Source organism: Streptomyces cupreus (assembly GCF_014257025.1).
GTDB classification, from domain to species: domain Bacteria; phylum Actinomycetota; class Actinomycetes; order Streptomycetales; family Streptomycetaceae; genus Streptomyces; species Streptomyces cupreus.
Genome location: NZ_JACMSF010000056.1, coordinates 1 through 56363, shown reverse-complemented (window position 1 = coordinate 56363; position 56363 = coordinate 1). Strand labels below are relative to the sequence as shown.

At 70.6% G+C, this 56363-nt stretch carries 43 protein-coding genes, 1 other RNA gene and 1 pseudogene; 23 read left to right on the top strand and 22 right to left on the bottom strand.

Features of this window, described 5'->3' with window-relative positions; all coding sequences use genetic code 11:
• Positions 1–60 precede the first annotated feature (60 nt).
• Genes H4N64_RS35250 through H4N64_RS35230 form a run of 5 tightly spaced genes read right to left on the bottom strand, consistent with a single transcriptional unit; the run spans position 61 to position 5662 of the window.
• The gene (locus H4N64_RS35250; RefSeq protein ID WP_186286608.1) at positions 61–1371 is read right to left on the bottom strand and encodes a DUF58 domain-containing protein; all 1311 of its coding nucleotides are present in this window, start codon (positions 1369–1371) and stop codon (positions 61–63) included.
• Positions 1371–2360: an AAA family ATPase gene (locus H4N64_RS35245; RefSeq protein WP_186286607.1), complete on the bottom strand. Its 990-nt coding sequence runs from the start codon at positions 2358–2360 to the stop codon at positions 1371–1373. The genes H4N64_RS35250 and H4N64_RS35245 overlap by 1 nt, the downstream gene beginning before the upstream one ends.
• A complete protein-coding gene (locus H4N64_RS35240; protein WP_186286606.1) occupies positions 2360–3553 on the bottom strand; it encodes a DUF4350 domain-containing protein in 1194 nt (397 codons plus the stop codon). Before H4N64_RS35240 ends, H4N64_RS35245 begins: the two co-directional genes overlap by 1 nt.
• Positions 3550–4320 carry a DUF4129 domain-containing protein gene (locus tag H4N64_RS35235; protein ID WP_186286605.1) on the bottom strand — a complete coding sequence of 257 codons (771 nt, stop codon included), beginning with the start codon at positions 4318–4320 and terminating at the stop codon, positions 3550–3552. Before H4N64_RS35235 ends, H4N64_RS35240 begins: the two co-directional genes overlap by 4 nt.
• A 4-nt stretch (positions 4321–4324) precedes the next feature.
• Entirely contained in the window at positions 4325–5662 is a 1338-nt protein-coding gene (locus H4N64_RS35230; RefSeq protein ID WP_186286604.1) for a DUF7847 domain-containing protein, read from the bottom strand.
• Between the two features lie 141 nt (positions 5663–5803).
• Here H4N64_RS35230 and mtnA point away from each other — a divergent pair, with 141 nt between their 5' ends.
• The 7 genes from mtnA to H4N64_RS35195 all read left to right on the top strand — a co-directional run bounded on the left by mtnA (position 5804) and on the right by H4N64_RS35195 (position 14728).
• Positions 5804–6946, top strand: coding sequence for an S-methyl-5-thioribose-1-phosphate isomerase (mtnA, locus tag H4N64_RS35225; RefSeq protein ID WP_186286603.1), 1143 nt, complete (start codon positions 5804–5806; stop codon positions 6944–6946).
• A gap of 165 nt (positions 6947–7111) precedes the next feature.
• Complete coding sequence (gene mtrA / locus H4N64_RS35220) at positions 7112–7801, top strand: two-component system response regulator MtrA (protein WP_015659998.1); 690 nt, start codon at positions 7112–7114, stop codon at positions 7799–7801.
• A gap of 1 nt (position 7802) precedes the next feature.
• Entirely contained in the window at positions 7803–9866 is a 2064-nt protein-coding gene (mtrB, locus tag H4N64_RS35215) for an MtrAB system histidine kinase MtrB (protein WP_186286602.1), read from the top strand.
• Positions 9856–11694: an LpqB family beta-propeller domain-containing protein gene (locus tag H4N64_RS35210; RefSeq protein WP_186286601.1), complete on the top strand. Its 1839-nt coding sequence runs from the start codon at positions 9856–9858 to the stop codon at positions 11692–11694. The genes mtrB and H4N64_RS35210 overlap by 11 nt, the downstream gene beginning before the upstream one ends.
• Before the next feature lie 185 nt (positions 11695–11879).
• Positions 11880–12770 carry a ComF family protein gene (locus H4N64_RS35205; protein ID WP_186286600.1) on the top strand — a complete coding sequence of 297 codons (891 nt, stop codon included), beginning with the start codon at positions 11880–11882 and terminating at the stop codon, positions 12768–12770.
• Positions 12771–13085: 315 nt separating this feature from the next.
• Positions 13086–13778, top strand: coding sequence for a ribosome hibernation-promoting factor, HPF/YfiA family (hpf, locus tag H4N64_RS35200; protein WP_418896318.1), 693 nt, complete (start codon positions 13086–13088; stop codon positions 13776–13778).
• A 203-nt stretch (positions 13779–13981) separates the two neighbouring features.
• Positions 13982–14728, top strand: coding sequence for a response regulator (locus H4N64_RS35195; RefSeq protein ID WP_186286599.1), 747 nt, complete (start codon positions 13982–13984; stop codon positions 14726–14728).
• A gap of 6 nt (positions 14729–14734) precedes the next feature.
• On the opposite strand, the gene H4N64_RS35190 is transcribed toward H4N64_RS35195, so the two are convergent.
• Positions 14735–15907: a winged helix-turn-helix domain-containing protein gene (locus tag H4N64_RS35190; protein ID WP_186286598.1), complete on the bottom strand. Its 1173-nt coding sequence runs from the start codon at positions 15905–15907 to the stop codon at positions 14735–14737.
• A gap of 85 nt (positions 15908–15992) precedes the next feature.
• Entirely contained in the window at positions 15993–16565 is a 573-nt protein-coding gene (locus H4N64_RS35185) for a GNAT family N-acetyltransferase (protein ID WP_186286597.1), read from the bottom strand.
• Positions 16566–16833: 268 nt separating this feature from the next.
• On the opposite strand from H4N64_RS35185, the gene secA reads away from it, so the two are divergent.
• Complete coding sequence (secA, locus tag H4N64_RS35180) at positions 16834–19677, top strand: preprotein translocase subunit SecA (RefSeq protein WP_186286596.1); 2844 nt, start codon at positions 16834–16836, stop codon at positions 19675–19677.
• 108 nt (positions 19678–19785) lie between these two features.
• Here secA and H4N64_RS35175 read toward each other — a convergent pair whose 3' ends face one another.
• Entirely contained in the window at positions 19786–20358 is a 573-nt protein-coding gene (locus H4N64_RS35175) for an Rv3235 family protein (protein ID WP_186286595.1), read from the bottom strand.
• 328 nt (positions 20359–20686) lie between these two features.
• On the opposite strand from H4N64_RS35175, the gene H4N64_RS35170 reads away from it, so the two are divergent.
• On the top strand, positions 20687–21202 hold the full coding sequence (locus H4N64_RS35170; RefSeq protein ID WP_186286594.1) for a DUF6912 family protein: 516 nt from the start codon (positions 20687–20689) through the stop codon (positions 21200–21202).
• 71 nt (positions 21203–21273) lie between these two features.
• Entirely contained in the window at positions 21274–21939 is a 666-nt protein-coding gene (locus tag H4N64_RS35165; RefSeq protein ID WP_186286593.1) for an HAD family hydrolase, read from the top strand.
• 36 nt (positions 21940–21975) lie between these two features.
• On the opposite strand, the gene H4N64_RS35160 is transcribed toward H4N64_RS35165, so the two are convergent.
• Positions 21976–22542 carry a DJ-1/PfpI family protein gene (locus tag H4N64_RS35160; RefSeq protein ID WP_186286592.1) on the bottom strand — a complete coding sequence of 189 codons (567 nt, stop codon included), beginning with the start codon at positions 22540–22542 and terminating at the stop codon, positions 21976–21978.
• A gap of 648 nt (positions 22543–23190) precedes the next feature.
• Between H4N64_RS35160 and H4N64_RS35155 the strand changes: the two genes are divergently transcribed.
• The gene (locus H4N64_RS35155; protein ID WP_186286591.1) at positions 23191–28125 is read left to right on the top strand and encodes an NAD-glutamate dehydrogenase; all 4935 of its coding nucleotides are present in this window, start codon (positions 23191–23193) and stop codon (positions 28123–28125) included.
• 65 nt (positions 28126–28190) lie between these two features.
• Here the strand turns inward: H4N64_RS35155 and H4N64_RS35150 are convergent, their stop codons facing one another.
• Positions 28191–29021 carry an ATP-binding cassette domain-containing protein gene (locus H4N64_RS35150; RefSeq protein ID WP_186286590.1) on the bottom strand — a complete coding sequence of 277 codons (831 nt, stop codon included), beginning with the start codon at positions 29019–29021 and terminating at the stop codon, positions 28191–28193.
• The gene (locus tag H4N64_RS35145) at positions 29014–29937 is read right to left on the bottom strand and encodes an ABC transporter permease (RefSeq protein ID WP_186286589.1); all 924 of its coding nucleotides are present in this window, start codon (positions 29935–29937) and stop codon (positions 29014–29016) included. Before H4N64_RS35145 ends, H4N64_RS35150 begins: the two co-directional genes overlap by 8 nt.
• A gap of 162 nt (positions 29938–30099) precedes the next feature.
• Here H4N64_RS35145 and H4N64_RS35140 point away from each other — a divergent pair, with 162 nt between their 5' ends.
• Entirely contained in the window at positions 30100–30738 is a 639-nt protein-coding gene (locus H4N64_RS35140; protein WP_186286588.1) for a TetR/AcrR family transcriptional regulator, read from the top strand.
• A 71-nt stretch (positions 30739–30809) separates the two neighbouring features.
• Here the strand turns inward: H4N64_RS35140 and galE are convergent, their stop codons facing one another.
• Together galE and H4N64_RS35130 are read right to left on the bottom strand one after the other, a co-directional pair.
• On the bottom strand, positions 30810–31790 hold the full coding sequence (galE, locus tag H4N64_RS35135) for a UDP-glucose 4-epimerase GalE (protein ID WP_186286587.1): 981 nt from the start codon (positions 31788–31790) through the stop codon (positions 30810–30812).
• A gap of 116 nt (positions 31791–31906) precedes the next feature.
• Entirely contained in the window at positions 31907–32416 is a 510-nt protein-coding gene (locus H4N64_RS35130) for a MarR family winged helix-turn-helix transcriptional regulator (protein WP_186286586.1), read from the bottom strand.
• A gap of 80 nt (positions 32417–32496) precedes the next feature.
• Between H4N64_RS35130 and H4N64_RS35125 the strand changes: the two genes are divergently transcribed.
• Positions 32497–32910 (top strand): organic hydroperoxide resistance protein, encoded by a 414-nt coding sequence (locus H4N64_RS35125; protein ID WP_186286585.1) that lies wholly within the window; start codon positions 32497–32499, stop codon positions 32908–32910.
• Here H4N64_RS35125 and H4N64_RS35120 read toward each other — a convergent pair.
• The 7 genes and pseudogenes from H4N64_RS35120 to H4N64_RS35090 all read right to left on the bottom strand — a co-directional run bounded on the left by H4N64_RS35120 (position 32900) and on the right by H4N64_RS35090 (position 43988).
• Positions 32900–34102, bottom strand: coding sequence for a hypothetical protein (locus tag H4N64_RS35120; protein WP_186286584.1), 1203 nt, complete (start codon positions 34100–34102; stop codon positions 32900–32902). The two genes, H4N64_RS35125 and H4N64_RS35120, sit on opposite strands and share 11 nt — an antisense overlap.
• A 41-nt stretch (positions 34103–34143) precedes the next feature.
• On the bottom strand, positions 34144–35412 hold the full coding sequence (locus tag H4N64_RS35115; protein WP_186286583.1) for a hypothetical protein: 1269 nt from the start codon (positions 35410–35412) through the stop codon (positions 34144–34146).
• A 323-nt stretch (positions 35413–35735) separates the two neighbouring features.
• A pseudogene (locus H4N64_RS35110) lies at positions 35736–36781 on the bottom strand (glycosyltransferase); the annotation flags it as partial.
• A gap of 173 nt (positions 36782–36954) precedes the next feature.
• Entirely contained in the window at positions 36955–37836 is an 882-nt protein-coding gene (locus H4N64_RS35105; protein ID WP_186286582.1) for an ABC transporter permease subunit, read from the bottom strand.
• The gene (locus H4N64_RS35100) at positions 37833–39167 is read right to left on the bottom strand and encodes a carbohydrate ABC transporter permease (RefSeq protein WP_186286581.1); all 1335 of its coding nucleotides are present in this window, start codon (positions 39165–39167) and stop codon (positions 37833–37835) included. The genes H4N64_RS35105 and H4N64_RS35100 overlap by 4 nt, the downstream gene beginning before the upstream one ends.
• Positions 39168–39170: 3 nt before the next feature.
• The gene (locus H4N64_RS35095; protein WP_186286580.1) at positions 39171–40526 is read right to left on the bottom strand and encodes an ABC transporter substrate-binding protein; all 1356 of its coding nucleotides are present in this window, start codon (positions 40524–40526) and stop codon (positions 39171–39173) included.
• A 177-nt stretch (positions 40527–40703) separates the two neighbouring features.
• Entirely contained in the window at positions 40704–43988 is a 3285-nt protein-coding gene (locus H4N64_RS35090) for an FtsK/SpoIIIE domain-containing protein (RefSeq protein WP_186286610.1), read from the bottom strand.
• A 384-nt stretch (positions 43989–44372) separates the two neighbouring features.
• On the opposite strand from H4N64_RS35090, the gene H4N64_RS35085 reads away from it, so the two are divergent.
• The 4 genes from H4N64_RS35085 to H4N64_RS35070 all read left to right on the top strand — a co-directional run bounded on the left by H4N64_RS35085 (position 44373) and on the right by H4N64_RS35070 (position 49504).
• The gene (locus tag H4N64_RS35085) at positions 44373–45995 is read left to right on the top strand and encodes a protein kinase domain-containing protein (protein ID WP_186286579.1); all 1623 of its coding nucleotides are present in this window, start codon (positions 44373–44375) and stop codon (positions 45993–45995) included.
• Positions 45996–46158: 163 nt separating this feature from the next.
• A complete protein-coding gene (locus tag H4N64_RS35080) occupies positions 46159–47391 on the top strand; it encodes a serine/threonine-protein kinase (RefSeq protein WP_186286578.1) in 1233 nt (410 codons plus the stop codon).
• A 110-nt stretch (positions 47392–47501) separates the two neighbouring features.
• Entirely contained in the window at positions 47502–48608 is a 1107-nt protein-coding gene (gene prfB, locus H4N64_RS35075) for a peptide chain release factor 2 (RefSeq protein WP_186286577.1), read from the top strand.
• 299 nt (positions 48609–48907) lie between these two features.
• On the top strand, positions 48908–49504 hold the full coding sequence (locus tag H4N64_RS35070) for a hypothetical protein (protein ID WP_186286576.1): 597 nt from the start codon (positions 48908–48910) through the stop codon (positions 49502–49504).
• A gap of 100 nt (positions 49505–49604) precedes the next feature.
• On the opposite strand, the gene H4N64_RS35065 is transcribed toward H4N64_RS35070, so the two are convergent.
• A complete protein-coding gene (locus tag H4N64_RS35065) occupies positions 49605–49802 on the bottom strand; it encodes a hypothetical protein (protein ID WP_186286575.1) in 198 nt (65 codons plus the stop codon).
• A gap of 234 nt (positions 49803–50036) precedes the next feature.
• Here H4N64_RS35065 and ftsE point away from each other — a divergent pair, with 234 nt between their 5' ends.
• The 6 genes from ftsE (at position 50037) to H4N64_RS35035 (ending at position 55096) form a co-directional block, all read left to right on the top strand.
• Complete coding sequence (gene ftsE, locus H4N64_RS35060; protein ID WP_186286574.1) at positions 50037–50726, top strand: cell division ATP-binding protein FtsE; 690 nt, start codon at positions 50037–50039, stop codon at positions 50724–50726.
• Between the two features lie 39 nt (positions 50727–50765).
• Positions 50766–51683, top strand: a complete 918-nt coding sequence (ftsX, locus tag H4N64_RS35055; protein ID WP_186286573.1) for a permease-like cell division protein FtsX — start codon at positions 50766–50768, stop codon at positions 51681–51683.
• 68 nt (positions 51684–51751) lie between these two features.
• Positions 51752–52915, top strand: coding sequence for a S41 family peptidase (locus H4N64_RS35050; protein WP_186286572.1), 1164 nt, complete (start codon positions 51752–51754; stop codon positions 52913–52915).
• Between the two features lie 58 nt (positions 52916–52973).
• On the top strand, positions 52974–53516 hold the full coding sequence (smpB, locus tag H4N64_RS35045; protein WP_222109771.1) for an SsrA-binding protein SmpB: 543 nt from the start codon (positions 52974–52976) through the stop codon (positions 53514–53516).
• Positions 53517–53603: 87 nt separating this feature from the next.
• Positions 53604–53972: a transfer-messenger RNA gene (gene ssrA / locus H4N64_RS35040) on the top strand.
• 155 nt (positions 53973–54127) lie between these two features.
• Positions 54128–55096: an extracellular catalytic domain type 1 short-chain-length polyhydroxyalkanoate depolymerase gene (locus H4N64_RS35035; RefSeq protein ID WP_186286571.1), complete on the top strand. Its 969-nt coding sequence runs from the start codon at positions 54128–54130 to the stop codon at positions 55094–55096.
• On the opposite strand, the gene H4N64_RS35030 is transcribed toward H4N64_RS35035, so the two are convergent.
• On the bottom strand, positions 55083–56363 hold a 1281-nt coding region (locus H4N64_RS35030), incomplete at its 5' end, for a glycoside hydrolase family 3 protein (RefSeq protein WP_186286570.1). The genes H4N64_RS35035 and H4N64_RS35030 overlap by 14 nt on opposite strands.

The window sequence follows — 56363 nt, the reverse complement described above, 5'->3', positions numbered from 1 at the left end:
GAAACCCCGCACCTTTCCGGTGCGGGGTTTTCTGCGTTTCCGGCCTTTTCTCCAACCTCCTCAGAGACGACCCGCAGTCTTCAGTGCCAGATATGCGTCCGCCAGCGCAGGTGCCAGTTCCTCTGGCGTCGCGTCGACCACGGTGACACCGTGGCGGCGGAGTTGGTCCGCCGTGCGATGGCGTTCGCTCTGGGCCTGGGCCGCGGCTGCGGCCTCGTAGACGGAATCGGTGTTGCCGCGGGCTTTGGCCATGCGGGCGACATACGGGTCCGCCACCGATGCCACGAGGACTGTGTGGCGCTGGGTCAGTTGAGCGAGCACCGGGAGCAGGCCCTCTTCGATCGGGGCCGCGTCGAGGCTCGTGAACAGGACGATGAGGGCGTGGCGGGGAGCCGTACGGCGTGCTGTGGCGGTCAGGCCACGGGCGTCCGTTTCGACGAGCTCGGGTTCCAGTGTGGCCATGGCGTTGACCAGGGACGGCAGTACGTCGCCGGCGGTTCGGCCCTGGACGAGGGCGCGTACTCGGCGGTCGTAGGCGAGGAGATCCACGCGGTCGCCGGCGCGGGAGGCCAGGGCTGCGAGGAGGAGTGCCGCGTCCATGCTGGCGTCGAGGCGTGGGGCGTCGCCCACGCGGCCTGCCGAGGTGCGGCCGGTGTCGAGGGCCAGGAGGATATGGCGGTCGCGTTCCGGGCGCCAGGTGCGTACGGCGACCGCCGACTGTCTGGCCGTAGCGCGCCAGTCGATGGAGCGGGTGTCGTCGCCGGGGACGTAATCGCGAAGGCTGTCGAATTCCGTGCCTTCGCCCCGGGTGAGGACGCTGGTGCGGCCGTCGAGTTCCCGGAGGCGGGCGAGCTTGGACGGGAGGTGTTTACGGCTGGTGAATGGTGGCAGCACACGTACTGTCCACGGGACCTTATGTGTGCCCTGACGGGTGAAGAGACCGAGCGGGCCGTAGGAGCGAATCGTCACGCGGTCGGCCTGGCGGTCGCCGCGGCGGGTGGGGCGCAGGCGAGTGGTGACGCGGCGGCGTTCGCCTGGCGGGACCGTCAGGCGTTGGCGAGAGGCCTCGATTTCCGTGCCGGGCTGCCAGCTGCTCGGTGGCCAGGCGTCGCGGAGGTGGGCGCGCAGGGGGCGGCCGGAGGGGTTGGTGACGGTGAGCGTGACGTCGGCGGTTTCGCCGAGGCGTGCGGAGGTGTCGCCGGAGCGGGTCAGGCCGAGGCGGCGTACGGGGGCGGCCAGGGCGAAGTCGCAGGCGCAGGCCACCGCCAGGGGGGCGTTGACGGCGAGGATGCCGGTCCAGCTGGGTTCCCAGATGCCGACGGGGAGGGAGCCCAGGGCTGCGAGGAGCGCGGCGCGTCCGGTGAGTGACATCAGCGGGGGACGGGGACGTGGGCGAGGATCGCGTTGATGACGGAGTCTGCCGTCACGCCTTCCATTTCCGCTTCCGGGCGGAGTTGCACGCGGTGGCGGAGGGTGGGCAGGGCCAGTGCTTTCACGTCGTCTGGGATGACGTAGTCGCGGCCGGTCAGCCATGCCCACGCGCGGGCGGTGGCGAGCAGGGCGGTTGCGCCGCGCGGGGAGACGCCGAGGGTGAGGGACGGCGATTCGCGGGTGGCGCGGCAGATGTCGACGACGTAGGCCGTGATCTCGGGGGAGACCGTGGTCTTGGTGACTGCCCTGCGGGCGGCTTCGAGGTCGGCCGGGCCGGCTACGGGGCGTACGCCGGCGGCGCGCAGGTCGCGCGGGTTGAAGCCCTGGGCGTGGCGGGTGAGGACGGCGATCTCGTCCTGGCGGGAGGGCAGGGGGATGGTGAGTTTGAGGAGGAAGCGGTCCAGTTGGGCTTCGGGGAGGGGGTAGGTGCCCTCGTACTCGACGGGGTTCTGGGTGGCCGCGACCAGGAAGGGCTCGGGGAGCGGGCGGGGGATGCCGTCGACGGTGACCTGGCGTTCCTCCATGGCTTCGAGGAGGGACGACTGGGTCTTGGGAGGCGTGCGGTTGATCTCGTCGGCGAGGAGGAGGTTGGTGAAGACCGGGCCGGGCTGGAAGGAGAACTCCGCGGTGCGGGTGTCGTAGACCAGGGAGCCGGTCACGTCGCTCGGCATGAGGTCGGGGGTGAACTGGACGCGCTTGGTGTCGAGTTCGAGTGCGGATGCGAGGGTGCGGACGAGCAACGTTTTGGCGACCCCAGGGACTCCTTCTAGTAGTACGTGTCCGCGGCAGAGGAGGGCGACGACGAGGCCGGTCACGGCGGGGTCCTGGCCGACCACGGCTTTGGCGATCTCGGCGCGCAGGGCTTCCAGGGAGGCCCGGGAATCGGCCCGGTCTCCGCTCTGCCCGGCGTTGTCAGTGGTCGGGTCCATCATGGACGGCGTACCTCACTTTCGAGGGCGTCGAGTTGGTCGGCGAGGGAGATGAGGGCGGCGTCGTCGCCGGGCGGGGGGCCGAAGAGGAGGGCGTGCAGGGACTGTCCGTCGCCACGGAGGTGTGCGGACAGAGCGGGGAGCAGGGCTTCGGGTGCGTGTGCCTGGGTGACGGGGACGCCTACGAGGGGGGCGAGGCGGGTGCGGGTGGTGGAGCGAAGAGCGGCGGCCGCGCGGTCGCGGGCGTCGGCCTTGCGGTAGAGGCGGGCGCGGCCTTCGACGGTTTCGGAGGCGCGGATCGCCACGGGGAGTTTTTCGGGCACGAGGGGGCCCAGTCGGCGTGCCCGCCAGAGGGCGGCCAGGGCTGCCGCGATGAAGAGCTGGAGTGTGCCCCAGAGCCAGCCCGAGGGGAGCAGGTCGAAGAAGCCGCGCTCGCCCTCGGGGTCGGCGGTGGAGTCGGAGAGCGAGGGGAGGTACCAGACCAGATGGGGACGGGAGCCGAGGAGTTGGAGGGCGAGCGAGGCGTTGCCCTGCTCGTCGAGGCGGTCGTTGTAGAGGATGTCGGGCGCGCCGATGACGACGGTGTCGCCGTCACCGGAGGTGCTGGGGATGTGCAGGAGGGTGGCCAGGCGCTCGCTCGGGTAGCAGGAGTCGGCCTGGAGGTGGGTGGTGGTGTAGCGGATGCCGCCCGTGTCGGCGGCGCCGGCGCGCCGGGCCTCGGGCAGGTCGCAGTCGGGCTGGAGTGTGGAGTCCAGGCTCTTGGCGGGGTCGGCGACGACGCCGGGGGCGAGTCGTTCGACGGACCAGCTCCCGGGAGCGACGAGGAGGGTGCGTCCATCGCTGTCGGCGATCGCCGAGTGCAGCGAGGTTTGTTGACGCTCCGTCAGCAGGTCGGGGACGGTGACCAGGAGGGTGGTGTCCGGGCCGGTCGCGGCGCGTGCCTCGTCGAGGGTGGTGACCACGCGCGTGGACACGCCTCGTTCGGCGAGGAGTTCGGCGACGGCGCGGCTGCCCTGGGCGTCGGCGGAGCGTGGGTCGAGGGTGCCGTGCCGGGCGTCGGAGCGGATCACCGCGATGGCGACGGCGCCCGCGAGGAGGATGACGAGGGCGAGTGCGATGCCTCGCGCGCGGGTCCACACCTGGCGGGCCGTAGGGGAGACCGAGGTGGACGGGAGCGTGGCCTCGGTGGTCATTCGGCGGCTCCCTGGCGGGTGTTGGGAGCCGCGCTGTGGGCGCTGCTGGTCGTGAGCTGGGGCTTGGTGCGCTCCAGGTCGTGGTCGAGTTCGGAGATGCGCCGGTACGACGGCTCGGCTGCGGCTCGGCCGCCGTATGTCACGTCGTCGAAGTCCCGTGCGGCGGTGCGTAGTCGGTCGGTGTGGGAGGGCAGGGCCCGGCCCGCTTCGGCGGCTGCCTCGTCGGCGGTGCGGCCGGGGCGGACGTCGAGGAGGGCGCGTTCCTCCAGGGAGCGGACGATGGCGCGCATGCGTTCTTGGACGGCCTGGTTCCAGTGGCCCTGGGCGGCGTGGGCCTCGGCGGCGGCGCGGTGTTCGGCGGCGCTGCGGGGGCGGTCGTCGAACAGGGCGGCGGAGGAGGCGGGTTCGCGGCGCGGGGTGCCGAGGCGCCACCACAGGGCGCCCAGGACTGCGAGTACGGCCAGGATGACGACGACCAGGCCGAGCGGTCCTCCGGGGGTCACGGCCGAGGCGCTGCTGAACAGGTCGTCGACCCAGCCCCAGAAGGCGTCGAGGGCGCGTTGGAACAGGCCGGGTTCGTCCTCGTGGTACATCCGCTTGGACAGCTCGCGGCGGGCGGCCTCCCGCGCGGGGTCGCGCGGGATCGTCACCGGTGGTTCGTCGCCGGAGCGCGCGAGCGACAGCGCGTCTGCGACATGCGGTGACATCCGTACGGCGGCGCGCGGCAGGGCCGGCGCCGCGGTGAGAACTCCCCCCGCCAGGCTCACCGATTCAGCTCCCCGGGGTGTCGGATCCGTAGCCCTGGACGCCGGCGGCGCGGGCCAGTTCGAGGTCGAGGGCCTCGCGGCGGATGCGCTGGTCGATGTAGAGGAGCACGGTGACGCCCGCCGAGATCGGGAAGGTGATCATGGAGCCGATCACCGAGCCGACGCCGCTGACGATGAGGTAGGTCCAGTCGAGGTCGCCGCCGCCGCCACCGCTGTCGAGGAGGCTGTTGACGCTGTCGCCGCTGAAGGCGTCGGCCAGGAAGCCGAACGGGATGGCGATGATCGACGCGAGGATGCTCGCGATGAGCATGGCCAGCAGCTGGATGCCGAAGACTCGCCACCAGGAGCCGCGGACCAGCTTGGCGGAGCGGCTCATCGACTTCACGATGCCCTGCTTCTCCAGCATCAGCGCCGGCGAGGCGAGGGAAAGGCGGACCATCAGCCAGATCGCGACGACGATGGTGCACAGGCTGCCCAGCGCGGTGAGCGCGGCGCCCGCTTCGCCGGCGCCCGTGGCGGCCACCAGGATGCCCGGCAGGACGCCCACGGCGACGATGCCGAAGGCGATGAGCAGCAGCAGGAAGATCAGGCCGAAGAGCCTGGCGACCTGGGGGCGGGCGTCGTTCCAGGCCTCGCCGGTGGTCACCGACTTGCCGAGGACGGCGCGGCTGGTGACGGTGGTGAGGAGGGCGGTCGCCACGATCGTGCCGATCAGGGAGATCAGGGAGATGGCGCCGTAGCTGAGCATGGCGTCGCCCATGGCGCGGCTGAGTTCGCTGAGCGTGGCGCTGGGGTCGTCGAGGGCGTCGGTGTCGATGCGGTCGTTCAGGAAGAAGCCCTGGAGCAGGACGACGACGATCTCGGTGAGGACGGCGACGGTGAGGGCGATGCCGAGGACCGTGCGCCAGTAGGCGCGCATGGTGGAGACGGCGCCGTCGAGGATCTCACCGACGCCGAGCGGGCGCAGCGGGATGACGCCGGGCTTGGCCGCGGGCGGGGGGCCGCCCCAACCGCCACCCCAGGAGCCGGATCCGCCGGGGCCGCCGTAGCCTCCCGGGCCGCCGCCGGGGCCGGCCGGGGGGCGGCTGCCCCAGCCCGGGCCGGGCGGTGGAGGCGGTGGGGTCTGTTCCGGGGCCGCGGGGCCGGTGGGCGCGGACCATTGGGCCGGTGGCGGTTGCTCCTTGGACCATTTCGGTCCGGGGCCCTGCGGCTGCGGTCCTGGCTGGTCCGCGGGCTGCTCGGGCTCCGGTCGGTCGGCGGGCCGGTCAGGGCCGGAGGCGCCGTGCTCCTGACCGTCGGACGGGGCGGATCCGGGCGAGGCCCAGCCCGGAGTGTCGTTCATCGTCGCTCCTTCACGGTGCCCGTCCGCGGGTCGCGGCGGCAGGTTGGCAGCCATCGTGCCATGGGGTGGTCATCCGGGGACCGGTCAAGGTATGGCCTGCACACCTTCAATTGTCCGCCGGATAACGGGCAGACTGACCGCATGGCTGATCAGCACGCGCAATCCGGCGAGGACAAGCGGCCCACCGAGATACCGGTGATCCGTTGGGAAGAGCCACCAGAAGGCCCCGTACTGGTCCTTCTCGACCAGACGAGGCTGCCCGCAGAGGAGGTGGAACTGGTCTGTACGGATGCGCCGGTGCTGGTGGAGGCGATCCGTTCGCTCGCCGTGCGCGGGGCTCCGCTGCTCGGGATCGCGGGGGCGTACGGCGTCGCGCTGGCCGCCGCGCGCGGTTTCGACGTGGACGATGCCGCGGACGCGCTCGCGGGTGCCCGTCCCACGGCGGTGAATCTCGCCGTCGGTGTGCGCAGGGCGCAGGCCGCGTACCGGGCCGAGTTGGCGCGGAGCGGCGATATGGGGAAGGCGGCCGAGGCGGCGCTGGCCGCGGCGAGAAAGCTGCACCGGGACGACGCCGAGGCCAGTGCGCGGATGGCCGAGCGGGGGCTGGCGCTGCTGGACGAGCTGCTGCCCGGCGGCGGGCACCGGATTCTCACCCACTGCAACACCGGGTCGCTGGTGTCCGGCGGGGAGGGCACCGCGTTCGCGGTGGCGCTGGCGGCGCATCGGGTGGGGCGGTTGCGGCGGCTGTGGGTGGACGAGACGCGTCCGCTGCTCCAGGGGGCCCGGCTGACGGCGTACGAGGCGGCGCGCAGCGGGATGGCGTACACCTTGCTGACGGACAGCGCGGCCGGGTCGCTGTTCGCGGCCGGTGAGGTGGATGCCGTGCTGATCGGGGCGGACCGGATCGCCGCGGACGGGTCGGTGGCGAACAAGGTGGGGAGTTATCCGCTCGCGGTGCTCGCGCGATACCACCATGTGCCGTTCATCGTGGTGGCGCCGGTCACGACGGTGGATCCGGACACGCCCGACGGGGCGTCCATCGAGGTGGAGCAGCGCGCCGGGTTCGAGGTGACCGAGGTGACCGCGCCGCAGGTGCCGGTGACGGGGCCGGGCGGCGGGATACCCGTGGCGCCGCTGGGGACGCAGGCCTACAACCCGGCCTTCGATGTGACGCCGCCCGAGCTGGTGACGGCGATCGTGACGGAGGAGGGCGTTGTGTCGCCCGTGACGGCTGAGGCGCTGGCCGAGATGTGTGCCAGGTCGCGGGAGGTGACGATCGGCTGAGGCGGGCGGTCTCGTACGTCGGTGGCCGGCCCCGGTGGGCCGGTTGGCGTACACCACCGACATCAAGATCGAAGGGCGAGGGCAGACAGTAGCGACCCCATACGACTATCGTCACAGGCCAGTGACCTCCCTCACCAGCGCCCCGGTCACTGTTACGAGAATGGGATGATGTCGTTTATGAAGGGACGAGTCCTTGTCGTCGACGACGACACCGCACTGGCCGAGATGCTCGGCATCGTGCTGCGTGGTGAAGGTTTCGAGCCGTCTTTCGTAGCCGACGGCGACAAGGCGCTGGCCGCTTTCCGTGAGACCAAGCCCGATCTGGTGCTGCTCGACCTGATGCTGCCCGGGCGGGACGGCATCGAGGTGTGCCGTCTGATCCGGGCGGAGTCGGGTGTACCGATCGTCATGCTCACGGCCAAGAGCGACACCGTCGACGTCGTCGTGGGCCTGGAGTCGGGCGCGGACGACTACATCGTGAAGCCGTTCAAGCCGAAGGAGCTGGTCGCCCGGATCCGGGCGCGGCTGCGGAGGTCGGAGGAGCCGGCGCCCGAGCAGCTCGCCATCGGCGATCTGGTCATCGACGTGGCCGGTCACTCCGTGAAGCGGGACGGGCAGTCGATCGCGCTGACGCCGCTGGAGTTCGACCTGCTGGTCGCGCTCGCGCGCAAACCGTGGCAGGTGTTCACCCGCGAGGTCCTGCTGGAGCAGGTGTGGGGTTATCGGCACGCCGCCGACACCCGTCTGGTCAATGTCCACGTGCAGCGGCTGCGCTCCAAGGTCGAGAAGGACCCGGAGCGGCCGGAGATCGTGGTGACCGTCCGTGGCGTCGGTTACAAGGCGGGGCCGAGCTGACATGTCCGGTGACAGTGCCGCTTCGGCGCCCGGCCGGTCCGGGTCCCGCGGGGGGCGGCCTGTCGGCCGGGGGACGGCAGGCTCTCGCTGGGGACGGTTCCTGGAGGGCGGGCTGCTCCAGGGCGGGGTTCAGGGCAGCCCGGTCCTGCGGTTGTTCATGCGCTGGGTGCGCCGGCCGCTGCTGCCCGTCATGCGGCTGTGGCGGCGCAACATCCAGCTCAAGGTCGTCGTCACGACCCTGCTGATGTCGCTGGGCGTGGTCCTGCTGCTGGGCTTCGTCGTCATCGGGCAGGTGCGCAACGGCCTGCTGGACGCCAAGGTGAAGGCCTCGCAGAGCCAGGCCACCGGTGGTTTCTCCGCGGCCAAGCAGACGGCCGATGAAGCGTCGGCGGCCGGGACCGGCGACGACGGCACCGCGACGGACGGCCGCTCCGAGCAGAACGTCATCCAGTGGATGAGTGACCTGGTGGAGCAGCTCTCCAGCGGCGGCCAGGGCGCCTTCGAAGTCGTGACCCTCCCCGCGGGCGGGGACAGCGGCGGCGGGCGCGGCCCGCGCGCCTCCAACTACGTCGACCCGACCGCGAGCGTGCCCGAGAACCTGCGCGAGCGCATCGACAGCAGCACCGCGGCGGCCCAGAGCTACACGCGCATCATCTACAACGCCGACAAGGAGTCCCAGCCGGCCCTCGTCATCGGCAAGCAGGTCAACGACCCGAACGGCGACCCCTACCAGCTCTACTACCTCTTCCCGCTCACGCAGGAGGAGAAGTCGCTGAGCCTGGTCAAGGGCACGCTGGCGACCGCCGGGCTCTTCGTCGTCGTACTCCTCGGAGCCATCGCCTGGCTCGTCGTGCGCCAGGTGGTCACGCCGGTACGGATGGCGGCCGGGATCGCCGAGCGGCTGTCCGCCGGACGGCTCCAGGAGCGGATGAAGGTCACCGGCGAGGACGACATCGCGCGGCTCGGTGAGGCCTTCAACAAGATGGCGCAGAACCTTCAGCTGAAGATCCAGCAGCTGGAGGACCTGTCGCGGATGCAGCGGCGGTTCGTGTCCGACGTGTCGCACGAGCTGCGGACGCCGCTGACGACCGTACGAATGGCCGCTGATGTCATCCATGAGGCGCGGGAGGACTTCGACCCGGTGACCGCGCGGTCGGCGGAGCTGCTCGCCGATCAGCTGGACCGGTTCGAGTCGCTGCTCGCGGATCTGCTGGAGATCAGCCGGTTCGACGCCGGTGCGGCGGCGCTGGAGGCCGAGCCGATCGATCTGCGTGAGGTCGTGCGGCGGGTCGTCAGCGGGGCCGAGCCGCTCGCCGAGCGCAAGGGCACGACGATCCGGCTGGTGGGCGACCAGCAGCCCGTCGTCGCCGAGGCGGACGCCCGGCGGGTGGAGCGGGTACTGCGCAATCTCGTCGTCAACGCCGTGGAGCACGGCGAGGGCAGGGACGTGGTGGTCAAGCTCGCCGCGGCGGGCGGGGCGGTCGCGGTCGCCGTGCGCGACTACGGCGTCGGACTCAAGCCCGGCGAGGCCACGCGCGTGTTCAGCCGTTTCTGGCGGGCCGACCCGGCACGCGCGCGTACCACCGGCGGTACGGGTCTGGGGCTGTCCATCGCCCTGGAGGACGCCCGGCTGCACGGCGGCTGGCTCCAGGCCTGGGGCGAGCCGGGCGGCGGCTCGCAGTTCCGGCTGACGCTGCCGCGGACCGCGGACGAACCGCTGCGGGGCTCCCCGATACCGCTGGAGCCGAAGGACTCGCGCCGCAACCGCGGTCTCGACGACGCCGGTCTCCCGCGCGGGGAGAAGAGCGCCACCGTGCCGGCGCAGCAGACGGCCGACCAGGCGTCCGCGATGGCCTCGCGCGACCCGATAGCCGGGCGGCTGAACGGCGCGGCCCCCACGGCCGATCCGACGGCGCTGCCGGGCAACGGCGCGCGCGTGGTGCCCCGGCCCGCCTCGGGGCCGCGACGACAGGACGACGCGCCCGCCGGTGAGAGGGCGCGCGGTGAGGACGCCGGGCCGCCGGAGGGCCCGAGCAGGCAAGGGGAGGCATTTCGTGGGCGCTGACCGCGAGGGGGGCGCCCGGCGCAGGCAGGGGCGCGCGGTGGCGTACGTCGCCTGTGGCGCCGTACTGCTGGCCGGGTGCGCCTCCATGCCCGACAGCGGGGATCTGAGCGGGGTGGACTCCACGCCGCGGCAGGACACCCAGGTGCGGGTCTTCGCGATGCCGCCCTCGGAGGACGCTACGCCCACGCAGCTCGTCCAGGGTTTTCTGGAGGCGCTGACCAGCGACGATCCGAACTATGAGATCGCCAGCCAGTACCTGACCGAGGACGCGGCGACGGCATGGCGGCCCAAGACGGGCACGACGGTCCTCGCGGACGGTCCGGACGCCTTCGAGCTGCCCAGGGCGCGAGGGCGGGAGGACACCGGGGAGACCTCGTTCGCGCTGAGCGGCACCAAGATCGCCACGGTGGACGAGCAGCAGTCGTACGCGCCGGCGGACGGGGTGTACGAGTCGCTGCTGCACCTCACCCAGGATCCGAAGACCAAGCAGTGGCGCATCGACGAACTGCCCCAGGGCGTCGTCATGGGGCAGGGCGACTTCGAGCGCAACTACACCTCGGTCAACAAGTACTACTTCGCCTCGAACACCGCGGCCGGCGGGAGCGGGCAGACGGCGGCGGTCGCCGATCCCGTCTACGTCCGTGAGCGCGTCGATCCCATGACGCAGATGGTGCGTTCCCTGCTGAAGGGGCCCACCACCTGGCTCAGCCCCGTGGTCAGGACGAGCTTCCCCACGGGCACGGCGCTGAAGAAGGACGTCACCACGCTGACGCCCGACGAGAACAACAAGCTGACCGTGCCGCTCAACGACAGGGCGGCCCGGGTCGGCCAGAGCAGGTGCACCGAGATGGCCGCCCAGCTCCTGTTCACCCTGCGCAGCCTCACTCCCTCAATGGCCGAGGTCGAGCTGGAGTCGGGCGGCAAGCAACTGTGCTCGCTCACCGAGGGGGCCGAGGCCACGGCCGCGCGCGGGGCGACGGAGCATGTCGAGTACCTGTACTACGTCGACGACAAGCACCGGCTCGTGCGGATGGCGGCGGCCGAGGACGGCGCCCGGACGCCGGAACCGGTGCCGGGCGCTCTGGGCGAGGGGAACACGCAGCTGCGGTCCGCGGCGGTCTCGCGCGACGAGGAGATGGCGGCCGGGGTCGGTGTGGACGGCGGGGAGCTGTATGTCGGTTCGCTGGTGTCGGGAGGATCGCTCGGGGAGCCCGTGCTGCGCAGTGCGGGCAAGACGGCCGACGACCGGTTGACGACGCCCAGTTGGGACGCTCGGCAGGACCTCTGGGTGGCCGACCGGAACCCCGACGACCCGCGGCTGCTCCTGCTGGAGCACGGCGCGGGCGAGCCGCTCCCGGTGCAGACACCGGGTCTCGACGGGCGTATCGAGTCGGTACGGGTGGCCGCGGACGGGGTGCGGATCGCGCTCGTCGTCGCGAAGGGCGACAAGTCGTCCCTGCTCATCGGGCGGATCGAGCGCGAGACCAAGCCCGGCGAGGACCGGCCGACCGTGACGGTGCAGGAGCTGCGGTCCGCGACCCCGCAGTTGGAGGAGGTCACCACCGTGTCGTGGGCGGGTGACGGCCGACTCGTCGTCGTCGGGCGTGAGCAGGACCGCGTGCAGACGGTTCGGTACGTCCAGGTCGACGGGTCCACTCCCGAGGGGCCGGCGCCCGCCGCGCTGACCGGGGTGAAGGAGATCGCCGCGACGGAGGACGACCGGGTGCCGCTCGTGGCGTACTCGGAGGACGGCATCGTGCGCCTTCAGTCCGGGGCGCAGTGGCAGAAGGTGGCGGCGGACGGGACCGCGCCGGTTTATCCGGGGTGAGCGTCGGCTGCTGAGGGTGTTCGACGGCCGCTTCCGACCGAGGCGGCCGTTTCGCTTTTCGAAAGGGCTCTTCGCGGCCTTCGAGAGACGCATTCGCGGCCGTGCGACTTCGCCGTCCGGAGTTATCCACAGGCACTTATCCACAGGGGTGGCCGGTCGGCGCTCGTGTTGGCACAGTGGTGGGCATGCGGGGGTGGTGGCAGGACCTCACCGATCTGGTGCTGCCGGCCGAGTGCGGAGGCTGCGGGAGGCCTCGTATGGTGCTCTGCCCGGAGTGCCGTACGGCCCTGAGCGGTGCCGCACCGCGCCGGGTGCGGCCGGTGCCGGAGCCGCCCGGGCTGCCCGTGGTGCACGCGGCGGCGCGGTACGCGGACGAGGTACGAGCCGCCCTGCTGGCCCACAAGGAGCGCGGGGCGCTGGCCCTGGCGGCACCGCTCGGCGTGGCGCTGGCGGGAGCCGTGCGTGCGGGGCTCCAGGCGCCGTCCGGCCCGGACGGGAGGGCCATGCCGGTGCTGCTGGTGCCCGTGCCGTCGGCGCGGCGGGCTGTGCGGGCGCGGGGGCATGATCCAGCGCGGCGGATCGCGCTCGCGGCGGCGGCCGAGCTGCGGCGGACCGGGACTCCCGCGCGGGTGCTCGCCGTGCTGCGGCAGCGGCGTGCCGTGGTCGATCAGTCGGGGCTCAACTCCCGGCAGCGGCTGGACAATCTGGCTGGCGCGCTGATGGTGGCGCCGGGTGGTGAGCGGCTGCTGGGCGGGGGCTCGGTGGCGCTCGTCGACGACCTGATGACGACCGGTGCCTCCCTGGCGGAGGCGGCGCGTGCGGTGCGGGAAGTGGCGAGCGGTGCCCGGACGGGGGCGGATGGGGCGGTACGGCCGGTTGGCCGTGGGGAGGGGGCGAACGCGGTGTGCGGCGCGGCAACACGGGAAGACAGAGGGGAAGGGAGGACCGGAGTGACGGCGGAGGCGGTGCGGATGCACGGGGTGCCGGGAATGGCGGGCGGTATCCGCGCAGGTGACGTGGCGTGCGCGGCCGTCGTGGCGGCTCCGCCGGATGCTTTCGCAATAAACCGGAACTGACTGCGAACTTGCAACGTTGCAGGTGATGAGAGGGCCAATTCACCTGAACGGAGGTACGCCGCTGTAGAGGGTGACGACATCCGTCCGGGCGAGATATGTTCGGTTGTGAGAGAAAGGCGCAGGCCATCCCTCTCATATCCGAATGCCGTGCCGCGGGTTATCCGTATTCACCCGAGCCGGCGGGGTGGAGATCTTGCCCATGGGGGAGGAGGAGGTGGAAGTCACCGAGTCCGAGGTTCCGGGGATCGCCGGAGCCTGGTGCAAAAGGGAGATGCTCCGCCGCTGGAGCGGAGCGATCCGGGAACGGAGTTCTGCGTGGACATCGTCGTCAAGGGCCGCAAGACCGAGGTGCCCGAGCGGTTCCGCAAGCACGTGGCCGAGAAGCTGAAGCTGGAGAAGATCCAGAAGCTCGATGGCAAGGTGATCAGCCTCGACGTCGAGGTGTCCAAGGAGCCCAACCCCCGACAGGCCGACCGCAGTGACCGAGTGGAGATCACGCTCCGCTCCCGCGGTCCGGTGATCCGGGCGGAGGCAGCGGCCAGCGATCCGTACGCGGCGCTGGACCTGGCAGCGGAAAAGCTGGACGCGCGGCTGCGCAAGCAGCACGACAAGCGTTTCTCACGCCGAGGCGCGCGCCGGCTCACGGCGGCCGAGGTCCCCGACCACGTCCCGGGCGCGGCGACGCTCAACGGGAACGGCCACACCTTCCAGGAGGAAGAGCCGGACGGCGTTCCCACCAAGAAGATCGGCTCGCTGGAAGTGAAGGGCGAGGGGCCCCTCGTCGTTCGCGAGAAGACGCACGTCGCCTCCCCGATGACCCTTGACCAGGCCCTCTACGAGATGGAGCTGGTCGGGCACGACTTCTACCTGTTCGTCGACTCCGAGACCAAGGAACCGAGTGTCGTCTACCGACGGCACGCCTACGACTACGGCGTCATCCACCTCAACACGGACCCCATGGTCGCCGAGGCGGAGACCCAGGCTGCCGGTGGCATGCTGGGCGGCTGAGCCCCACCCGGCTGACGAGCGAGCGGGTGCCCCTGGAGCGCGTGTGCGCCCCCAGGGGCACCGGTGTGCGCCCCTTCGCGCCCCGCTCTGTCACCGCGGTGTCGTCCGGGCATGAAATCATGGCCGCACCGGCCCAACCGGTGGGCCGCTGCCTTGGGTTGGCGATGGCACCTGACCAGCCACAGCCTTCAGGGGGAGGAACGATGGCGGACACCTTCGGACCGATGCGGGACGAGGATGCCGACGGCGGCATCGTCGGCACGGACCCGGACGCGGGCTCTCCACGCAAGGAGCCGATCAGAGTCCTCGTCGTAGACGATCACGCCCTCTTCCGCCGTGGCCTGGAGATCGTGCTCGCCGCCGAGGAGGACATCCAGGTCGTCGGGGAGGCGGGCGACGGCGCCGAGGCCGTGGACAAGGCCGCCGATCTGCTGCCCGACATCGTGCTGATGGATGTGCGGATGCCCAAGCGGGGCGGGATCGAGGCCTGCACCTCCATCAAGGAGGTGGCGCCCAGCGCGAAGATCATCATGCTGACGATCAGCGACGAGGAGGCCGACCTCTACGACGCGATCAAGGCGGGCGCGACCGGCTATCTCCTCAAGGAGATCTCCACCGACGAGGTGGCCACCGCCATTCGCGCGGTGGCCGACGGGCAGTCGCAGATCAGCCCGTCCATGGCGTCGAAGCTGCTCACCGAGTTCAAGTCGATGATCCAGCGGACGGACGAGCGCCGGCTGGTTCCGGCGCCGCGGCTGACCGACCGTGAGCTGGAGGTGCTCAAGCTGGTCGCCACGGGCATGAACAACCGCGATATCGCGAAGGAGTTGTTCATCTCCGAGAACACCGTGAAGAACCATGTGCGCAACATCCTGGAGAAGCTTCAGCTGCACTCCAGGATGGAGGCCGTGGTGTACGCGATGCGGGAGAAGATCCTCGAAATCCGGTAGGCCGGGTCAGGCCAGCAGACCGGAGAGTGCGTGAGCGAGGGGCTCGCGCAGCTCCGGGGCGTCGACCCGTTCCACGCGTACGTCCGTACAGTCCACCCAGCTCGCTGCCTCCACCAGGGCCTGGGCCACCGCCGGCACCGCCTTCGGGCCGTCCAGGGTGACCTGCTTGGCCACCAGCGTGCTTCCCTCGCGGGCCGGGTCGACTCGGCCGACGAGACGGCCGCCTGCCAGGACCGGCATCGCGAAGTAGCCGTGGATGCGTTTCTGGCGGGGGACGTAGGCCTCCAGACGGTGGGTGAAGCCGAAGATCCGCTCTGTGCGCGCCCGTTCCCAGATCAGGGAGTCGAAGGGCGACAGGAGGGTGGTGCGGTGGCGGCCGCGCGGTGGGGTGGCGAGCGCGGCGGGGTCCGCCCAGGCGGGTTTGGCCCAGCCCTCCACCGTGACCGGGACCAGGCCGGAGTCCGCGATCACCGCGTCGACCTGTTCGCCCTTGAGGCGGTGGTAGTCGGCGATGTCCGCGCGTGTGCCGACGCCGAGGGACTGGCCGGCCAGGCGGACCAGGCGGCGCAGGCACTCGGTGTCGTCGAGGTCGTCGTGCAGGAAGGCGTCCGGGACAGCGCGTTCTGCCAGGTCGTACACGCGCTTCCAGCCTCGGCGTTCCACGCAGACGACCTCGCCGTACATCAGGGCGCGTTCCACGGCGACCTTGGAGCCGGACCAGTCCCACCAGTCGCCGGTCTTCTTCGCGCCGCCCAACTCCGTGGCCGTCAGGGGGCCTTCGGTGGTGAGCTGCTTGATCACCTGGTCGTAGGCGCCGTCGGGGAGTTCGTGGCTCCAGTGGGGGCGGTTGCGGTACGCGCGGCGGCGGAAGGCGAAGTGGGGCCACTCCTCGACCGGGAGGATGCAGGCGGCGTGTGACCAGTACTCGAAGGCGTGCGTGTCCTTCCAGTAGGCGTGCTCGACCGTTTTACGGCCTATCGCGCCGAGGCGGGCGTAGGGGATGAGTTCGTGGGAGCGGGCCAGAACCGAGATGGTGTCGAGTTGGACCGCGCCCAGGTGACGGAGGATGCCGCGGACGCCGGATCTGCGGTCGGGGGTGCCGAGGAGGCCCTGGGCGCGGAGGGCGATGCGGCGGGCCTCGTCTGCCGAGAGTTCGGTGGTGGGGCGCGGGGTCGTCATGGCTCGCACGATAGGGGGTGGGACTGACAGTGGGGGTGAGCTGGGGGTTTGGGTGGGGCGGGCTTCGCTCCCCCACAACAGCCCGTTAGCTTTTCGCCGGCAAATACGGCGCCGTCGACGGCAGGCCCAGGTCCGACGGGAGCAGGGAACCTACCCAGCAGTCCCGGCGTACACCCTTGTTGTTGATTGCTGAGCGCATCGTGCCTTCGATGGTGAAGCCCGTTCGTTCCGCTACCGCTCGGGACGCTGTGTTGCCCACCTCCGCTCGCCATTCCACCCGGTCGATGGAGGCCGCGGTGAAGGACCAGCGGGCGGCTGTGAGGACCGCCCCGGAGGCGTAGCCCTTCCCGCGGTGTTCCTTTGCCGTCCAGAAGCCGATCTCGGCTACCCCGAGGGCCCGCATCGTCAGGCCGAGCATGCCTGCCAGGTCCTCCCCTTCGGGGAGGAAGACGCCGAAGGTGAACATGGTGCCGTCCGCCCAGCCGTCGGGGACCAGTTGTTCGGTGAAGCTTCTGGCGTGTTCGAGGAGGTAGGGCGAGGGGATCGTGGTCCAGCGCTGGATGTCGGGGTCCTGGACGGCGCGGTACACGGCGTCGGTGTCCTGCGGGCCGACCGTGCGCAGCACGAGGCGGTCGGTGGTCAGCGTCACGGGGTCCATCGGGCGATTCTGCTCGGGGGCGGTCGTGGGCGCCAGGGATTTGCCGTGCGTGAGCGGGTGATCACAATTCGCGCAATTCGTCGGCGCCGCGCGGCACCATCCGCGGGGCCCGTCCGTTGTCCTTTTCGAAGAGATGTGAAGCAGCGGACGGTCGCGGTATCGGCAGGCCTCCCGGCGTGGCGGGGTCCTCGCATACGATGGCCGTTGCTCAGTCAAGTCAAATGGAAACCGACCGTCCCAGGCCCGACCGGCAAGGAGACCAACCCCCGTGTCCGTCCTCTCGAAGATCATGCGTGCAGGCGAAGGCAAGATCCTGCGCAAGCTGCACCGCATCGCGGACCAGGTCAACTCCATCGAAGAGGACTTCGTCGACCTCTCCGACGCCGAGCTGCGAGCCCTCACCGATGAGTACAAGCAGCGTTACGCCGACGGTGAGACCTTGGACGACCTGCTCCCCGAGGCGTTCGCCACCGTCCGCGAGGCCGCCAAGCGCGCACTCGGCCAGCGTCACTACGACGTGCAGATCATGGGTGGCGCCGCCCTCCACCTCGGCTATGTGGCCGAGATGAAGACCGGTGAGGGCAAGACCCTCGTCGGCACGCTGCCCGCGTATCTGAACGCGCTGTCCGGGGACGGCGTCCACCTCATCACGGTCAACGACTACCTGGCCGAGCGCGACTCCGAGATGATGGGCCGCGTTCACAAGTTCCTGGGTCTGAGCGTGGGTTGCATCCTCGCCAACATGACGCCGGCCCAGCGCCGCGAGCAGTACAACTGCGACATCACGTACGGCACGAACAACGAGTTCGGCTTCGACTACCTGCGCGACAACATGGCGTGGTCCAAGGACGAGCTCGTCCAGCGCGGCCACAACTTCGCCATCGTCGACGAGGTCGACTCCATCCTCGTCGACGAGGCCCGTACGCCGCTGATCATCTCCGGCCCGGCCGACCAGGCCACCAAGTGGTACGGCGACTTCTCCAAGCTGGTCACCCGCCTGAAGCGGGGCGAGCCCGGCAACCAGCTCAAGGGCATCGAGGAGACCGGCGACTACGAGGTCGACGAGAAGAAGCGCACCGTCGCCATCCACGAGTCCGGCGTCTCCAAGGTCGAGGACTGGCTGGGCATCGACAACCTCTACGAGTCGGTGAACACGCCTCTGGTGGGCTACCTGAACAACGCCATCAAGGCCAAGGAGCTCTTCAAGAAGGACAAGGACTACGTCGTCCTGGACGGCGAAGTCATGATCGTCGACGAGCACACCGGCCGTATCCTCGCCGGCCGCCGCTACAACGAGGGCATGCACCAGGCGATCGAGGCGAAGGAAGGGGTGGACATCAAGGACGAGAACCAGACGCTCGCCACGATCACCCTCCAGAACTTCTTCCGCCTCTACAAGCGCCACGACCACGACGGCAAGGAACTGCCCGGGCTGTCCGGCATGACCGGTACGGCGATGACCGAGGCCGCCGAGTTCCACCAGATCTACAAGCTCGGCGTGGTGCCGATCCCGACCAACAGGCCGATGATCCGCAAGGACCAGTCGGACCTGATCTACCGCACCGAGGTCGCGAAGTTCGAGGCGGTCGTCGACGACATCGTCGAGAAGCACGAGAAGGGCCAGCCGATCCTCGTCGGTACGACGTCGGTCGAGAAGTCCGAGTACCTCTCGCAGCAGCTCAGCAAGCGCGGCGTTCAGCACGAGGTGCTGAACGCCAAGCAGCACGACCGTGAGGCGATCATCGTCGCCCAGGCCGGCCGCAAGGGCGCCGTGACCGTGGCCACCAACATGGCCGGCCGTGGTACGGACATCAAGCTCGGCGGCAACCCCGAGGACCTCGCCGAGGCGGAGCTGCGCCAGCGCGGCCTCGACCCCGAGGAGCACATCGAGGAGTGGGCGCACGCCCTGCCCGCCGCCCTGGAGCGGGCCGAGCAGGCGGTCAAGGCGGAGTTCGAAGAGGTCAAGGCCCTCGGCGGTCTCTACGTCCTCGGCACCGAGCGGCACGAGTCGCGTCGTATCGACAACCAGCTGCGCGGTCGTTCCGGCCGTCAGGGCGACCCGGGCGAGTCCCGCTTCTACCTGTCGCTGGGCGACGACCTGATGCGTCTGTTCAAGGCGCAGATGGTCGAGCGCGTGATGTCGATGGCGAACGTCCCGGACGACGTGCCGATCGAGAACAAGATGGTCACGCGCGCGATCGCCTCCGCGCAGTCGCAGGTCGAGACGCAGAACTTCGAGACCCGTAAGAACGTCCTGAAGTACGACGAGGTCCTCAACCGCCAGCGCGAGGTCATCTACGGCGAGCGCCGCCGCGTCCTGGAGGGCGAGGACCTGCACGAGCAGATCCAGCACTTCATGGACGACACCATCGACGCGTACATCACCGCGGAGACCGCCGAGGGCTTCGCCGAGGAGTGGGACCTGGACCGGCTGTGGGGCGCCTTCAAGCAGCTCTACCCGGTGGAGGTCACCATCGAGGAGCTGGAGGAGACGGCCGGTGACCGGGCGGGCCTGACCGCCGAGTTCATCGCCGACTCCATCAAGGACGACATCCACGCCCAGTACGAGGCGCGGGAGGCGCAGCTCGGCTCCGAGATCATGCGTGAGCTGGAGCGCCGGGTCGTGCTGTCGGTCCTGGACCGCAAGTGGCGCGAGCACCTCTACGAGATGGACTACCTCCAGGAGGGCATCGGCCTGCGCGCGATGGCGCAGAAGGACCCGCTGGTCGAGTACCAGCGCGAGGGCTTCGACATGTTCACCGCGATGATGGAGGGCATCAAGGAGGAGTCCGTCGGCTACCTGTTCAACCTGGAGGTCCAGGTCGAGCAGCAGGTCGAGGAGGTCCCGGTCGACGAGGCCAAGCCGACGCTGGCGAAGACGCAGGACGCGGTTCCCGCGCAGGCGAACGGGCGTCCGGAGATCCGCGCGAAGGGGCTGGACGCCCCGCAGCGGCGGAACCTGCACCTCTCCGCGCCGACCGTGGACGGCGCCGGCGGCACCGTCGAGAGCGACTGGTCCGACGACGAGGAGCCGGTGCGCTCCGAGGCGGACGGCCTCACGCGCGCGGAGCGGCGCAAGCAGGGGCGCGGCGGCCGGCGCCGTAAGAAGTAGTCCCGACGCGCCCGGGAGGGCGCCTCGGCGGCTGTGGGAGGGCCGGGTCACCGTCGGGTGCCCGGCCCTTCGGCATGAGGTCCTGCGCCGTCGGGTTCTACGGCGGCCTCAGTCGTCGTCCGTACGTGGTCGCGCGGGGCCGCCCAGTTCCACCGCCGTGCAGCGCCAGCGCAGGTCCCTGCCCTGTTCCAGGCGGAAGGCCATGGCGCGCAGGCGGTCGCCGGCGCCGATGCGGGCGAAGGCCTCGATGGCGCCCGGGGAGGGGACGTAGTAGCCGATGTCGCGGATCACCGGGCGGCTGCCGCGGGTGATGCGCAGGGGGCCGCGCTCGGCGAGCCAGGCCAGGTCGTCGTAGGCGCGGCCCGCGGTGTGGCGGAGCATGCAGTGGACCGGGCGCTGTCCGCTGAGGACGGCGAGGAGACGGTCGGCGAAGACGTCGGTGGGGCGGGGCTGGGGGACGGCGGGGGCAATGGGGCGCCGCGGAGTCTGGGCCGGTACCGAGGGGACTGCCTGCTGAGTGCTTCTCGTGCCGGCGGGACCGGTGGTCGTCGGTGGGCGGTTGTCGCGGGGCCTGCCTGCGTTCGGGTTGCGGGGCGGGGTGCCGCCGGGGCGGCGGGGGTCGCGGCGGCCCGGCGGGCGGGCGCCGGGGTGGTTCTTCGCCCGTGTCATGACCTTGTTCATGGGTGCCCCCGTGGGTCGGGCCCGGGATTTACCGGGCAGTAACTTTGTGGTTGGGGATCTTGTACGGGGCGCCGGGCGGGGGCGGCAAGCGGGTGCCGGGGTCGGTCCGGGGTCCGAAATCTTCACCTATCCGGATGACTTCGGGGGTGCTCGGGCCTGTGGGGGCGGGGGCGTACCGGGTGAGTTTCCGGACGCGGGTGGACGGCCTCCGGCGTGCGGGTGGGGCCTCGAAAGGGGACGCCCGCACGTATCCTGAAGGCCCTTCGGGAGGTGCGGGTGCGCCCTCTCCGGGACCGTTGCGGAGCCCCGACCACGAAAGCGGCCAACCATGCGCGTCTACGTCCCCCTGACCCTTCCTGGTCTCGCCGAGGCGTACAAGACGGGCGAACTGGGGGGCGGGCCACTGCTCGCCTACGCCGTCACGCCCGCGTTGCGCGAGTGGTACCTCTCGGACGACATCGAGGAGCTGGAGTACGCGGCGCTGAACCGGGCCGCGGTGGCGTCGCTGCGGCTGCTGGCGGCGGATTCCGGGGCGGCGCGAAGGCGCGTGGTGGTCGCTGTCGACGTGCCCGACGGGGCGGCGACGGCCGACCCCGACCGGGGGCTCGATCCCGCGGCGCTCGGTGAGGTGCGGGTCGCGGGGGCGGTGCCGCTGGGGAAGGCGGCGTCCGTGCATGTCGACGGTGGCGACGCGGAGGCGGATGTGGCCGCCGCGGTGGAGGCGCTGGAGGCGGCGGACGGCGGGGACGACGACGCCCAGTTCGTCGTGGACGGGGCCGAGGACCATGAACTGCTGTGGTTCGCGACGCAGGAGATTCCGAATCTGGTGGGGCTCGGGGGATGAGCTGCTTGCGGCTTCCCTGCCTTGACCTGCGGTTCTCTTGATTGTCAGTGGAGGCGGGTACGTTCTTGGGCATGGGGAAGCGAGCAGGGGCGCACATCGTCTGGGACTGGAACGGGACGCTGTTCCATGACAACGACGCGATCATCGGGGCCACGAACGCGGCGTTCGCCGAGTTGGGGCTTGAGCCGATCACGATGGAGCAGTACCGGGCGCTGTACTGCGTGCCGGTGCCGAAGTTCTATGAGCGGCTGTTGGGGCGGCTGCCCACCGATGCCGAGTGGGAGGTCATGGACGCGACCTTTCATCGGTACTACGCCGAGCATCGGGTGCGGTGCGGGCTGACCGAGGGGGTGACCGAGCTGCTCGCCGACTGGGGGGCGGCCGGGCGCAGTCAGTCGATTCTCAGCATGTACGGGCATGACGAGCTGCTGCCGTTGGTGCGGCGGTTCGGGATCGAGGCCCACTTCATACGGGTGGACGGCCGGACCGGGCCTTCCGGGGGGAGCAAGGCCGAGCACATGGTGCGGCATGTGGGGGCGCTGGGCGGGGTGGATCCTGCGCGGACCGTGGTGATCGGGGACGCGGCCGATGACGCGGTGGCGGCGCTGCATGTGGGGGCGCGGGCCGTGTTGTACACCGGGGGGTCGCACAGTCGGGCCAGTTTGGAGGGGGTGGGGGTTCCGGTGGTGGACACGCTGGACGAGGCGGTTGCGGAGGCGCAGCGGTTGGCGGCGTAGGCGGGAGGGCTGCCCTCGGCTACGCCGCCGCGCTTGTCACGTCACCGGGGCCTTTGCTCGGAGCACCGTCAGGAACTCTCGCATCCAGCGGCTGTGGTCCGGCCAGGCTCGGGAGGAGACCAGGGTGCCGTCGACCACGGCTTCTGCGTCCTGGAAGGTGGCGCCGGCCGACTGCATGTCCAGTTCCAGGGCGGGGTACGCCGTGACCCGGCGGCCACGGAGGCCGTCGATGGCTGCCGTGAGCAGGGGGCCGTGGCAGATCTGGGCAATCGGTTTGTCGGCGTCGATGAAGGACTTCAGGATCTTGCGGAGTTCCGGGTCGTTGCGGAGGTACTCGGGGGCTCGGCCGCCGGGGATGACCACGGCGGCGTACTCGCCGGGGTCCACCTCGGAGAAGGCCAGGTCGGCGGGCCAGGTGTAGCCGGGCTTCTCGGTGTACGTGTCGAAGCCGGGTTCGAAGTCATGGACGACGAACTGGAGCTTCTTGCGAGTGGGGGCGGCGATGTGGACTTCGTAGCCTTCCTCGCGGAGGCGCTGGTAGGGGTACAGGACCTCCAGTGACTCTGCTGCGTCGCCGGTGACGATGAGGATTTTCGCTGTCATGTCGGTGCGCTCCCCTTTTGGCCGTGGACTGCGGCTTAGGTGGGCTTCGTCTGGCTCTCTGGCAACGTGCCTCGGTTGGCCGGGCTTGCCAAGGGGGCCTGTGCCCAGGGTGTCACCGTCCGCCGGTGCTCGCGTCGGGATGGATGCGCGCGCCCACGCGCTTGCGGGGTGCCGCTTCTTTGGCGGCGGGCGCCGCCCCAGCGGCACGACTGCCGCAGCTACGCCGGACCGCACCGAGCCATACTGTGCAGAACGTCAAACTTCCGCCCCCGGTTTTGTACACATACGGCTCATGACGGGCCCCCGGTAATCAGCGATAGCCTTGTGGCGTGATCAGCGCGATAGCTCGCGGGGGCATTGTTGCCCCTGCCCTGCGCCCGGTGAGCACGGATGACATCCGTGGCCGGGCGGCGGTCGCTGGTCTTCGCGGGCGGACGGCGGTGCGCCACCCTTCGGTGACGGCAATGCGGAGAGCAGTGTCACACCCCTCGGTCGCACCGATTTTGGCTGATATTCCCCCGCTCATCTCACCTTGCGGCATAGCGTCGAAGCAGACCGGACACCCCGCGTCGCGACGTTACGTCGGAGGGGACGAGACCGTACTTCCTTCTACGTCACGCAACGGCGCGCGACAGGAGCCAGAGGACAATGCAGACCAAGCTGGACGAAGCAAAAGCCGAGCTGCTCGAAAGGGCTGCCCGGGTAGCTGAGAACAGCCCGGTCGGGGGGCACCTACCGACTGGGATCACGGGCGAGGCCACCCCGGACCGGGACACCGTGCTCTCGTTCCTCCAGCGTTACTACCTGCACACCGCCCCGGAGGACCTCTCCGACCGCGACCCGGTCGATGTCTTCGGAGCCGCCTTCTCGCACTACCGGCTGGCCGAGGCCCGCCCGCAGGGCACGGCCAATGTGCGGGTCCACACACCGACCGTGGAGGAGAACGGCTGGACCTGCAGCCACTCCGTCGTCGAGGTCGTCACCGACGACATGCCCTTCCTGGTCGACTCCGTCACCAATGAGCTGACCCGTCAGGGACGTGGCATCCACGTCGTCATCCACCCCCAGGTCATCGTCCGCCGGGATGTCACCGGCAAGCTCGTCGAGGTGCTCTCCGCCCCTCCGGCCGCCGGTGAGCGCCCGCACGACGCGCACACCGAGTCCTGGATCCACGTGGAGATCGACCGCGAGACCGACCGCGCCGATCTGAAGCAGATCACCGCCGATCTGCTGCGCGTCCTGTCCGACGTCCGCGAGGCCGTCGAGGACTGGGAGAAGATGCGGGACGCCTCGATCCGGCTCTCCGAGAGCCTGGGCGAGGAGCATGTGCCCGGCGACCTGCCGGGACCGGAGGTCGATGAGGCCCGCGAACTGCTCCAGTGGCTCGCCGCCGATCACTTCACCTTCCTCGGCTACCGCGAGTACGAACTGCGCGACGACGACTCGCTCGCCGCCGTCCCCGGCACCGGACTCGGCATACTGCGCTCCGACCCGCACCACGCCGGTGAGGACGCCCACCCCGTCAGCCCCTCCTTCGAGCGGCTGCCCGCCGACGCCCGTGCCAAGGCCCGCGAGCACAAGCTGCTGGTGCTGACCAAGGCCAACAGCCGCGCCACCGTCCACCGGCCGTCGTACCTGGACTACATCGGCGTCAAGAAGTTCGACGGCGAGGGCAATGTCGTCGGCGAACGCCGCTTCCTCGGGCTCTTCTCCTCCGCCGCGTACACCGAGTCCGTCCGCCGCGTCCCCGTCATCCGCCGCAAGGTCGCCGACGTGCTCAAGCGCGCCGGGTTCTCGCCCAACAGCCACGACGGCCGCGACCTGCTCCAGATCCTGGAGACCTACCCGCGCGACGAGCTCTTCCAGACCCCTGTCGACGAGCTCCAGTCGATCGTCACCAGCGTCCTGTACCTCCAGGAGCGCCGGCGCCTGCGCCTCTACCTGCGCCAGGACGAGTACGGCCGCTACTACTCCGCCCTCGTCTACCTGCCCCGCGACCGCTACACCACCGGCGTCCGGCTGCGCATCATCGACATCCTGAAGGAGGAGCTCGGCGGCATCAGCGTCGACTTCACCGCCTGGAACACCGAGTCGATCCTGTCCCGGCTGCACTTCGTGGTCCGGGTCCCGCAGGGCACCGAGCTGCCGCAGCTCAGCGACAGCGACAAGGAGCGCATCGAGGCCCGTCTCGTCGAGGCCACCCGCTCCTGGGCCGACGGCTTCGTCGAGGCGCTCAACGCCGAGCTCGGCGAGGAGCGCGCCGCGGAACTGCTGCGCCGCTACAGCAACGCCTTCCCCGAGGGCTACAAGGCCGACCACACCCCGCGTGCCGCGGTCGCCGACCTCGTCCACCTCGAAGCGCTCGGCGAGGACAAGAACTTCGCGCTCAGCCTGTACGAGCCGGTCGGCGCCGCCCCCGAGGAGCGCCGCTTCAAGATCTACCGCAAGGGCGCGGCCATCTCCCTGTCCGCCGTCCTGCCGGTGCTCAGCAGACTCGGCGTCGAGGTCGTCGACGAGCGGCCCTACGAGCTGCGCTGCTCGGACCGCTCGGTCGCCTGGATCTACGACTTCGGTCTGCGCATGCCGCAGTTCGCGAACGGCGGCACCGACTATCTCGGGGACGACGCCCGTGAACGCGTCCAGGAGGCCTTCGCCGCCACCTGGACCGGCAAGGCCGAGAACGACGGCTTCAACGCCCTGGTGCTGAGCGCCGGGCTGACCTGGCGGCAGGCGATGGTGCTGCGCGCGTACGCCAAGTACCTGCGCCAGGCCGGTTCCACCTTCAGCCAGGACTACATGGAGGACACCCTCCGCAACAACGTCCACACCACCCGCCTGCTCGTCTCCCTGTTCGAGGCGCGGATGTCCCCGGACCGCCAGCGCGCCGGGCGCGAGATCGTGGACGCCCTGCTCGAAGAGGTCGACGCGGCCCTGGACCAGGTGGCGAGCCTCGACGAGGACCGCATCCTGCGCTCCTTCCTCACCGTCATCAAGGCGACCCTGCGCACCAACTTCTTCCAGGAGGCCGCGGGCGGCGCCACGCACGACTACGTCTCCATGAAGTTCGACCCGCAGGCCATCCCGGACCTGCCGGCGCCGCGTCCGGCGTACGAGATCTGGGTGTACTCGCCGCGGGTCGAGGGTGTGCACCTGCGCTTCGGCAAGGTCGCGCGAGGCGGTCTGCGCTGGTCCGACCGGCGTGAGGACTTCCGGACCGAGATCCTCGGTCTGGTGAAGGCGCAGATGGTGAAGAACACCGTCATCGTGCCGGTCGGCGCCAAGGGCGGGTTCGTCGCCAAGCAGCTGCCGGACCCGTCCGTGGACCGGGACGCGTGGCTGGCGGAGGGCATCGCCAGCTACAGGACGTTCATCTCGGCGCTGCTCGACATCACCGACAACATGGTGGCCGGCGAGGTCGTGCCGCCCGCCGACGTCGTACGGCACGACGAGGACGACACCTACCTCGTGGTCGCCGCCGACAAGGGCACCGCGACCTTCTCCGACATCGCCAACGAGGTGGCGAACCAGTACAACTTCTGGCTCGGTGACGCCTTCGCCTCCGGCGGTTCGGCCGGTTACGACCACAAGGGCATGGGCATCACCGCCCGCGGCGCCTGGGAGTCCGTCAAGCGGCACTTCCGGGAGCTGGACGTGGACACCCAGACCGAGGACTTCACGGTCGTCGGCATCGGCGACATGTCCGGTGACGTGTTCGGCAACGGCATGCTGCTCAGCGAGCACATCCGACTGGTCGCCGCCTTCGACCACCGGCACATCTTCATCGACCCGAACCCGGACGCGGCGACCTCCTACGCAGAGCGCCGCCGTCTGTTCGAGCTGCCGCGATCCAGCTGGTCCGACTACAACACCGACCTGATCTCGGCCGGTGGCGGCGTGTTCCCGCGTACCGCCAAGGCGATCCCGGTGGGCGCCCACATCCGCGAGGCCCTCGGTATCGAGGGCAAGGTGTCCAAGATGACGCCGGCCGATCTGATGAAGGCGATCCTCAAGGCGCCGGTGGACCTGCTGTGGAACGGCGGCATCGGTACGTACGTCAAGGCGTCCACCGAGTCGAACGCCGACGTCGGCGACAAGGCCAACGACCCCATCCGCGTCGACGGCGCCGACCTGCGGGTCAGGGTCGTCGGCGAGGGCGGCAACCTGGGTCTGACCCAGCTCGGCCGGATCGAGTTCTCCCGGCACGGCGGCAAGATCAACACCGATGCCATCGACAACAGCGCGGGCGTGGACACCTCCGACCACGAGGTGAACATCAAGATCCTGCTCAACGCGCTGGTCACCGACGGCGACATGACCGTGAAGCAGCGCAACAAGCTGCTCGCGGAGATGACCGACGAGGTCGGCCGACTGGTCCTGCGCAACAACTACGCGCAGAACACGGCCATCGCCAACGCGCTCGCCCAGTCCAAGGACATGCTCCACGCCCAGCAGCGCTATATGCGCCACCTGGTCAGGGAGGGCGCCCTGGACCGGGCCCTGGAGTTCCTGCCCACCGACCGCCAGATCCGCGAACGGCTCGGCGCCGGACACGGCCTGACCGGCCCGGAGACGGCCGTGCTGCTGGCGTACACGAAGATCACGGTCGCCGAGGAACTGCTGCACACCTCGCTCCCGGACGACCCCTACCTGCGCGGGCTGCTGGACGCGTACTTCCCGTCCGCGCTGCGCGAGCAGTTCCCGGAGCACATCGACAGCCACCCGCTGCGCCGTGAGATCACCACGACCGTGCTGGTCAACGACACGGTCAACACCGGTGGTACGACGTATCTGCACCGGCTGCGCGAGGAGACCGGGGCCTCGCTCGAGGAGATCGTCCGGGCGCAGACCGCGGCCCGCGCGATCTTCCGCTCGGCGCCCGTGTGGGACGCGGTCGAGGCCCTGGACAACCAGGTCGAGGCCGCCGTACTCACCAGGATCCGGCTGCACTCGCGTCGGCTGGTCGAGCGCGGCACGCGCTGGCTGCTCAACAACCGCCCGCAGCCGCTCCAGCTCACCGAGACCGTCGACTTCTTCGGCGAGCGGGTCGAGCAGGTGTGGCAGCAGCTGCCGAAGCTGCTGCGCGGCGCGGACCTGGAGTGGTACCAGCAGATCTACGACGAGCTGTCCGGCGCCGGCGTCACGGACGAACTCGCCACGCGCGTGGCCGGGTTCTCCTCCGCCTTCCCGGCGCTCGACATCGTCTCGGTGGCCGACCGCATGGGCCGGGAGCCGCTGGATGTCGCCGAGGTCTACTACGACCTCGCCGACCGGCTGCGGATCACCCAGCTCATGGACCGCATCATCGAGCTGCCCCGCAGCGACCGCTGGCAGTCCATGGCCCGCGCCTCCATCCGCGAGGACCTCTACGCGGCCCACGCGGCGCTGACCTCGGACGTCCTCGCGGTCGGCAACGGCACCTCCACGCCTGAGCAGCGCTTCAAGGCGTGGGAGGGGAACAACGCGGCGATCCTGGGCAGGGCGCGCAGCACCCTGGAGGAGATCCAGGGCTCGGAGACCTTCGACCTCGCCAACCTGTCGGTGGCGATGCGCACGATGCGCACGCTGCTGCGGACGCATTCGTAGGCCGTACGACGGTGAAGGGCGCCCTGAGCTGCTTCAGCTCGGGGCGCCCTTGTCAATCGTAGAAGCTAGGCGGGCTGGGCCACCTTGGGCTTGGGCTTGGCCCTGGGCTTCTTGTCGCCGGTGAAGGCCTCGTACTCCTTCAGGACGTCCTCCGTCGGACCGTCCATGCGCAGTTCGCCGCGTTCCAGCCACAGCACACGGTCGCAGGTGTCCCGGATCGACTTGTTGTTGTGGCTGACCAGGAACACCGTGCCCGCGTGCTTGCGCAGTTCGCGGATACGGGCCTCGGAGCGCTTCTGGAAGGAGCGGTCGCCGGTGGCGAGGGCCTCGTCGATGAGCAGGACGTCGTGGTCCTTGGCGGCGGCGATGGAGAAGCGGAGCCGGGCGCCCATGCCGGAGGAGTAGGTGCGCATGGGCAGGGTGATGAAGTCGCCCTTGTCGTTGATGCCGGAGAAGTCGACGATCTCCTGATAGCGCTCCTTGATCTGCTCGCGGGACATGCCCATCGCGAGGCCGCCGAGGTAGACGTTGCGCTCACCGGTCAGGTCGCCCATCAGGGCCGCGTTCACGCCGAGCAGGGAGGGCTGGCCGTCGGTGTAGATGGCGCCGTTCTCCACCGGCAGCAGGCCGGCGACCGCCTTGAGCAGGGTGGACTTGCCCGAGCCGTTGGTGCCGATGAGGCCGATGGCCTCGCCCTTGTAGGCGACGAAGGACACCTGCTTCACGGCGTGCACCTTGCGCACGCCGGACGCCTTCTCGGTCTGCTTGCGGCGCAGGATGCGGTTGAGGGCGGCGGTGGCGGAGCCGCGGCCCGCACCGGTGCCGTTGACGCGGTAGACGATGTCGACGCGGTCGGCGATGACGGTGGGGATCTGTTCGTTCAGGTTCTCAGCCACGGCCGTACGTCTCCTCAGCCTTCCAGAAGTAGATGAAACCGCCGACCCCGGCGAGCAGGGCCCAGCCGGTGGCGAGCGCCCACACGTGCGGCGGCAGTTGGCTTCCGTGGAAGCTGTCGATCAGGGCGAAGCGCATCAGGTCGATGTAGACGGCGGGCGGGTTGGCCTGGAGCACCGGGCCCACCCAGGACGGCCAGTCGGTGTGCTTGGCCAGCAGGTGGTCGATGCTCCACATCACGCCCGAGGTGTACATCCAGGTGCGCAGCACGAACGGCATCAGCTGGGCGATGTCCGGGGTCTTCGCGCCGACCCGGGCCATGATCAGCGAGACGCCGGCGTTGAAGGTGAACTGGAGCACCAGGGTCGGGACGGCGAGCAGCCAGGAGGCGGCGACCGGTACGCCGAAGGCCAGCAGGATGACCACCAGGGCGCCCATGGAGAACAGCAGTTGCTGGAGCTGCTGGAGGCAGAAGGAGATCGGCAGCGCGGCGCGCGGGAAGTGCAGGGCGCGGACGAGTCCGAGGTTGCCGGAGATCGCGCGGGTGCCGGCGAGGATCGAGCTCTGGGTGAAGGTCCAGATGAACACGCCCGTGACCAGGAACGGGACATAGTCCGGCACGCCCTGCTTGGTGCCCAGCAGCACGCCGAAGATCAGGAAGTAGACGGCCGCGTTCAGCAGCGGGTTCATCACCTGCCAGAGCTGGCCGAGTTTGGCCTGGCTGTACTGGGCGGTCAGCTTGGCCGTGGAGAACGCGGCGATGAAGTGGCGCCGGGCCCAGAGCTGGCGGACGTACTCGGGCAGGGTGGGGCGGGCACCGCTGACCGAGAGGCCGTGGCGGGCGGCGAGGGCCGCGAGGTCGACGTCGTCGGGAGGGGCCGTCGTCGTCGGGGGCGGTGTGTCGAGGACCTGGCTCACATCCGCTGCTTTCGCTCGGGGGGTGGGGGTGCGCGGTTCCGTCGCCCGGAGTTCCCTTGCAGGACTCTTCACGTTTTCTTACGTCGGGACGGGACCGTATCGTCGCAACGCGAGCGTAGGCCGAGTGGACGTCGGAACGCAACCGTTTCGTCGTAACGCCCTATGCTGGTCCGCATGACGACGAACGCCGACGGACCCCAGCCGCGTCCGCGCCGCCGGGCCCCCGCGGGGGCGGCCGTGCTGCGGGCGGACGTGACGGAAGCGATCCGGGCGGCCGTGTTCGAGGAGCTCGCGACCGTCGGGTACGCGCGGATGTCGATCGAGGGGATCGCGCGACGGGCGGGCGTCGGAAAGACGGCGGTGTACCGGCGGTGGCGGTCCAAGCTGCATCTGGTGCTGGACGTGGTGTCGGCGCTGGCGGTGCAGGGGCTGCCGATGCCGGACACGGGATCTCTGGAGGACGACCTCCGCCTCCTGTACGAGGTGACTTCGCGGGCCCTGCGCCATCCCGTCGCCTCCCAGATCATCCCGGACCTCCAGGCGGAGGCCGCGCGCAACCCCGAGATCGCCGAGGCCATGCAGAAGGCGCTGCGGGAAGGGCAGGACGGCGTCGCGAGCGGCATCGTGGCGGCGGCGGAGCGACGGGGCGAGGTCCGGAAGGGCATCGACCACGACCTGGCACTGGATCTGATCTCCGGGCCGCTGTATTGGCGCTCGGTGGTGATCCGCAGCCCAAAGCTGCCGAAGGGCTACCTGGTGGCTCTGGCACGGGCTACGGCGGGGGCGCTGAAGGCGCTGTGAGCGGCCTCCTGAGCGGGGGCTGACGTCTCGTAGCCGGCCGCTGTGAAGTGCGGGCGACGTTCGTCGTGCCGCTAGTCGCGTGCTGCCGCCGGGTGCAGGCGTACCCAGCCCTCCCAGGCCGAGGTGATCATGTCCTGGACGTCGTGTTTGGCCTTCCAGCCGAGTTCGGTGGCTGCTCGGTCGGAGGAGGCGACCACGCGGGCCGGGTCGCCGGGGCGGCGGGGGGTCGTGGTCGGGGGGCGGTCGTAGCCGGTGATCGCGTTGATTCGGTCGATCATTTCGCGGACCGAGACTCCCTCGCCTCTGCCGATGTTCAGGGTCATGGCCGTGCCCGGGGACGACCGCAGTGCTCGCGCCGCCGCCACGTGCGCCTCCGCCAGGTCGACCACGTGGATGTAGTCCCGCACGCACGTGCCGTCCGGCGTCGGGTAGTCGTCGCCGAAGATGCGCGGGGGTTCGTTCTCCGTAAGCCTCTCGAAGACCATCGGGATGAGGTTGTAGACGCCCACGTCGGCCAGTTCCGGGGTCGCCGAGCCCGCCACGTTGAAGTAGCGCAGGGATGCCGTCGACAGGCCCGTCGCCCGCGCCGTCGCCCTCACCAGCCACTCGCCCGCCAGCTTCGTCTCGCCGTACGGCGACAGGGGCACGCACGGCGTCTCCTCCGTCACCAGGTCCGCGTCCGGCATGCCGTACACCGCCGCCGAGGACGAGAAGACGAAGGAAGGAACGCCGGCCGCGGTCACCGCCTCCAGCAGGACGCGCAGGCCCTCCACGTTCTCCCGGTAGTAGCGCAGCGGCTGCTCCACCGACTCGCCGACCTGCTTCTTCGCCGCCAGATGCACGACCCCGGTGATCTCGTGGTCCACCAGGGCGCGGGTCACGTGCTCGGCGTCCAGGGTGGAGCCCACGATCAGCGGGACACCGTCGGGCACGCGCTCGGAGATACCGGTGGACAGGTCGTCGTAGACCACCGTCCGCTCGCCCGCCTCGGACATCGACCGTACGACATGCGCCCCGATGTATCCGGCGCCGCCGCTGATCAGCCAGGTCATGTGCGGCCGTCCCCTCGTCAGTTGGCCCGTGCGTGGAGCATAGCCACTCCGGTTTACCGTCAATGAAACGGTAATCGTCGGATCATGGCTGTATGGGACGATTTTCGTCCGCCCGGCTACGGTGCTGCCGCTGACAGGGCCGCCTCGTCGAGAGCGATGGTGAGCTCGTCCAGGCGGGAGCGCAGGGCGCTGATCTCCTCGATGTCGAAGCCGGTCGCGGCGGCGATCCGGCGCGGTACCTGGAGTGCCCGCTCGCGCAGGGCCGAGCCCTCCTCGGTCAGCCGCACCTGTACCGACCGCTCGTCACGCGCGCTGCGCTCCCGGCGCACCAGACCGGCGCTCTCCAGTCGCTTCAGCAGCGGTGAGAGCGTGCCGGAGTCCAGCCGCAGGTGTTCGCCCAGCTTCTTGACGGGCAGGTCGCCGTGCTCCCACAGCACCAGCATCACCAGGTACTGCGGGTAGGTGAGACCGAGGTCCTTGAGGATCACGCGGTAGACGCCGTTGAAGGCGCGCGCGGCCGCGTGCAGGGAGAAACAGATCTGGCGGTCCAGGCGGAGCCATTCCTCCTGGGGCGCGGTGGGTGTCCCGGTCCGGTTCATGGATCCAGGGTAGCTCTTGCTCCCCATTTAGTTGTGCACAATTTAATTGTGTGCTCTACTTGAGTCCGTCAGCGAGCCCCGACTTCTCGAAAAGGGACGGTTCATCCATGGACGCGCTCTACACCGCCGTCGCCACCGCCACCCACGGCCGCGAGGGCCGTGCCATCAGCTCCGACGGCAAGCTCGACCTCCAGCTCGCCCCGCCGGTCGAGCTCGGCGGCAACGGTCAGGGCACCAACCCCGAGCAGCTCTTCGCCGCCGGTTACGCCGCCTGCTTCGCCAGCGCCCTCGGCCTGGTCGGCCGCCAGGCCAAGGTGGACGTCGCCGACGCCGCCGTCACCGGCGAGGTCGGCATCGGCAAGCAGGGCGAGGGCTTCGGTCTGAAGGTCACCCTGCGCGTCGAACTGCCCGACACCGTGGACGAGTCGACCGGCCGCAAGCTCGTCGAGCAGGCCCACCAGGTCTGCCCCTACTCCAACGCCACCCGCGGCAACATCGAGGTCGACCTCGTCATCGAGTAGCCCCGGGGGAGACCCGCGCCAGCACCTCCCCGGTCCGCGGGCTCCACGCCACCACCACGGCCTCCTCGGGCACGGTGCGCAGGCGCGTCAACAGCAGCCAGCGCACGTGGTAGCGGTGGGCGATGGCTGTGCGCTCGGCGCGGGTCGAATCGGGGGAGAGATAGGCGCGGACGTCCTCAAGGCGTCCGCGCCGCTCGCGTTCGTCCAGCGCGGGGTCCCTCCGGGCGGGGGCGGCGAGGTTCGGGCCGTAGCCCGGGATGGTCTGTGCGGCGCGGGGGCTGTCGGCGATCACGACTTCGCCGGGGCGGATGTGCTGGGCGGCCCATGCGTACGTGGGTCCCCGCGGGGGCTGGACCGTGACGAAGTCGAGGCTGGGGGCTTCGAAGGCGTTGAAGTAGGGCCAGAGCGCGGCTGTCAGCAGTGCGGTGGTCGTGGTTGTGATCAACGTGCGGGCCGGTGGGGGCTTGTCGCGCCCGCGCGGCGATAGCCGCACATTCAACACAGCCCCGCGCCCCTTGCGGAACCTCCCATGCCCGGCGGTGAACGCCACCGCTCCTAGCGCTGCCCCAACCCCTGTGATCGGGTGGATCAACAGGATCAGGCCGTACAGGACGCCCAGGACCGCGTATCCCATCAGGCCCGGTCGTCCGCTCGGGCCCACAAAGCGCACCGGCCCCCTGCCCCTCGCTCCCGTCAACGCCCATGCCCAGAAGGTCAGGCCGATCGCGAACGTCGACGGATAGCCGAGGTTGGCCCACAGGAGAGTCATCGGGGCCAGTGCGAGGACCGGCGCCCATGGTCTTGGCGTCAGCACTCTCACCAAGCGGCCCAGTCCCGTCAGCAGGACCAGGAGGTTCAGCGGGCCCGCGACGCGCAGCACCTCCCAGCCGCCCAGTCCCGTCTGCCGGGCGAACAGCCCCTGCGCCACCGCGTACGGCGAGTAGTACAGGCTGCCCTCGCCCGGCAGGTCTGCCGTCGGGTGACGGGGGTTCAGGAGGTTCGCCTTCAGGCGTTCCACCACCGCCGCATGCTGGCCCGCTTCGCAGCACAGGGGCAGGCGCCAGTAGGCCAGGGTCATCAGCAGCCAGCAGAGGAAGCCCAAGAGCTGGTACGGGGTGGGGCGCCAGGCGCGGCCGCCGCGGAGGGCGGTCGCGCCTTGTGCGGTGCGCCGGGTGAGGAGCGTTTCAGGCATTTGCCGTATGTTCCCGGTGGGATCAACGGATTGACCTCGCGTCACCTCATGGAGTGAGCCCGATCGGAGTGCCCCTGAGCCGGCAGTGACACCTGGGCGCGCAGCAGGTGCTCCAGGAGCAGCGGTACGCCGATCACCGGCAGCAGCCAGGCCAGGGCGATCAGCCGGCCGCCCCAGATGTTGATGTCCGGGTGTCCGGCCTGGGTGAGGATGCCGGTGCCCGCCGCCGCGATCAGGAAGGCGCCGAAGGTCGGCCTGCGCAGCGCGCCGAACAGCCCCGCACCCAGCGCCGCCAGGAACAGCGGCTCCCAGAACTGCCGGCGCAGCCACTCCGTCCAGAAGTTCAGCGACAGTTGCAGGAACTCCGGCCAAGGGTCGGCCCGGTCGGGGCGGGTGAAGTGGTCGGCCAGCAGGTCCTGGACGCTCTCGGACGCCGACGGGTAGCCGAGCAGCATCGCCAGTACGACGGTTCCCAGGGCCGCGCCCAGACCGACCCCCGCGACCGCCGCGATGTCCCGGCCCGGCGCCCGCCCCTTCAGCCGGCGCGTGAGGGCGATCAGCGCGCCCGCCCCTGCCAGGCACACCCCCAGGAACACCGCCTGCGAGTGCTTCACGGTGAACAGCGCGGCCAGCGCACCCGCGATCAGCGCCAGTCCCGCCCGCCGCCCGTGCAGCGCCAGCGCACAGCCCCACACGGCCGCCAGCGTCAGGGCCATCAGCAGGCCCTCCGTCATGGGCCGCATGGCGATCGCCCCGCACGGCAGGACGTAGTACAGCGCCTGGCCGGTCAGCGCGAGCGGGAGCGGTACCGACAGGGTGCGCAAGGTCAGGAAGACCAGCACCCCGCCCGCCGCCGCCACCGTGACCCCGGCCGCCCACAGCCCCCAGGTCACGCCGAACACCGTCACGAACGGCACCAGGAAGACCGGGTAGCCGGGCCGCACCTCGAAGATCCGCATGAAGCGCTCCGCGGCGAAGGGGACGGTGTGACCGGCCGTCCGCCCCGCCTCCAGCCGCTTCTCGACCTCGGGCCACTCCTTCGCCCGGCACTTCGCCATGACCCCGGGGGCCGGGTCGGGGCGGTGGAAGCGGACCACGTTCACGTTCTGCCTGCGGTGCGCGATCGACGCCTTGCCCGCGCAGTAGTGCTCGATGGTCGCGATGGCCGCCTCCCGCTTGCTGTCACCGCGCAGGCTGAGGGCGTACGAGAGGTAGTTCCTGGTGTCGGGGGTGTCCCGGCCGGAGACGTTCGCCAGTTGCAGGACGGCGAAGAGCGCGGCCAGGAGCAGCACCCAGGTGCGCGGCCTCACGAGGACCGCCGGCCGCCGGGCCGCCCGGCCGGACGCCAGGTGTGGGGTCGGCTCGGGGTGGGCCGCGACGGGCTGGAGGGCATGGGAACTCCCCTGGGTGAGAACGGCGTTCGGAGACGGTCGGTGAGGGACAGGGGTGCCGCGGGCCGCGGGAGGGCGGCGAGCGGGGAGTGTGCGGGGGACGCTGCCGCCGACGGCACCGGATGCCGCTCGTCGAGCGGCACGACCGGCGGCAGGCCCTTCTCGCCGAGCACCACGTGCCATACGACCCGCTCGGCGGCGCGGCCGTCGTCGTACGGGCAGAAACGCGCCCGGAACTACGTGGACCGGCCCGGCGCCCTCCAGTAGGCGGCCGTGCCGGGGTGATACGGCGGGTGGCGGCCGGGATCGTGTGGTGGTGTCCGGGGTGTGCGATCGATGCCGTGCGGATGTGCGGGGCGTGCGTGCGGAGCGCCTGCTCCAGGGCGCCCGGGTCGCAGCCGTGGCCCTGACCGTCGTACGCGGAGAACACGGCCCGGTCCTGGCGCAGGGGCAGGCGGAGTTGGACGCGGTAGTGCAGGCGGAGCGCGGCCGTGCGCAGGGCGCCCGTGGTTTTCGCGGTGACCTTGGCGGTCCTGCGGCCGGTCGCGGCGGCCAGTCGCAGGGCGCGGTAGGTGCGGTGCGGGCCGGGGCGGAGCAGGGTGTGCCGGAGGCGGTCGCGCAGGGGGGCGGGGGCGCCCGGGGTGCGGTGGCGGCGGTAGTGGGCGCGGGCCAGGCGCAGGAACTCGGCGCGGCTGCCGCGCGGGAGGCCGCCGTGGCCGAACATCGAGGCGAGGCGGTCGGCCATGCGGCGGAACAACACCGGCCGCCAGCAGGCGAGTTCGGGGCGCCGGTCGAGGAACGCGAAGACCCGGTCGTACTGCTCGAAGACGTCGAAGTGGCGGCGGATCGGGACGCTTCCCTTGCGACGCCGACCGTGGTGCACGCAGACGCGGTCCAGGGCCGCGATCGACTCCGCCGTCATCAGGGCCGGGTACGTCCAGAGGGCGTCCTCGTAGTGGCCGGGCGGGAAGGACAGGCCCTCGCGCTCGACGAACTCCCGGCGGCAGGCCTTGTTGCCCTGCTCGGTGAGCTGGACGAAGGCCCGGTCGCGGAGCGTCTCGCCGGTCCGGTGGACGCGCACGTGGTCGTGGACCAGGACGTCCGGTTCGCCGGTCTCCTTCAGGCGGTCGGCGTACTCGTCGATGATCGCACCGCAGGCGTCCGGCGAGGCGTCGTCGACGGCGATCGGTTCGAGCGCGGGATACGACTGGGAGAGCACCGATTCCAGGCACTCGTGGAGATACGCCTGAACCTTGTACGCGGGGACGATGACACTGAACCTGGGCAAGTGGGGCATCCATGGGGCGGCGCGGGCAGCGGGACGGGTCGGGCCTTGCCCGGGAACGGCCGATGGAGTGAGTTGGTTACGCAGCGTTGCGGCATACGGGGGACGGCCCGATGAACGGCGAAGGGGCCGCCCGGTGTCCTCGGGCCGGCCCCTCGATCCGCTTGTCCTACGGGCTACTTCACCGCGCCCGCCATCACACCGGACACGAACTGCCGCTGGAACGCGAAGAACACGGCCAGCGGGATCACCATGGAGATGAAGGCGCCGGGCGCCAGCACCTCGATATTGCTGCCGAACTGCCGTACCTGCTGCTGGAGTGCGACCGTCAGCGGCTGGGAGCCGGAGTCGGAGAACACCAGCGCCACCAGCATGTCGTTCCACACCCACAGGAACTGGAAGATTCCCAGCGACGCGATGGCCGGGGCGCCCAGCGGCAGCACGACCGTCGTGAACAGCCGTGCCTCACCGGCGCCGTCGAGCCGCGCCGCCTCCAGCAGCTCCCTCGGGATCTCCGCGAAGAAGTTGCGCAACAGGAAGATCGCGAACGGGAGTCCGAACGCCACGTGGAACAGCACGACACCGGTGATGGACCCGAAGATCCCGAGCTCGCCGAAGAGTTCGGACAGCGGGATCAGCGCCACCTGCACCGGCACCACCAGCAGCGCGATCACCAGCATGAACCACCAGTCGCGGCCCTTGAAGTCCATCCACGCGAAGGCGTATCCGGCCATCGCGCCGATGATCACCACGAGCAGGGTCGCCGGAACGGTGATCCACACGGTGTTGAACAGCGCGCTGGTGATGTCGTCGTTCTCCAGCAGGGTGCTGTAACTCTCGGTGGTGAGCTGGGCCGGTGCCGTGAAGACCTTCCACCAGCCCGAGGAGGCGATGTCGGTCGGATCGCGGAACGAGGACACCAGAAGACCGAAGGTCGGCACCAGCCAGAACAGCGCCACCAGCAGCAGGAAGACACGCAGCGCCCCGCCCGCGGCCCCGCCCGCCACCCGGGAGGCCCACGACCGCTTGCCGCGCACGGCGGAATCGAGTGCGGTCACCGCTCGCGCTCCTTCCTGAGCCGGCGGATGTTGACGATCATCACCGGGATCACGAGCAGCAGCAGGATGATGCCGATCGCGCTGCCCAGGCCGTAGTTGCCCCCGCCGCCGAAGGACGACAGGAACAGCTGCAGCGCCAGGACGTTGGCCTCGTCCTGGGTGGGCTGGGGGGCGATGATGTAGACCAGGTCGAAGATCTTCATCACGTTGATCATCAGCGTGATCAGTACGACGACCAGGACCGGCGCCAGCATCGGCACCGTGATCCTGCGGAACACCTGCCACTCGTTGGCGCCGTCGACCCGGGCCGCCTCCAGCAGGTTGCGGTCGACTCCGGCGAGCCCCGCCGCGATCAGCACCATGGCGAAGCCCGCCCACATCCAGACGTACGCCCCGATGATCGATGGGGTCACCAGCGTCGGGCCCAGCCAGTCGACGCCGTTGTAGGGCGCCGAGAAGTTCGAGCCGGGCAGGCGCAGTTGGGCTCCGTCGGCTTCGGCGGGCAGGGTGAAGGTGCCGTCCGCGCCACTGGTCGCCGAGGCGACGACCTCGCCGTCCTTGACCGCCTCGACCTTGATGCCCTCCAGCGCCTTCTCGCCCGCGTCGACCTCGCCCTTCTCGCCGCCGCCACCGAGCTTGAAGTCCAGCCAGACGGTGCCGGTGATGCCGTCACCGGTCGCCGCCTTTGCGTCCTCGGGGTCGCCCGGCAGCCGGTTGGGCGCGATGCCGACGAGCGGGAGCTTCACCGGGGTGCCCGCCTGCACCGTGCCCGTGGTCGTGAACGAACCGCCGCCCGACGCCTTCAGATCGCTGACCTGGGCGTTCGGGCGGGCCTTCGGATAGACCGAGGAGTCGGCGAAGGTGTCGTGCACCGACGTCACGATCGCGTTCGCCACACCCTGGTCCGGATCCGCCTGGTACACCAGCCGGAAGATGATGCCTGCCGCGAGCATCGAGATCGCCATCGGCATGAAGACGATCAGCTTGAACGCCGTGCCCCAGCGCACCCGTTCGGTCAGCACCGCGAAGATCAGGCCCAGCACGGTGACCACCGCGGGCGCGACCGCCACCCAGATCGCCGTGTTGCGTACGGCCGTCAGCGTCGCGTCGTCCGTGAAGACGTCGACGTAGTTGTCCAGGCCGACGAAGCCGTCCCCGCCCGCGTCGTACAGGCTGCGCCAGACCGAGTACCCGATCGGGTAGACCACGAGCGCGCCGAGCAGCACCAGCGCGGGCAGCAGAAACAGCACCGCCACCCACAGCCGGGTGCCCGTCACGCTCTTGCGCGGTGCCGGCGGAGTGCCGGCACCTTCGTTCGCGACGGCCGACATCCGTCAGCCGGTCGTGTAAGCCTTGGCGGCGTCCGCCTCCAGCTTTTGCTGGGCGCCCGCCACATCACTCGGGTTCTTCAGGAAGTCCTGCAGGTCCTTCCACTCGCCCACGCCCTGGGTGCCGCCGAACGCCGCCGGCGCCTGGTCGGACATGTCGAAGCGGAAGTCGTCGCCCGCCGCGATCAGCGCCTCGGCGATGCCCCGGGTGACGTCGTCCTTGTACGTCGCCTGGTCCATCTCCTTGTTGGGCGAGATGAAGCCGCCCTGCGCCGCCCAGATCTCGGCCGCGTCGGTCGACGACAGGAACGTCATCAGCGCCTGCGCGCCCTCGCCGTCCTTCAGCGCCACGGCCACGTCACCGCCGCTGACCACCGGCGACTCGTCGCCGACCGCCGGGAACGGGAACACCTTGGCGTCGGTGCCGACCTTCGCGTCCGTGTCGGCGTTGATGTTCGCGGTGACGAAGTCGCCCTCGAAGACCATCGCGGCTGGGGTGTCACCGGAGAACGTCTGGGTGACCGACTTCGGGAACTCCGTCTGGAGCGCGCCCGAACGGCCGCCCGCGATCAGCTCGTCCTTGCCCCACAGCTCGGCGAGCGTGGTCAGGGCGTCCTTCACCGAGGGGTCGGTCCACTTGATCTCGTGCTGGGCCAACTGGTCGTACTTCTCTGGGCCCGCCTGCGAGAGATAGACGTTCTCGAACCAGTCGGTCAGCGTCCAGCCGTCCGCGCCGCCGATGGAGACGGCCGGGGAACCGGCGTCGGAGAGCGTCTGGGCGGTGGCCAGGAAGTCCTTCCAGGTCTTCGGCTCCTCGGTGATGCCGGCGGCCTCGAAGGCGGCGGTGTTGTACCAGACGAGGGACTTGTTGGCGGCCTTCACATAGACGCCGTACTGCTTGCCATCGTAGGCCCCGAGCTCCTTCCAGCCCGTGGAGAAGTTCTTGTCCAACTGGGCCTGGGCGTCGGCGCCGATGGGCTTGATCCAGCCCTTCTCGGCGAACTGGTGCAGCACGCCGACCTGCGGAAGGAACGCCACGTCCGGGGGCTGACCGCCCTGGATCTTGGTACCGAGGAATGTGGAGGTGTTGTTGCCGGTGGGCACGAAGTTCACCTTGGCGCCGGTGCGCTTCTCGAACTCGTCCAGCACCTTGGTGAAGTTGTCCTGCTCGGGGCCGGTCCAGACGGCCGCGACCTCCAGAGTCTGTCCGTCGAGCTTGGGGAGTTGGACGGTGGAGCCCGCGCCGGTTTCTGTCCCGCCGCCTCCGCCGCCGTTGTCGTCGTCTCCGCCACAGCCGGTGAGGGCCAGCGCGAGGGCGCCGACGGTTGCCATGGCGATCCGGATGGTGCGATTGCTGCGCATCACTGCCCCGTTCTTCGTGCTTCGTTGCCTCGTCGAACGTTCGAGCGCTGTCTTGTGCGGTCTGGTCTACGCCGGGTCGCGGGGGTCGGCAAGTACGCCTGCGCTGTCAAGGTGACGATTGTGATTACGTCGTGACTAGGCCTCCACCCAGGCGCTAGCAGGCGTCCGGAGCAGCGACTAGAGGAGCGACGGCACCTCGGCGGCCGAGACCTCCTTGGCCGCTCGCTCCAACGCGCTGGCCAGAAGGGCGAGATCGGTCGGGCCGTTGCCGAGTTCGCGGACCGGGCGGCGGGTCGGGGGGTCGCCCATGCGGTGCCATTCCAGGGGGACGACTGTCGGGCGCAGGGTCGCCGTGCGGGGGATACGGCCGGTGACCCGGCCGCCCTGGAAGGCGGTCGCGCGGCCGTCCGCCCAGGTCAGCCTGGCTCGGCCGGGTGCCGGTTCGTCCGGGCCCGTGGCCGGGGTGTCGAGGGTGACCCGCAGGGTGGCCCTGCGCGCCGGCTCCGACTCGGCCGTACGGCCGTCAGCGCCTGTTGCGGCCACCAGATGGACGCCGAGCCGCTCGCCCTCCCGGGCCACCGCCTCCAGGGCGCGTATGACCGAGCCCGCGGCCGGTCGGCCGGGGGAGCCGAGGGCCGGGGAGACCAGAGCGTCGAGGTCGTCCACGACCACGACCAGACGGGGCAGCGGCGGTGCCGCCTCCGACTGCCGGCGGGCCGCCGCCGGGCGCAGCCGCAGGGTCGAGCTGGGCGGGGCGTCCAGGTCGGCGGCGCCGGTTCCTGTTCCGCCGGCGGTGGTGGTGGCCGTGCGCTGGGCGACCATGCGGCCCGTCACCACCCGGCCCGCGTGCCACTCCGCGAAGTGGGAACGGCCCAGCAGCTCGGCCCGCCGCTTCAGCTCGGCGCTCAGGGACTGGGCGAGCTCCCGCATCCGGACCGGGTCGTTGGCGGTGAGGTGGGTGGTGACATGCGGGACGTCGGTGCACACTCGCAGTCCGTCGCCGCTGCCGCCCGCGCCGGTGCTGTCCCGGCCGTCCATCAGGACCATGGTCAGCCGGTCGGGCCGCTCGGCGGCGGCGAGCGAGGCGACGAGCGCCCGCAGCAGCTCCGTACGGCCGCTGCCCGCGGGGCCCTCGATCAGCAGATGCGGTCCATCGGCCGCGAGGTCCACGCAGACCGGGCCGCGCGGACCGGCGCCCAGCACGGCACACGCGCGTCCGCCCAGCGCCTCGGCGTCGTCGGCCGCGTCCGCCCAGCGGGCCATCAGGGAGGCGGGGGTGGCCCGGGCGAGACCCAGCTCGTCCAGCAGCCGGGCCGCCTGGGGCAGCGGCGCGGAGACGCGCGCCTGCCGCTCTCCCACGACGCCGTCCGGCCGCAGTGGTGCCAAAGCCCGCCCGAACCGCTCGGCCCAGGGGAGCGAGACGGCGTCCACGACGGCCACGGTGCCGGGGGCGACGGGGGCCGGGTCGGCGGGGGCGTCCGCTCCGGCGGCGTGGGCGACCCGCATCAGCCGCAGCGCGGTCGCCACATCGCCACTCAGCAGGGCGACCGCGCCGCACTCCCGGAACGACGGTGCCGCCGCGCATGCCGCGCGGTAGGTCTCGGTGACCGGAGAGGCGGGGGAGGCGGGAGGTGTCTCGGCGAGGCACAGCACGTGTATCCCGGCCCGCGGGCCGGCCGATGCGAGCCGCGCGACGGCTTCCCGGACGTCGGCGCCGCCGGGGTCGCCGTCCACGACGACCACGGTGTACGGCCCGGCGAAGTGGTCGGCCGGGTCGTCCCTGGCCCAGGAGGGGCGGCGGGCGGGGGCGGCGGAGGGCCGCTCTCCGTGGTGGTCCAGGTGGTCGTCAAGACGTCGGAGCAGCTCGTCCGTGCGGGCCGTGGCCTGTTCCCGGTCGTGGGCCAGCAGCAGGCGGCAGTCCTGGCCGTGGGACGGGCGCAGATGCGGGAGCCAGCCGAGCCAGGACCATTCGGCGGTGCGCTCCTCCAGCGGGCGCGAGCGGTCCGCGCTGATCAGCACGATCTCCAGGGCGTCCGGCGAGTGCAGCGCGGCGAGCTGGGCCACCACCGCGCGGGCAAGACCGGCGAGTCGCGCGCGCGGACCGGCGAGACCCAGGGCGCCGGCCTCGCGCAGATCGGCGGTCACGGGGACGGCGGGCAGCAGTCCGGCGCCGTCGGGGGCCGCGCGGTCGGCGGTGCCGAGGCGGACGGTGAGCGCCTCGGGGTGATCCGGCCCGCGCTCCCACAGGCGGGGGCCGGGGCCCAGGGCGGTGAGCAGCAGGGCGGCGGGGTCCGGCCAGGCCTCTGGGAGCCGGTGGGCGGTGGAGCGGTGCTCCACGGCTTCGGCGCCCTGTTCGTCGTAGGCCTCGCGTCCGGGTGCGTCCTGTTCGCCGCGCCCGCCGGTCAGCCGCCGCGCCCATGCGCCGAGGCCGCCGCGCTTGCGGATGCCCTGAGGGACGTCGGTGCCGCGCAGCGGAGTTCCCTTGCGGCCGCCGGCTTCCGGGCCGTCGTCGGCCACCGGACGCATGTGCGCGTCCGTCGGACGGTCATCCGCGTGCGGGCGCGCCTCCGGCGTGAAACCGGCTCCGTGGGTGTCGCCCCCGCGCGGCGCCGGGACCCGCGCCGCCCCGTGGCTCTCGATCCGAGGCGCTCCGCCCTGTCCGGGCACCACAGGCGGCTCCACCGGCCCGTGCTCCTGCGCCCCCGACGTGGCCGACGACGCCCCCCAGGCGGCCGCGCCATAAGCGTGCCGCGTCTCCCCGGTGGGCCCTGAGGCGCCCGGCGTCGGCTCCACGCGCGTGTGGGCGCCGTACAGGCGGATGTGGCCCTCCCCGTCCGGCACCGTCGGCACCCGGGCCCCCGGGCCGCCCGTCGGGGCGAGTCGTAGGGCCGACTCGCCGATGCGCAGGAGCGCGCCCGGGGTGAGGCGGACCGGGCGGGTGCCCACGCGGGTGCCGTCCAGGGTCGTGCCGTTGGTGGAGCCGAGGTCGGCGATCGAGACGCGGCCGTCGGCGCCGACCGTGACCGCGCAGTGCAGACGGGAGACGTCCGGGTCGTCGAGGGGTACGTCGGCGTCGGCGGACCGGCCGACATTTATCCGGCCGCCGTGCAGGAGGTGGACGCCGCCCGCGTCGGGGCCCGCCACCACGTGGAGCTGGGTCGGGGCGTCGTCGACCTCTGGGTGGGCCTCGGGTTCGGCGGGCGCGCCCAGGGAGAGGACGGCGCCGTCGATCAGCGGGGGCTCGCCCAGGGTGCTGCGCGCGCTGTCGAGCCGCTCCGCGCCCGCGTACACCACCACAGGACCCTCGCCGGCGGAGACCGCCGAGGCGAGCGCCGACGCCACCGCGGCCAGGGCCGTGCCGGCGGGCGCCGTGACCAGCACGTCGCAGCTCGCGGCGCGACCCCGCGCGGCGGCGGGGGGCGGCGGGCCCAGCGGGTCTACGACGGTCAGCCGGATCTGCATCGCCGTCAGCGGTCCCTTCTGCGCGGGCACCCGCGAACGGGGACGACGCCCCGCGGTCCTCCACCGCGGACTTCCCCCACCGCCACACGAGCACATCGGCCAGTACGGAAGGCATCCTCGCACCTGCCACTGACAACGCGCCTGCCGCCCGGTGACAAGTGATCTTGATTGGTCGGCTCTGCCCGTAAAAGTGCCTGATCCCTGCCGTATCTCTGGCGCATCTCTACCGTGCGGACGATCATTTGAGATCGGTCACGCGCGGGTTCGGCAACCAAACGGAGCGGCCCGAGCGTCTTTCCTGCGAACCTTTGCTTCGATCCGTCCGGCACTACAGTGGGTCGGAACATCGGAACACTTTCAGGCAATCAGCAGGGAGCGCGTGACGTGCGGCCAGTCGGCAGCAAGTACCTGCTTGAGGAGCCGCTCGGACGCGGCGCCACAGGCACTGTCTGGCGAGCCCGCCAGCGTGAGACCGCGGGCGCCGAGGCGGCCGTGCCCGGCCAGCCCGGCGAGACCGTCGCGATCAAGGTCCTCAAGGAGGAGCTGGCCAGCGACGCCGACATCGTCATGCGGTTCCTCAGGGAGCGGTCCGTCCTGCTCCGGCTGACCCACCCGAACATCGTCCGGGTCCGCGACCTCGTCGTCGAGGGCGAGCTGCTGGCGCTGGTCATGGACCTCGTCGACGGCCCTGACCTGCACCGCTACCTGCGCGAGAACGGCCCCTTCAGTCCGGTCGCCGCCGCCCTGCTCACCGCCCAGATCGCCGACGCGCTCGCCGCCAGCCACGCCGACGGCGTCGTGCACCGCGACCTGAAGCCCGCCAACGTCCTGCTGAAGCAGAACGGCGGCCAGATGCACCCGATGCTCACCGACTTCGGCATCGCGCGCCTCGCCGACTCCCCGGGCCTGACCCGCACCCATGAGTTCGTCGGCACGCCCGCGTACGTCGCGCCGGAGTCCGCCGAGGGCCGCCCGCAGACCTCCGCCGTCGACATCTACGGCGCCGGCATCCTGCTGTACGAGCTGGTCACCGGCCGCCCCCCGTTCTCCGGCGGCTCGGCCCTCGAAGTCCTCCACCAGCACCTGAGCGCCGAACCGCGCCGCCCCTCCACCGTGCCCGACCCGCTGTGGACGGTCATCGAGCGCTGCCTGTCCAAGAACCCGGACCATCGCCCCAGCGCCGAGAACCTCGCGCGCGGCCTCAGGGTCGTCGCCGAGGGCATCGGGGTGCACGCGAACTCCGCGCAGATTGCCGCCGCCGAGGGCGTCGCCGCGCTCCTCGCGCCCGACCCGGCGCCCGCGACGGTCCCGGGTTCGGCCGACCCCACGCAGGTGCTGCAGCACGGCGCCGGCGCCTACGACCCGAACGCCGCGACCAGCGTCCTGCCGCACACCGCGGGACCGTCCGGCGCCGCCGACCCCACCGCCGTCATGCCTCCGGTGCCGCCCGGGCAGCCCGCTGGGCCCTCCGGCGGCCCCGAGGAGCCGCACCCCTGGCAGAACCAGCTGCGGGCCGCGCGCGACCGTAACGAGCAGACGCAGGTCCAGTACCTCGACCCCAGCCAGGATCCGCTGCGCCGCCGCCCCCAGCGGCAGGTCGCGCGCCCGCAGCAGCCGCCGCAGCGACGGCCCCAGCCGCAGCAGGGGCCCGGTTACGGCTACCCGCAGCAGGGGCAGCCGCAGCCGCAGCAGTACGCCCCGCAGCAGCAGCCTCGACCCCAGCAGCCGCAGCGGTACGCGCCGCCGCCCACGCCCCAGCCGCAGCGGGAGCCGCGTCAGCCGCGGCAGCGCGGCGCCAACCCGATGAAGATCCCGGGTCTCGGCTGCCTCAAGGGCTGCCTGTTCACGATCGTCATCCTGTTCGTGGCCGGGTGGCTGGTGTGGGAGCTGAGCCCTCTGCAGGACTGGATCGGCACGGGCAAGGGCTACTGGGACCAGCTCACGGACTGGTTCACCACGGTGACGGGGTGGATCGGGGACCTGGGCGGGAGCTCGTCGGGCCAGTAGGCCCACAGGCAGTGAGCCTGTGGATTTGTCGACACCTGGCGGGTGATTTCCGTCTCCGCGGTGAAGGTTGGCTCGTCGGACGCGTAGTTTTGTCGGCTGGGGGTCTGGGGGTTGTCCCCCAGGATGGCGCAGCAGCGACTACCACGCGTCTGTAGGAGCAGTCTTGGCACGGAAGATCGGCAGCCGGTACACCGCCCACCAGATCCTCGGACGGGGCAGCGCCGGCACGGTGTGGCTGGGCGAGGGACCCGAGGGGCCCGTCGCCATCAAGCTGCTGCGCGAGGATCTCGCCTCCGACCAGGAGCTGGTCGGACGCTTCGTGCAGGAGCGGACGGCGCTGCTGGGGCTTGAGCACCCGCATGTCGTGTCCGTGCGTGACCTGGTCGTCGACGGCAACGACCTCGCGCTGGTCATGGACCTGGTCCGGGGCACCGATCTGCGCACCCGCCTCGACCGCGACAAGCGGCTCGCGCCCGAGGCCGCGGTGGCGATCGTGGCGGATGTGGCGGACGGGCTGGCCGCGGCGCACGCGGCGGGGGTCGTGCACCGGGATGTGAAGCCGGAGAACGTCCTGCTGGACATGCAGGGTCCGCTGGGCCCCGGCGGCGCGCACCCCGCGCTGCTGACCGACTTCGGGGTCGCGAAGCTCATCGACTCCCCGAAGCGGACGCGGGCGACGAAGATCATCGGTACGCCGGACTATCTGGCGCCGGAGATCGTGGAGGGGCTGCCGCCTCGGGCGTCCGTGGACATCTACGCGCTGGCCACGGTCCTGTACGAGCTGCTGGCGGGATTCACCCCCTTCGGCGGCGGTCATCCGGGGGCGGTGCTGCGCCGCCATGTGACGGAGACCGTGGCCCCGCTGCCGGGTATCCCCGACGAGCTGTGGCAACTCGTCGTGCAGTGTCTGGCGAAGGCGCCCGCGTCCCGGTTGCGCGCGTCCGAGCTGGGGGTGCGGCTGCGGGAGCTGCTGCCGATGCTGGCGGGGATGCCGCCGTTGGACGTGGACGAGCCGGACACGGAGCCGGTGGAGGAGGAGACGGCGCCGCAGGAGCCTGCCCCGTCGGGGCAGGTGCGTCGGGGCGCGGTGCCCTTGGTTCCGGGGGCGAAGCCGACCGACTCGAACCGTGACACCCATACGTCGATGAGGGTTCCGGGACCGGACGAGCTGGCGGGTGGCGCTCGCGGCACGGCGCGGGTGCCCCGGGCCTCGGGGGCCCCTCGACCGGGCTCGGCCCGGCACAAGGCGGCCACGCGGCGACGGCGGGTGGCCGTGGGGGCGGCGGCGGTGGTGCTGGTGGTCGCGGGGGGCGTGGGTACATGGCTGGCGACGTCGGGGGACGACGCGGACGCGACGCCGCAGGACACGAAGAACACGGCGCCGGCATCGCCGTGACCGTGGCGGTGGGTGGGACGCGCGGCCCGGCGCCTGCGGGCTGCCGCTGCTGAGAGGTCGGCCACAGGCACCCGGCGCTGATGGCTTGCCGTAGCCGTTACGCTGGGAGCGTGGCAGTCGTCGATGTATCCGAAGAGCTCAAGTCCCTCTCCTCGACCATGGAGTCGATCGAGGCCGTTCTGGACCTCGACAAGCTGAGGGCAGATATCGCCGTGCTTGAGGAGCAGGCGGCCGCGCCGTCCCTGTGGGACAACCCGGACGAGGCGCAGAAGATCACCAGCAAGCTCTCCCACCTCCAGGCCGAGGTGCGGAAGGCCGAGGCCCTGCGCGGTCGTATCGACGATCTCGCCGTGCTCTTCGAGATGGCCGAGGAGGAGGACGACCCGGACACCCGTGCCGAGGCCGAGTCCGAGCTCACCGCCGTCAAGAGGGCGCTGGACGAGATGGAGGTGCGGACCCTGCTCAGCGGGGAGTACGACTCCCGTGAGGCGCTGGTGAACATCCGCGCCGAGGCCGGTGGCGTCGACGCCGCAGACTTCGCCGAGCAGCTCCAGCGCATGTACCTGCGCTGGGCGGAGCGCCACGGCTACAAGACGGAGCTCATCGAGACGTCGTACGCGGAAGAGGCCGGCATCAAGTCGACCACCTTCTCCGTGCAGGCGCCGTACGCCTACGGCACGCTCTCCGTCGAGCAGGGCACGCACCGGCTCGTGCGGATCTCGCCGTTCGACAACCAGGGGCGGCGACAGACCTCCTTCGCGGGCGTCGAGGTCCTGCCCGTGGTCGAGCAGACCGACCACGTCGAGATCGACGAGTCCGAGCTGCGGGTGGACGTATACCGGTCCTCCGGGCCCGGCGGCCAGGGCGTCAACACCACCGACTCCGCGGTGCGCCTCACCCACCTTCCCACCGGCATCGTCGTCTCCTGCCAGAACGAGCGGTCGCAGATCCAGAACAAGGCCACCGCCATGAACGTCCTCCAGGCCAAGCTGCTGGAGCGGCGCCGCCAGGAGGAGCAGGCCAAGATGGACGCCCTCAAGGGCGACGGCGGCAACTCCTGGGGCAACCAGATGCGTTCGTACGTCCTGCACCCGTACCAGATGGTCAAGGACCTGCGGACCGAGTTCGAGGTCGGCAACCCGCAGTCCGTGCTCGACGGTGAGATCGACGGCTTCCTTGAGGCCGGAATTCGCTGGCGCAAGCAGCAGGAGAAGTAAGCGAAGCGTTTTGTCGATAAGGCAACTGCCGCCTTCGGGGCGCCAGTTGCCTTATCTGTTCCCTGATGTCTGGGTTTTACATCACACTCACAGGCTCCATCCCCCGGCAAAAAACCCGTACTTGGACATCGCGTACGCAACGGCCTTGACGTTGCTTTGAAAAATGGGAAGGGTAAAGCGTGGCATGCGTATCTCTGGGGCGCATGTGAACCGGGGGGCGTGAGTTCAGTTACCACCCCCGTCGATCACCGCTCCGAGCGCCGCCTCACTGACGATGAGCTACTGGGGGTAGTAACCACATGACCAAGAAGACGCGGATCCGTGTCGCTCGGATCGCGGCCGGTGCCGTGATCGCGGCCGGCGCTTCGCTCACTGCCGCCGGCGTGGCTGCCGCTGACACGGGTGAGGACTGCGGTCTGCTCGGCATCTGTGTCACGCCGGAGCCCACCGAGCCCGAGCCCACGGTGCCGGAGCCCACGGAGCCGGAGCCGACCGAGCCGACCGTCATCCCGACCGACGACCCGGAGCCGACCGAGCCCACCACGGAGCCGACCGAGCCCACCGAGGACCCGGAGCCGACCGAGCCCACCACCGAGCCGACCGAGGACCCCGGCAACGGCAATGGCAATGGCAACGGAAACGGGACCGGCAACAACACCGACCCCGACGGCGGCTCCGGTCAGTCCGCCCAGCAGCAGGGTTCCTCCTCCCTGACCGACACCGGCGAGGAGACCACCTCCGACACCTCCGCCCAGGGCAGTGGTGAGGAGCTCGCCGAGACCGGTGCCGCGCAGACCACGTTCCTGCTGGTCGGCGCCGCGACGATGATCGCCGGTGGCATCGGCTTCCGGGTGCTTCCGCGCCTGGTGGGCGGCCGTGGCGGTGCGGCTGCCTGACGGTAGCCGCCCGCGCACACTGTGTGTGACGAAGGGCCCGGAGCGGAATGTCGCTCCGGGCCCTTCGTATGTCTTCGGCCTTCGTGTGTCTCCGGGCGTCCTACGCGAACGCGGTCTGGTGCGCCAGCAGCGCCACCGCCGCGATCAGCACCGCGAGCAGTGCGATCAGCGCCATCGGGGTCAGGTTCGCGAGCGGGTTCTCCTGCTGGAGCCGTTCGCGGTTCGCCCGGCAGACCGGGCAGCGGCCCTCGTTCACGGGCGCCGCGCAGTTCGCGCACACCAGCCGGTCGTACGTCATGCGCCTCGCCCTTCTTGTGAGTGGTTCCAGGGGGAGAACGTCTCAGGGTCGCAGAACGTTCCCCTCTCTACTGTGCCAGGTTCCTCCGGGGGCTGCCTGGGCGCTTCCGAAGGGGGTGACCGGAGCCGGTACAAATACACACATCATTGGCGCAACCCCGACCGGTGACTGCGCCCCCGCGCCCGACTCGCGTATGGTCACGCTCATCTACCCCCGGCGACCCGTGGTGCATCCGTGATCCGATTCGACAACGTATCCAAGGTCTACCCCAAGCAGACCCGCCCCGCACTCAGGGATGTGTCCCTGGAAGTGGAGAAGGGCGAGTTCGTGTTCCTCGTGGGGTCCTCCGGCTCCGGAAAGTCCACCTTCCTGCGGCTGATCCTCCGCGAGGAGCGGTGCAGCCACGGTCAGGTGCACGTTCTCGGCAAGGACCTCGCGCGCCTGTCCAACTGGAAGGTTCCGCAGATGCGGCGCCAGCTGGGCACGGTGTTCCAGGACTTCCGGCTCCTGCCGAACAAGACGGTCGCCGAGAACGTCGCCTTCGCGCAGGAGGTCATCGGCAAGTCGCGCGGTGAGATCCGCAAGTCCGTGCCGCAGGTGCTCGACCTCGTCGGGCTCGGCGGCAAGGAGGAGCGCATGCCGGGCGAGCTGTCCGGCGGTGAGCAGCAGCGTGTCGCCATCGCGCGGGCCTTCGTCAACCGGCCCAAGCTGCTGATCGCCGACGAGCCCACCGGCAACCTCGACCCGCAGACCTCCGTCGGCATCATGAAGCTGCTGGACCGGATCAACCGGACCGGCACGACCGTGGTGATGGCGACGCACGACCAGAACATCGTGGACCAGATGCGCAAGCGCGTCATCGAGCTGGAGAAGGGCCGCCTCGTCCGCGACCAGGCCCGCGGCGTCTACGGCTACCAGCACTGAGACCGCAGCGAGTTCACGGAAAGGCTTGAAACAGACGCCATGCGCGCCCAGTTCGTACTGTCCGAGATCGGTGTCGGTCTCCGCCGCAATCTGACGATGACCTTCGCCGTCATCGTCTCCGTCGCCCTGTCGCTCGCCCTGTTCGGCGGGTCGCTCCTGATGAGCGACCAGGTCAACACCATGAAGGGCTACTGGTACGACAAGGTCAACGTCTCGGTGTTCCTCTGCAACAAGAGCGACGCCGAGTCCGACCCCAACTGCGCCAAGGGCGCGGTGACCGCGGACCAGAAGAAGGAGATCGTCGCCGACCTGAAGAAGATGCCGGTCGTCGACACGGTCACGTACGAGTCGCAGGACCAGGCGTACAAGCACTACAAGGAGCAGTTCGGCGACTCCCCGCTGGCCAGCTCCCTCACGCCGGACCAGATGCAGGAGTCGTACCGGATCAAGCTCACCGACCCGGAGAAGTACCAGGTCATCGCGACCGCCTTCGACGGGCGGGACGGAGTGCAGTCGGTGCAGGACCAGAAGGGCATCCTGGACAATCTGTTCGGGCTGCTCAACGGCATGAACTGGGCCGCGCGGGCGATCATGGCGCTGATGCTGGTCGTCGCGCTGATGCTGATCGTCAACACTGTGCGCGTCTCGGCGTTCAGCCGTCGGCGTGAGACCGGGATCATGCGCCTGGTCGGTGCCTCGGGCTTCTACATCCAGGCGCCGTTCATCATGGAGGCCGCGGTCGCCGGACTGATCGGCGGCGGTGTCGCCTGTGGATTCCTGGTGGTCGCGCGGTACTTCATCATCGATCACGGTCTCGCGCTGTCCGAGAAGCTGAATCTGATCAATTTCATCGGCTGGGACGCGGTCCTGACGAAGCTGCCGCTCATCCTCGCCACGAGTCTGCTGATGCCGGCGTTGGCCGCGTTCTTCGCGCTGCGCAAGTACCTGAAGGTGTGACTCTTGCCAAGAGGGGCCGTCCGGTCAACGGGCCGTACGGCCCCTTGCGTTGTCCTAGACTCACCGGCATGTCAGGTCGTGACCTGTTCTGCCAGCCCCGTCGCATTCGCCGCGGGGCCGCCCTGACATTGGTGTTCGCGAGCGTGCTGGTCGCCGGCGCGGCCACGGGATCGCTGCCCGGACCCGACCGGAAGTCGGCGCCCGGAGCGGCCCGTTCGACCACCGCGGCCCGCCATGAGCAGGTCGCCGAGGCCGCCGCCGAGGCCATGGCCGACGGCAAGTCCCCCATGGAGGCCGCCGAGCGCGCCGTCAGCCGCAGCGGGGACCGCTGGGGCGCCGTCTACTCCGAGGGCGAGTACGAGGAGTTCGAGGAGGCCCTGGACGGCCGGTACACGGGCGTCGGGCTGTGGGCGCGGCGCGAGCGGGACGGCCGTATCGAAGTGACCAAGGTGCACGCCGGGTCGCCGGCCGCGACCGCCGGGATCCGGGCCGGTGACCGGCTGCGCAGCGTCGACGGCCGGAAGGTGGACGGGTGGCCCGTCACCGAGGTCGTCTCCTTACTGCGCGGCGACGCCACCGACGCGCCCGCCGGTACGGCGGTCAAGCTCGGTCTGGAGCGGGGCACGCGCGCGTGGAGCCTCACCCTGCACCGTGCGGAGCTGTCCACGGACTCCGTCACCGCCCGCCGGATCGTCGGCGGGGTCACGGTGATCAGGATCGACTCCTTCACCAAGGGCTCCGGAGACGCGGTGGCCACGGCCGTACGCCAGGCCCCGGCCGCCGACGGGATCATCCTCGACCTGCGCGGCAACTCCGGCGGCCTGGTCACCGAGGCCGTCAGCGCCGCCTCCGCCTTCCTCGACGGCGGCCTGGTCGCCACCTACGACGTCGAGGGCGAGCAGCAGGCCCTGCATGCCGAGCCCGGCGGCGACACCACCAGACCCCTGGTCGCGCTCGTCGACGGCGGCACGATGAGCGCGGCCGAGCTGGTCACCGGCGCCCTTCAGGACCGCGGCCGGGCGGTCGTGGTGGGCTCCCGCACCTTCGGCAAGGGCTCGGTGCAGATGCCGAGCAGGCTGCCCGACGGCTCCGTCGCCGAGCTGACCGTCGGGCACTACCGCACCCCGTCGGGGCGCGGGGTCGACGGCCACGGCATCACGCCCGACCTGGAGGCGGACCAGCAGGCCCTGGAGCGGGCCGAGACCGTGCTCACCGGATTGGGTCCCGAGTAAACCGCTTCCCGCGGACCCCCTCCGTAGTGCGAAAATGGACGGCACTATGAGCAAGGGAATGTACGTACCCAAGGAGTCCCAGCCCAAGCAGGGCGGCGGAGCCGCGAAGGCCAGGGACGGCGAGAAGGGCGGCAAGCGCAAGATCGTCGCCCAGAACAAGAAGGCCCGCCACGACTACGCGATCATCGACACCTATGAGGCCGGTCTCGTCCTCATGGGTACCGAGGTCAAGTCGCTGCGTGAGGGACGGACGTCGCTGACCGACGGCTTCGTCCAGATCGACCGGGGCGAGGCGTGGCTGCACAATGCCCACATCCCCGAGTATCACCAGGGCAGCTGGACCAACCACTCCGCGCGCCGCAAGCGCAAGCTGCTCCTGCACCGCGAGGAGATCGACAAGCTGGAGGCGAAGTCCCAGGAGACGGGTCACACCATCGTGCCCCTCGCCCTGTACTTCAAGGACGGCCGTGCGAAGGCCGAGATCGCTCTCGCACGAGGCAAGAAGGAGTACGACAAGCGCCAGACCCTGCGGGAGAAGCAGGACCGGCGGGAGTCGGACCGGGCCATCGCGGCGGCGAAGCGGCGGCAGCGGGGCCAGTAGGAATACGGTGGCACGCGGGTACGTTGGTCACGTACGATGGCAGCAACACCGGACGACGTTTCGGTGTGCAGATTGAAAAATCAACATGGGGATGATCGGTTTCGACAGCGGCTGTCGAAGCAGGGGAAGCGTGTCGAGGAAGCGGCAATGATCTCGTAAACCATATGTCGCAAAAAATAATCGCCAACACCAAGCGCGATTCCTTCGCCCTCGCTGCCTAAGTAGCGACTTGCGAAGTGTCAGCCCGGGGCTGTTCCCGACCCGGATCCTGGCATCAGCTAGGGAACTAAACCTTGATCCCGGTCACGGGGTGAAAAGGGAAACCAAACAGTGACTGAGCCCGTTCCGAACTTGTCTGGGTGATTCGGAGGGCTGAGAAACTCGTACCGGACTGCACACGGAGAAGCCCTGATTCCGCACCGTTGGACGCGGGTTCGATTCCCGCCATCTCCACCAGCCCCTCCGGGGGTGACCCCATGTGGGCAAAGGCCCCGTCGCTTTCGAGCGGCGGGGCCTTTGTCATGGCGGCTGGTGACGCCCATGGTGGACGCCTCCGTTGTGGTGTCCCGCTCCATATCGGAGGGTCGTTCACGCTTCTACGGTCCCTCCGCATGACACAGACCAGAGCCGCAACCCTCCTCACCGTCCTGACGGCCCTTCTCGCCGTCCTCCTCACCCCGTCCCCCGCGTCCGCCGCCTCCCTCCAGGAGGTCACCGGGTTCGGCACCAACCCCGGCGCTCTGCGCATGTTCCGCTACGTCCCCGACGGGCTGCCCGCCGGGCGGCCCGTGGTCGTCGCCCTGCACGGCTGTACCCAGAACGCCTCGGGGTACGGCACCGGCAGCGGGTGGACCCAGCTCGCCGACCGCTGGGGTTTCTCCGTCGTCCTGCCGCAGCAGCAGAGCGGCAACAACCTCTCCTCCTGCTTCAACTGGTTCCAGAACGGCGACATCCAGCGCGGCCAGGGCGAGGCCGCCTCCATCGCGCAGATGGTGGACCGGCAGGTCGCGGATGCCGGCGGCTCGCGGGTGTACGTCACCGGACTCTCCGCCGGGGGCGGGATGACCGCCGTGATGATGGCGACGTACCCGGAGAAGTTCAAGGCCGGTGGCATCGTCGCCGGGCTGCCCTACGGGTGCGCGCAGGCTGCCGGGTCGCCGTACGTGTGCATGTACGTCGGTGCGACGCAGACCCCGGACCAGTGGGGCGACCGGGTGCGGGCCGCGCGGCCCGGGTACGGCGGGCCCTGGCCCACCCTCACCGTTCTCCAGGGCACCGCCGACTACACCGTGAAGCCCGTCAACATGACCGACCTGGTGGAGCAGTGGACCGACGTCCACGGCGCCGACCAGTCGGCCGACGTCAGTGACACCGTCGCCGGGTATCCCCACCAGGTCTTCCGGGACCCGGCGGGGAACGGCGTCGTCGAGACCTACAGCCTCACCGGCATGGGCCACGGCCAGCCCGTCGACCCCGGGACCGGCAGCACACAGTGCGGGACCGCCGGGGCCTACTCCCTGGACGTGGACCTGTGTGCCGCGTACCGGCTCGGGCTGGCCTGGGGGCTCAGCGCAGGCTGAACGCCGACAGGCGCATCCCCTCGCCGAGGACCAGGTAGACGTCCGTACGGCCCTTCGCCGCGTCCGACAGCTCCGCCGTCACCGTCTCGTAGGTGTACGGCGACGAGGTCCCGGCGAAGTGCGCCGTACCGGCGAGCGGGCCGGTGGGTGAACCCACGCGGACCTCGACCGTGCCGGACGCTCCGGCCAGCCGTGCCGTCAACTCATCGGCGCCCGCGCCCAGGTGGGCATGCGCGAACTTCAGCCAGGCGCCGTCCGCCGATGCCGACACCGCCGTACCGCGTGCCTTCGATTCGTCGACGAGACGGATGCCGTCGTAGTCGTCGAAGTTCTCGGCGCGGGTCGTGCGGGAGAGGTCGCGGGCCGGGATGGTCTCGCCCTGGACCCCCCAGGTCGTACGGGCCCGGATGTCCGCCGAGGACGCGCCGATCATGACGTCGTAGGTGCCGCTCTCCACCACCCACTTCGAGCGGGTGACGTCCCAGTGGGCGAGGTCCTGCGCCGAGACGCGCAGCTTCACCGTCCTCGTCTCGCCCGGCTTCAGCGACACCCGCTCGAAGGTCTTCAGCTGCTTCAGCGGCTGCTTGTCGCGGGAGACACGCTGGTGCGTGTAGAGCTGGACCACCTCGTCGCCCGCCCGGGTGCCGGTGTTGGTGACCTTCACTTCATATCCGCCCTTGACCTGCTTCAGCGAGCCGTAGCGGAACGTCGTGTACGACAGGCCGTGGCCGAAGGGGTAGAGCGGGGTGCCCTTGAAGTACTGGTAGGTGCGGTCGGACTTGATGATGTCGTAGTCGAGGATGGAGGGCAGGTCCGACTCCGAGCGGTACCAGGTCTGGGTGAGGCGGCCCGCCGGGTTCACGTCGCCGTACAGGATGTCGGCGAGCGCGCTGCCCGTCTCCTGGCCCGCGTGGGACGTCCACAGCACCGCCGGGACCTCCTTCTGGAGGGCGCCGAGGGTCGTCGGGTAGCTGTTCTCGACGACCACGACCGTGTCCGGGTTGGCCGCGCGCACCGCCTTGACCAGGGCCTCCTGTGCGGGGGCGAGGCTCATGTCCTCTCGGTCGTGGTTCTCCCGGCCGTTGATCGCGGGCATCGAACCGACCACCACCACGGCCGCGTCCTTGCCCTTCACCGCGGCGACCGCCTCCTCGACGCCGCTGCGCACGACCTCCTTGGCGTAGCTCGCGGCCTGCGCCTTCTCCACCAGGCCCAGCGTGCCGTCGGCGCCGGTCGGCCCCAGGTAGACCGGGTTGCCCCACCAGGG

Excerpts from the sequence above, each read along its gene's own strand:
- H4N64_RS35250 (WP_186286608.1), bottom strand. The coding sequence starts at position 1,371 with ATGTCACTCACCGGACGCGCCGCGCTCCTCGCAGCCCTGGGCTCCCTC.
- H4N64_RS35245 (WP_186286607.1), bottom strand. The coding sequence starts at position 2,360 with ATGGACCCGACCACTGACAACGCCGGGCAGAGCGGAGACCGGGCCGAT.
- H4N64_RS35240 (WP_186286606.1), bottom strand. The coding sequence starts at position 3,553 with ATGACCACCGAGGCCACGCTCCCGTCCACCTCGGTCTCCCCTACGGCC.
- H4N64_RS35230 (WP_186286604.1), bottom strand. The coding sequence starts at position 5,662 with ATGAACGACACTCCGGGCTGGGCCTCGCCCGGATCCGCCCCGTCCGAC.
- mtnA (WP_186286603.1), top strand. The coding sequence starts at position 5,804 with ATGGCTGATCAGCACGCGCAATCCGGCGAGGACAAGCGGCCCACCGAG.
- mtrA (WP_015659998.1), top strand. The coding sequence starts at position 7,112 with ATGATGTCGTTTATGAAGGGACGAGTCCTTGTCGTCGACGACGACACC.
- mtrB (WP_186286602.1), top strand. The coding sequence starts at position 7,803 with ATGTCCGGTGACAGTGCCGCTTCGGCGCCCGGCCGGTCCGGGTCCCGC.
- H4N64_RS35205 (WP_186286600.1), top strand. The coding sequence starts at position 11,880 with ATGCGGGGGTGGTGGCAGGACCTCACCGATCTGGTGCTGCCGGCCGAG.
- H4N64_RS35195 (WP_186286599.1), top strand. The coding sequence starts at position 13,982 with ATGGCGGACACCTTCGGACCGATGCGGGACGAGGATGCCGACGGCGGC.
- H4N64_RS35190 (WP_186286598.1), bottom strand. The coding sequence starts at position 15,907 with ATGACGACCCCGCGCCCCACCACCGAACTCTCGGCAGACGAGGCCCGC.
- H4N64_RS35185 (WP_186286597.1), bottom strand. The coding sequence starts at position 16,565 with ATGGACCCCGTGACGCTGACCACCGACCGCCTCGTGCTGCGCACGGTC.
- H4N64_RS35175 (WP_186286595.1), bottom strand. The coding sequence starts at position 20,358 with ATGAACAAGGTCATGACACGGGCGAAGAACCACCCCGGCGCCCGCCCG.
- H4N64_RS35170 (WP_186286594.1), top strand. The coding sequence starts at position 20,687 with ATGCGCGTCTACGTCCCCCTGACCCTTCCTGGTCTCGCCGAGGCGTAC.
- H4N64_RS35165 (WP_186286593.1), top strand. The coding sequence starts at position 21,274 with ATGGGGAAGCGAGCAGGGGCGCACATCGTCTGGGACTGGAACGGGACG.
- H4N64_RS35160 (WP_186286592.1), bottom strand. The coding sequence starts at position 22,542 with ATGACAGCGAAAATCCTCATCGTCACCGGCGACGCAGCAGAGTCACTG.
- H4N64_RS35155 (WP_186286591.1), top strand. The coding sequence starts at position 23,191 with ATGCAGACCAAGCTGGACGAAGCAAAAGCCGAGCTGCTCGAAAGGGCT.
- H4N64_RS35140 (WP_186286588.1), top strand. The coding sequence starts at position 30,100 with ATGCTGGTCCGCATGACGACGAACGCCGACGGACCCCAGCCGCGTCCG.
- galE (WP_186286587.1), bottom strand. The coding sequence starts at position 31,790 with ATGACCTGGCTGATCAGCGGCGGCGCCGGATACATCGGGGCGCATGTC.
- H4N64_RS35130 (WP_186286586.1), bottom strand. The coding sequence starts at position 32,416 with ATGGGGAGCAAGAGCTACCCTGGATCCATGAACCGGACCGGGACACCC.
- H4N64_RS35125 (WP_186286585.1), top strand. The coding sequence starts at position 32,497 with ATGGACGCGCTCTACACCGCCGTCGCCACCGCCACCCACGGCCGCGAG.
- H4N64_RS35120 (WP_186286584.1), bottom strand. The coding sequence starts at position 34,102 with ATGCCTGAAACGCTCCTCACCCGGCGCACCGCACAAGGCGCGACCGCC.
- H4N64_RS35100 (WP_186286581.1), bottom strand. The coding sequence starts at position 39,167 with ATGTCGGCCGTCGCGAACGAAGGTGCCGGCACTCCGCCGGCACCGCGC.
- H4N64_RS35095 (WP_186286580.1), bottom strand. The coding sequence starts at position 40,526 with ATGCGCAGCAATCGCACCATCCGGATCGCCATGGCAACCGTCGGCGCC.
- H4N64_RS35090 (WP_186286610.1), bottom strand. The coding sequence starts at position 43,988 with ATGCAGATCCGGCTGACCGTCGTAGACCCGCTGGGCCCGCCGCCCCCC.
- H4N64_RS35070 (WP_186286576.1), top strand. The coding sequence starts at position 48,908 with ATGACCAAGAAGACGCGGATCCGTGTCGCTCGGATCGCGGCCGGTGCC.
- H4N64_RS35065 (WP_186286575.1), bottom strand. The coding sequence starts at position 49,802 with ATGACGTACGACCGGCTGGTGTGCGCGAACTGCGCGGCGCCCGTGAAC.
- ftsX (WP_186286573.1), top strand. The coding sequence starts at position 50,766 with ATGCGCGCCCAGTTCGTACTGTCCGAGATCGGTGTCGGTCTCCGCCGC.
- H4N64_RS35050 (WP_186286572.1), top strand. The coding sequence starts at position 51,752 with ATGTCAGGTCGTGACCTGTTCTGCCAGCCCCGTCGCATTCGCCGCGGG.
- smpB (WP_222109771.1), top strand. The coding sequence starts at position 52,974 with ATGTACGTACCCAAGGAGTCCCAGCCCAAGCAGGGCGGCGGAGCCGCG.
- H4N64_RS35035 (WP_186286571.1), top strand. The coding sequence starts at position 54,128 with ATGACACAGACCAGAGCCGCAACCCTCCTCACCGTCCTGACGGCCCTT.